Raw genomic sequence first — 57,671 nt, 5'->3', positions numbered from 1 at the left:
GTGCCCGAGAAGGGCTCGGCCGTTATCTCGGACGAGATGTGGGAGATCGCTTCCGAGATGGTATGTGCGGTCAACGATGAGTTTAGGTTTGACTTTAGCAGCGATCTTGAACTTCGCATGAACCTTGCTCGGCATATTGGCCCTCTGGGCTATCGCCTTGAATATCACATGCATATGGATAACCCCATGCTGCCCGATATCAAGACGAGGTTTCCGTTGGCCTATTCGATGGCGGCCGGCACCTCGCAGGTACTCGAGCGTCATTTTGGCAGCCAGCCCTCTGATGAGGAGCTCGGCTACATCGCCATGGCATTTGCCCTGGCCCTCGAGCAGCAAGCCGACCAGCCGCGTCGCAAACGCATCCTGATCGTGTGCGCCTCGGGAGCGGGAAGCGCCCGTATGCTCGAGCACCAGTACCGCAAGCAGTTTGGTATGTATATCGAGTCGATTGAGACATGCGACGTCGCCCGCGTGGGAACGCTCGACTTTTCGCACATCGACTACGTGTTCACAACGGTGCCGCTCAACGTCAAGTTGCCCGTGCCCGTCCGCGAGGCCGATTTCTTCTTGGAGACGAGCGATGTCAACGCTATCCGCAAGGTGCTGAGTGATGACGCTGCGCAATCGGACTCCCTGAGCGCTTTCTTTAGCCGTGCCCTGTTCTTCAACCGCGTTGAGGCGTCGTCGAAGCAGGCCGTTCTCCGATATCTCTCCGAGCGCGCCGTCGAGAGCGGCCGTGTCGATGCCCAGTTTGCCCAAGAGGTTGCCGAGCGCGAGAGCGCGAGTGCCACCTCGTTTGGCAATGGGGTGGCCATGCCCCATGGGATGCATCCTTTGAGCGCCGAGGCCTTTGTTACCGTGGGCCTGCTCGAACATCCCATTCTTTGGGACGAATACGGCCATGAGGTCGATATCGTCTTTATGGTGTCGTTTGCCCGGTCGGGCGGCGATGAGGCGCGGATCTTGAGCTCGCTGCTCGCTGAGATCTTTATGGACCGCCAGGGGGTCGAGCGCTTACGCGAGCGCCGGTCCTGGCATGAGCTGATGGCGCTTGTGCAAGCGCATACGGCTTAAGGCTTCTTTTGTCGAAAACCCTGCCTGCCTGCAATAAACCTCGAGGATTGCGGGTGGGAGATAGGCGTTTCGAATATTCAAGTACAAACCAAACATCACGGGAGAGGAGACCGTTATGGACGATCAGGGAACCGAGATGGTTTCGTTTCAGCTGGTCGCTGCAGCGGGAGAGGCGCGCAGCCTTGCCTTCGAGGCCCTTGAAAAGGCAAAGGCGGGGGATTTTGACGCTGCCGCCAAACTCATGAAGCAGTCAAAGGATGCGGGAATCAAAGCTCACCACATCCAAACGCAGCTGCTTTCGACCGAGGCGGCGGGCGAGCATCTGTCGGTGGATGTGTTGCTGGTCCATGCTCAGGACCACCTCATGTGCTCCATGCTTGCTCAGGAGCTCGTGCAGGAGCTGATCTGCCTGTATGAGCGCACTGCAGCCAAGAACGCCTAACGGCGTGCGGCGACTATCCAACCAATCAATGCGAAGGGAACCCCTTATGAAGATCCTTCTTGTTTGCGCAGCTGGCCTGTCTACAAGCATTCTGATGAAGAAACTCGAGAAATACGCGGAGCAAAACGGCATCGAGCTCGATATCGATGCGGTGGGTATCGGCGAGTATCAGGAGACCTGCGCCGATTATGACGTGCTGCTCTTGGGGCCGCAGGTGTCCTACCAGCTCAACACCGTCAAGCAGGGGAGCGGTAAGCCGACCGCGGTCATCCCCGCACAGGACTACGGCATGGGCAACGCCGCCAACGTGCTGGCACTCGCCCAGTCGCTGTTGGGCTAGGAGGCGACCATGGAAAAGTTCATGACCCTGCTTCAGGAAAAACTGACCCCTATTGCCAATTTCTGCGGCGCCGAGCGCCACTTTGCCTCCATGCAAAAGGGCTTTATGAGCGCGATCAGCTTCATCTTGGTCTCTGCCGTCTTTATGATCATCGCCAACCCGCCGGTCACGGCCGACCTGGTGGCGCGGGGCGGGTTCTGGTCCGTCTTTGGCCCTTGGCTCGATTTTGCCACGGCCAATAAGCTCACGCTGCTCATCCCGTTCAACATGACGATGGGCATACTGTCGGTGATCGTGACGTTCGCAATCGCCTATAACCTGGCGGGCACCTACAAGATGCCCAAGCTTAACGCCGGTATGACCTCGCTGGTGATGTTCCTGATCGCCGCGGCGCCGTCGTCCTACTACCAGCTTGCTGATGAGTCCGTGCTCCAGGCGGTCCCCTGCACCTATCTGGGTGCGCAGGGCCTGTTTACCGCCATCATCGTTGCCCTGGTCTCCGTCGAGGTCGCGCACTTCTGCCAGACCAAGGGCATCACCATCAAGATGCCCGATGGCGTGCCGCCGTTTTTGTCCGAAACCTTTGGCGCCATCGTGCCTATGCTCGCCAACATCCTCATCTTCTTTGGTGGCAACCTGCTGATCCAGATGATCGATCCCACGCTGTCCATCCCCTCGGTTATCGAGAAGCTGCTCGCTGCCCCGCTTTCCGTCGCAGTTGACTCTGTGCCCGGCGCACTGCTTATCTGCTTCATGACGCTGCTGTTTTGGTGCTTTGGCGTCCACGGCAACATGATCGTGATGCCCATCACCGCCCCGGTCACGCTTGCCGCCTTTGCTGCCAACGCCTCGCTCTACGCTGCTGGGCAGCCGCTTGAGTTCCACCCGGTACTCATGTCGATGGTCATCAACCTCATCGGCGGCACGGGCAATACGTTCTCTTTTGTGGCGCTCTGCGCGTTTAGGGCAAAGTCGCAGCAGCTTAAGGCATTTGGCAAGGCATCGATCGTGCCGAGCTTCTTCCGTATCTCCGAGCCCGCGATCTTTGGCGCACCCATCATCTTCAACCCGATCCTCATGATTCCGTTTGTGCTGGGCGGTATGATTTCGGCCCTGCTGTATTGGGGTGCAATCTCACTGGGTCTTGTCTCTAACTTCTACATCTTGGTGAGCGGCACGTTCCCCATCTTCGTTCAGGGCTTTATCCAGTGCCTCGACCCGCGCATCTGGGTATTTACGGTCGTTTTGATCGTGGTCATGGCTGTGGTCTGGTACCCGTTCTTTAAGGTGTACGACAACCAGCTCCTGGCACAGGAGCAGGAGAACGCCGCGGCAGCTTCTGCCAAGGATACTGAGTAGCATGGGTTACTTTGACAGAACGTCTGCTGCCGGTATGCCCGAGGGCTTTTTGTGGGGCGGCGCGCTCGCTGCCAACCAGGCCGAAGGGGGCTGGAACGAGGGCGGCCGCGGTATGTCGCACTCCGACCTGATTCCACAGGGTCCCGACCGCTGGGATGTGATGGTTGGCAGGCAAAAGCCCGTGGATGATCCGGACAGGCTGTATCCATGCCGTTGGGGCAACGACTTCTTCCATCATTGGCGCGAGGACGTCGAGCTCTTTGCCGAGATGGGCTTTAAGTGCCTGCGTCTTTCAATTTGTTGGAGCCGTATTTTTCCCACAGGGATGGAGGCCGAGCCCAACAGTGAGGGCTTGGAGTTTTACCGTCAGGTATTCGAGGCGCTGCGCGAGCACGGAATCGAGCCGCTCGTGACGCTGTCGCACTACGACTATCCGTTGGCTCTGGTCGAGCACTATGGTGGATGGCAAAGCCGAGAGATGATCGAGCGGTATGCGCACTACGTCGAGACCGTCGGACGTGCGTACCAGGGCCTCGTGCGTTATTGGCTCACCTTCAACGAGATCAACAGCGTGGCGCTGTCCTATCTCAACGCGGGCGTCACGCTCGAGGATGAGCGTGACCGTGCAGCCGTGACCGCGGCGTTCTCGCACCATATGTTTATGGCGAGCGCTCGCGCCGTCGAGATCCTGCACAAGATCGATCCCGCAAACAAGGTGGGTTGCATGATCGCTGCCGGTGCGACCTATCCGTACCGTTGTGCGCCCGAGGACGTATGGCTTGCGTATGAGGAGGACCGCGGCCGCTACTTCTACACTGACGTGATGGCTGCGGGCGCCTATCCTACTTGGAAGCTGCGTGCGCTCGAGAAAGAGGGTGTTTACGTGCCCTTTGAGCCGGGCGATACGGAGTGTCTGGCCGAGCATACCGTCGACTTCATCTCGTTCTCGTACTATTGCTCGCGCTTGGTGTGCGCCGATGACCAGGTGATCGCTGAGAAGGCGGAGGGCAACGTGTTCCCGACGCTGCGCAATCCGTACCTCAAGGATAAAGAGACTGCCTGGAAATGGCAGATCGATGCGCTGGGTTTGCGCGTGACGCTTGCCGGCTACCACGATCGTTACCATCTTCCGCTCTTTATCGCTGAGAACGGTGTGGGCGGACTCGATGCGCTGGAAGACGGCAAAGTCCACGATGCGTATCATATTGATTACCTGCGCAGGCATATTCTTGCGCTACGCGATGCAATTGTCGAGGACGGTGTTGACCTGATGGGATACACGCCGTGGGGCTGTATCGATCTGGTATCGGCCTCGACGGGGCAGATGAAGAAGCGCTATGGCTTTGTTTATGTCGATGCCGATGATACGGGCAAAGGCACGTTCGATCGCTACCGAAAGGACAGCTTCTGCTGGTATCAAAAGGTCATTGCATCAAATGGCGAGGACTTGAGTTAACCCTTGCAAGCCTGCTGCCCCCGCGGCCCGTTTCGGCCGCGGGGGCTTTTGCTATTTACCTAGTCCCCGATGAGACCCTCATTCTGTGGGTAGTCATTGGGGACGTTCCTAAACGACTAGTCATTTAAGTCTGTCCCCAATGACTGCGGAAACCCGGCACTTGGGGACGTTCCTTTTCTGCCGGCAGCTTGGAACAGTCCTTAAAGCCCGCATCAATCAACTGCGGAAAGCGCATCCCAGAATGAGCGTCCAACATGGGACATGGTTTCCCTTGAGGGCCTCAACCGGAAAATGCATCCCGGAATGTTGCCGGAAAGTGGAACGTAGTTTCCCAAACAGGCCGTGCGCGGAAAGTGCATCCCGCTATCGAACTTCAAAGCGGGATGCATTTTCCGTGCCAGCAGTTCCGGGCAGCCAACGACCACTCATTTAAGTCTGTCCCCAATGACTAGTAGTAGGCCCACATGGCTTCGACTTCGTTAAGGACCTCTACGACACCCCAGCGGCGGGCGCTGCGGCTGGCCGAGTTGGGGTCGAAGACTTCAATCTGGTCGGCGTCGTCAATACCGTAAAGCACAATGTAGTGGCCCACGTTGGTAAAGGTGCCCGGCCGAACAGCGGCGATGACGGGCGCTCCCGAACGCAGCGCCTGAGTCATCGAGTCGCGATCGTTATGGAGCTCCGTTCCGTTAAGTCCCAACTGCCACGCGCCGCTCGTCATAAACGACCATTCGGTTGCACCGGTGGGGGCGTAATTGCCCGCCTCGGAAAGCGCGCACATATCGACGGGGGTCATATCGGTGCGTCCCGTCTTAAAGATATAGACCATGGTGAGGCACGTAGGCCCGCAGGCATTTTGGCGGATGGTACCGCCGGCGTAAGGCAGCTCCGACCATGCAGGGTCGATCTGATAGATATGGGGCATCGTGCCGGCTTGCCATTGCGAGCGCGGGGTCGAAAAGGCGAAAGAATAACCGGGCGCGACGGGGGCCTTGAGCAGCTTGTCCTCGGCGGTGGGCTCAAGGCCGGCCGAGCCGTGGGACATACAGGAGCTCATAAGCACAAAGACCAGACAGATGAGGATAGAGCACAGTGCGAGGCAAAGTCGACGAGCCGGAAGGGCGGGGGCATTCACGTACGATGTCGAGCGGTAGGGCTTGCCGTCGCGTCCGCCTTGGGAATGCGAAAAGAAGCGGTTGATATGGATGCCGGACTGACGTGCGCCGTTGCGGCGCAGTTGCGGAACCTCGGCCTGGCGCTGTCGAGTGCGCGCGCCCAGGCGGCTATCTTGCTGCGCGCTTGTGCCCGTGCTCGGACGGTCACTCTGCCGTGTTCTGCTTGTCTGCTGCCGAGACGAAGGCCTGGGTTGCTCTTGAGGGCGTTGCGGATTGCTGCTCGTGGCACTTCTAGGCGTCGGCGTGGTGCGGCCAGCAAGGCGAACGCTTTGTCGCCGTTGATCACCGTCGTTGTATCCGTATGCCATTCGTACCGCCTTGTCTCATGTATAACCTGTCTATCCTACAAAAAAGATGTGCAACAAATGGGTCTGCGCGTCAAAAGCTCGGTAAACGGTACGAAAGGCGCAAAACACACGGTCTCAAAAACATCTCTCTATGCGCCCGATGAGCGTACGCCCGTTGGGCGGGCGGCAACAATGAGCGGCAAACCGTGCCGTTCGTCCCAAAAACGGCGCCGCTCGTTTTGCAGTTCTGCCTTCGGTCGAGCCACAAGCGGCGCTGCTGTGCCAAGGCCGTATCTTAAAGCCACGAAATAAAAGCGCGCGGCAAAACAGACCGCGCAAGGGGTGACGCCAAAGAGGCGTCAATAAGGAAAGGAGGGGAACAATGGCGGACAAGAACGCAGAAGTTGCAGTCGAAGGCAACGGCGGCATGAAGAAAACGCTTTCGCTCTGGAACTTCTTCACCATCGGTTTCGGTGCCATCATCGGTACCGGTTGGGTCCTGCAGGTCGGCGACTGGATGGTCGTGGGCGGCGGTCCCGTTCCCGCTATGATCGCATTCCTCTTGGGTGCAATCTTCCTCGTGCCCGTCGGAGCTGTTTTCGGTGAGCTCACGGCTGCTATCCCTATCTCGGGCGGCATCGTCGAGTATGTCGACCGTAGCTTTGGCCGTACGCTGAGCTACATCACCGGATGGCTTTTGGCCCTGGGCAACGGCATCCTGTGCCCGTGGGAGGCCATCGCCATTTCGACCCTCGTGTCCGAGATGTTCGGCAGCCTGCCCGGTCTTGAGTGGCTGCGCGCCGTCAAGCTCTACACCATCTTGGGCGCCGACGTTTACTTGTTCCCGACGCTAATCGCGCTCGGCTTTGCAGTCTACGTCATCTTCCTCAACTTCCGCGGTGCCAGCTCGGCCGCCAAGCTCCAGGCCTTCCTGACCAAGGCTCTGCTCTGCGGCATGCTGCTCGCCATGGGTGTCTCGCTGTTCACCGGTTCGCCGGAACACGCCATGCCCGTGTTCTCCCAGGTCACCGGTGCTGGCGGCGGCAAGCCCGCTACCGAGGGCACCAGCCTGTTCGCCGGCATCGTGTCGGTCCTGGTTTTGACCCCGTTCTTCTACGCCGGCTTCGATACCATTCCTCAGCAGGCTGAGGAAGCAGCCGAGGGCCTCAACTGGAACAAGTTCGGCAAGATCATCTCCCTGGCCCTGCTGGCCGCCGGCGGCTTCTACATGGTCTGCATCTACTCGTTCGGCACCATCCTCGACTGGCATGAGTTTGTTAAGAGCCCGGTTCCCGCGCTTGCCTGCCTCAAGGGCATCAACATGCTCCTGTACCTGGCCATGCTCGTCATCGCCACGCTTGGACCCATGGGCCCGATGAACTCCTTCTACGGCGCCACGAGCCGCATCATGCTCGCCATGGGCCGCAAGGGCCAGCTGCCCGAGAAGTTCGCCGAGGTCGATCCCAAGTCCGGCGCTCCCAAGCTCGCCTGCGCCGTTCTGGGCGTCATCACCGTCATCGGCCCGTTCCTGGGCAAGAACATGCTCATCCCTCTGACCAACGTGTCGGCTCTCGCCTTCATCTTCTCCTGCGGCATGGTCGCCCTCGCTTGCCTGCGCATGCGCTTCACCGAGCCCGACCTGCCTCGTCCCTACGAGGTGCCCGGCGGCAAGTTTGGCATCAGCCTCGCTGTCGCTGCCTGCGCCGTCATCATCGGCCTGCTCGTGGTCCCGTTCTCTCCCGCCTCCCTCAACATGGTGGAGTGGAGCATCGTGATCGGCTGGCTGGCCGTTGGCCTGGCCCTCATGGCTTTCACCAATTCCCGCAAAAAGTAACGCCGAGCCGGGGCGGATCAGGTGCGCGGGCCCCTCTCTTCCGCGCACCGAACCCGGCGCCACTTGGGTAGCTTTGTGAGGCCTTAACCCAACACGGCCTCGCCCACTATATGGATCCATAAGGAGGAACCATGTCCACTAAGTATGCAATCGTTGGCGGCAAGCTCATCGACGGTACCGGTGCCGAGCCGGTCGAGAACTCCCTCGTTCTCGTCGACGACAACGGCAAGATCGAGTACGCCGGTGCTATGCAGGACCTTCCCGAGGGCGTTGAGGTTATCGACGCCGCCGGCAAGACCGTCCTTCCCGGCCTGATCGACACCCACCTGCACTTCTCGGGCAACCTGACCGACGATGATACCGATTGGGTCATGCAGCCGCTCCTCGAGAAGCAGGCCGTCGCCGTGAAGCAGGCCTACGACTGCCTCACCCACGGCCTCACCACCGTCTGCGAGATCGGCCGCTTTGGTATCCAGATCCGTGACTGCATCGACAAGGGCGTCTTCAAGGGCCCGCGCGTTCTGGCCACCGGCCTTGGCTTCTGCCGCGTTGCCGGCCACGGCGACTCCCATCACTGCAGCCAGGAGCTCAACAAGGAATCGCACCCCTGGGGCGATCAGGTCGACGGTCCTTGGGATCTGCGCAAGGCCGTCCGTCGTCGCCTGCGCGAGAACCCCGATGCCATCAAGATCTGGGCTACCGGTGGCGGCATCTGGCGCTGGGACTCCGGCCGCGACCAGCACTACTGCTCCGAGGAGATTCAGGCCGTGGTCGAAGAGGCCAAGATGGTCGGCATCCCCGTGTGGAGCCACTGCTACAACAACCACGCCGCTGCCTACGATTCCGTTCGCTTTGGCTGCGAGCAGCTGATTCACGGCTTCGATATCGATGAGCGTACCATGGACCTCATGGCCGAGCAGGGCACCTTCTTCACCCCGACGATCGCCTTCCTGCCCACCTGGTACGCCACCTATCCGCCCGTCTACGTCCCCGAGCTGCACGACAAGTACGAGGGCACCCTGGTCGAGAAGGAGCTGCAGCGCAACTACGACTGCCTGCGCGAGGCCAAGAAGCGCGGCGTCGTCATGACGATCGGCTCCGACTCCTTCTCCTTCGTCACCCCGTACGGCACCTGCTCCATCGAGGAGATGTACGAGTTCGTCGACAAGATCGGCTTCACCCCGGTCGAGACCATCACCTGTGCCACCCTCAACGGTGCCAAGATGTGCCACATCGAGGACGAGACCGGTTCCATCGAGGCCGGCAAGTGCGCCGACCTGCTGGTCGTCAACGGTGACGTCGCCGCCGACATCCACGTGCTCAACACCGACAACATGGACGTCATCATGAAGGACGGCTGGATCGTCGAGGCTGGCACTTTTGGTGAGGCTAACAAATACAGCGCCTAAGATACCGTTTGTCGATGGCTTGATGTAAAACACAGTTTTTGATTGCATAATGCAATGGAGAGGGTCGCTTGCGGCCCTCTTTATTGCTATGGGTGCTACGGACAAGAGGGGATGACGGTGGATTTAAACAGGCTGATTCTGGGCAAGAGCTACAACTCTACCAAGGTCTTTCGTACGGCCCAGCATGTGGTTCAGGCCATCCTGCTCGGTATTGTCGTTCCGGCGCTTATCCTGCTGCTTATCTGGGATTTAACCGATAATCCCAATCCCGTTCCGGGCGTTGTCGTTATTGCCGGCCTGGTCATGCTGTGCTTCTTTTTCTCGTATGTCTTTGTGGTCCCCGACGACCTCACATCGAGCGCAACCGACCGTACGCTCGCCATCGCATCAAAAATATTCGCCTACACGTCGCGCGGCCTTACGCCCGAAGCGGCCCTGGGCGCCTCTAAAATTATCCTGTCCGAGACCATCGCCTCTGCCATCTGCTTTACCGATGGCAAACAGGTGCTGGCAAGCTGGGGCGAGGACTCGGCAAAGTGCCCTGCCGGCACCCCGGTCGTGCTCAAGACCACGCTCAACGTGATCGAGTCCGGCGAACAGAGTGTATTTTCGCGCGACGCCTCCAATGAGACGGGCGGCTATTTTCCCCGTCTGCGCGCCGGCATTGTCGCGCCGCTGACCGTGCGCGGGCATTGCGTGGGCACGCTCGAGCTGTATTACCCCCGCCTGAGCAGCATCGATATGCGCCAGACGGCGTTGGCCTCGGGCTTTGCCGATCTCATTTCCACGCAGCTCGCCAGCTTTGAGCTCGAGCGCCAGGACGAGCTCACGGCCCGCGTGGAGCTTCGCGCCCTGCAGTCGCAGGTCGACCCGCATTTTCTATTCAATACCATCAGCACCATCGTGTCGCTCGTTCGAACCGAGCCCGACAAGGCGCGATCGCTGCTGATCGATTTTTCCAATTATTACCGTCAGACGCTTTCTGACTCCGATACGCTCACCACGCTCGAGCACGAGGTGGAACAGGGCACTCGTTATATCAATCTTATGCAGGCCCGGTATGGCGACGGCCGTCTGCGCGTCTCGGTCGACATCGACTTTGAGGTGCGCGACAGCCTGGTACCGCCGTTTATCTTGCAGCCGCTGCTCGAAAACTGCATCAAGCATGCGCAGCGCGAGACCGAGCCGCTTTCTATTCGTGTTAGGGCTTTTGAGACCGATGACGGCTTGGAGATCATCGTCGAAGATGACGGCATCGGGATGAGCGAAGAAGTCTGCGCGCATCTGTTTGAGCAGCATCGCCGAGAGGAGCCCGAGAGCATTACCGCCGACGGCTCCGTCAAGCGAGGTTGCGGCCTGGCGCTCTTCAACGTGCTTCAGCGCATCCATTTCTTTTACGGAGAAGATTCCGGCATGCGCGTGAAGTCCCAGGAGGGCGTGGGAACGCAGGTCATCGTTGAGTTGAACGGCGAGCCGCATGAGCCGGCGCCGTTGACGGTGTAGTACGCGGTTGGATTGAGAGAAAAAGAGGGGAAGCGCATATGTCCGAAGGCTGGAACATCTTGGTGGTTGATGACGAGCCTCCGATTAGGGCTGAGCTACGCTATCTGTTGGAAAAGGATACGCGTGTGGGTCAGATTGCCGAGGCGGGCAATGTCACCGAAGCCGTGGAGTCGATTCTGTCGAACAAGCCCGACGTGCTGTTTTTAGACATTACCATGCCCGGTCGCTCGGGAATTGAGCTTGCCGAGACGCTGCAGAACCTAAAGACGCCGCCGGTCGTGGTGTTTGTGACGGCATTTGCCGAGTACGCGGCCGATGCCTATAACCTCGATGCTGTCGATTACATCGTCAAACCGGTCGAGGATGCCCGCTTGTCAAAGGCACTCGACAAGATCGAGACTGCCCTGGGCGCTCGCCGTGTCGTCCATGCTCCGCGCCAGCCTTTGCGCCTGACGGTGGATCGCGGGGGCAAAAAGGTGTTCATTCCCGTGGCGGATGTCTGCTACTTTGAGGCGCGTGCCGATTTTTGCAACGCCGTTTGCGCCGAGGGAACATACCTGATCAATGAGTCGATTTCCTCGCTCGAGCGGCGCTTGGCCTCCGAGGGTTTTATTCGTGTCCACCGCAGTTATCTGGTCAATTTGGAAGACGTACATAATGTCGAGATCGGCTCCACGGGCCTGATGGAGCTCAGGCTCGACCGCGTGAGCTCGACGGTGCCCGTGTCCCGCCGTCGCGCCGCCGAGGTCAAGGCGCACCTGGGGCTTGCGTAGGCGGGCTGCACACCATCGTTTACCGCCGCAGGTTTGGCATGACCGCACGGTGGGCATAATGGGTGACATCGAATGAAATCGAAAGGATCATTATGCCCGCGCTCATTACGCATCATCTGTTTGGCGAGGAAAGCATCGACCGTCTTCCGCAGGGCGTTATCACGTCCGACGAGGAGCGCATCGCCTTTATCCTGGGAAACCAAGGTCCCGACCCGTTTTTCTTCCACATGCTCACGCCGCGCATCTCCGACTGCACGCTGCTTGCTCAGGTTATGCACCGCTCGCGCATGTCGCGCCAGTTCTCGTGCCTGCGCGACGGCGTGTCGCACCTGCAGCCGCGCGATGCCAACCTGGGTCGCGCCTTTGCGCTGGGCCTGCTGTCGCACTATGTGCTCGACCGCAATGCCCACCCCTTTGTCTACGAGCAGCAGTTTGGCATTGTTGAGTCCGACCCCGAGCTCGAGGCTTCGGGCAGTCAAGTTCACGCCGTGCTCGAAAGCGACCTGGACGTGCTGATGCTGCAGCTTAAACGTGACGGGGCCACGGTCGAGGATTATCCGCCGGCGGGCGAGATCGTCACCACCGACCGCATCAATCGCGTGGCCGGTGTGCTGATGAGCTACGTCGCCGGGCGCGTGTACGGTATCGACATCCCGGCGGGGGAGTACGCCGGCGCTGTAGCCGACATGCAGCTGCTCTACCGCACTATCGAGCCGGCCGGTTCGGCCAAGACGCGCGCGATTGCCCTGCTCGAGGGCTTGGTGCACGATTATTCGCTGCTCGACGGCCTTGCGCACCGTGTGACGACCGAGCTGCCCGAGCGTACCGGCAACCTGGGCCACTTGGCATGGAAGAACCCCTTTACTGACGAGGTCTCGAACGAGAGTTTCCCCGAGGTCTTTGACCGCGCGCTGGTCGATTACGAGTGCACGGTCGCCCGCTTTATCGAGACCGGCGATATGGAAGCCGTGACCAACCACGTCAATTACAGCGGTCGCGTGCTCGGCGCCGACGAAGAGTTCGACCGCGAGGAGTAGGGCTCGTGCGTGCCCCTTTGCCGAATCCTTACCGGCGCCTCTGGACAATTGGGGTACGATGAACTAACTGTATATCGGGCGAATACGAAGGGGCCCTGTCCATGAAATACACCAAGCTCGAGCGTAACTGGGTTATGTACGATGTGGGCAACTCGGCCCTCGTGCTGCTCAATACCTCGGTGGTGCCCATCTACTTTAACGCCATCAATACCGGTGCTTCCTCGGCAGACCTGGTGGTCGCCTGGGGCAACGCGCAGACGATTGCCTCGCTAGTCATTGCCATGCTCATGCCCATTCTGGGCGCGCTTGCCGATTACGCCGGCAACAAGATCAAGTTCTTCTTGGGCTTCTTCCTCACGGGCCTGGTCCTTTGCCTGGCGCAGGCTATCCCAATGTCCGCCATGGTATTTTTGACCGTGTACGTGCTGTGCACCATCGGCCTTAACTCTTCTATGACGTTCTACGACGCCATGCTGCCCGACATTACCACCGACGAGCGCATGGACGCCGTGTCCAGCTCGGGCTATGCCTGGGGCTACATCGGTTCCACCGTGCCGTTCATCATCTGCCTGGCGCTTATCATGGGTGGCCCCGCTCTTGGCGTCCCCACCATGCTGGCAACGCGTCTGTCGTTTATCATCACCGGTGCCTGGTGGCTCATCTTTACCCTGCCGCTCATTCGCACCTATAAGCAAAAGTACGGTCGCGAGCGCGGTCCCCAGGACACCATCGGCCACATCGTGGGCGGCGTGTTCTCCGAGGTCGGACATACCATGCGCGAAATCGCCCACAACAAGACCGTGCTGGTCTACATGATCGCGTTCTTCTTCTACATCGACGGTGTGCACACGGTCATTTCCATGGCAACCAGCTACGGATCGGCTTTGGGCATCGACTCGACCCAGCTGGTGCTGGCGCTGCTCGTCACGCAGTTTGTGGCCTTCCCGTCCGCCATCATCTACGGCAAGCTCGCCGGTCGCGTGGGCACACTCAATATGATCTTGGTGGCCGTCGCCGCCTACATGGGCATCGTGCTCTTTGCCGCGTTCTTCCTAAAGACCGCCTTTGAGTTCTGGGTGCTTGCCATTATGGTCGGCCTGTTCCAGGGCGGCGTGCAGGCGCTCAGCCGTAGCTACTTTGGCCGCATTATCCCTAAGGAAAAATCCAACGAGTACTACGGCTTCTTCGATATCTTTGGTCGTTATGCAAGCGTCATGGGCACCTTTCTAGTGTCGGTCGTCACCTCGCTGACCGGCAACCCGTCGCTGGGCGTCCTTTCCATTGGCGTGCTGCTGGTTGTTGGCTTTATGCTGCTGGTCCGCCTGTCCCGCATGACTCAGGCGGCGGCGTAAGGCAACCGGGCTCAGTACAGCAATTGTGCCTATCTGCAGTACTCTTTTGGAAGTAGCCGCATAAATCATTCTGACTTCCGAGCAATGTTTAGCCCAAGTGGGTATGATGGAATCAGCTAGGTCGCGGGGCGTCGCCTGTGTTTGGCGGCGCCCCGTTTTTGTGTTGCAAGGAGGGTAAAGGTATGAACGCCACGGTTGTGATCCCAACATATTGGGCGGGCGATGATACCCAAGCAAACGCTCCCGGCACCTACGATCACTCGACGTCGCTCAATGCCGCCAACCCGGAACTCGATCGCTGCCTGACTTCACTCGAACAGGTGCGCGACATTCCGCGCATCATTCTCTTGGTGGTCTGTCCGGTTTCTGCCACGGCCGACGTATCCCATCGCGTGCACGAAATCGTTAATGCGCATCCCACACTTAAGGTCACCGTCGTTACCAATACTCAGGCTTCGCGTGTTGCCGACCGCGTGGCACAGATTGCGCCCAAAGGCTCGGGCGAGTGCGTGAGCCTGCGCGGCTACGGCGCCATCCGCAACATGGGTCTTGCCTGCGCGGCGGTGCTGGGGCACGACGCGGTTGTGTTTTTGGATGACGACGAGACTGTTATCGATGCCGACTTTATGAAGCGTGCGACCTATGCGCTGGGCCAGCAGACGCGTCAGGGCCTGCCGATTTTAGTCAAGAGCGGATACTTTTACGATCGCGACGGGTCGCCGCTGGCTCCCACGGACAAAGTGGGCATTTGCCATCGCTGGTGGACCAAGCGTATCGAGTTCAATCGCTGGATGAAAAAGGCGCTCTCGGGCACCCGCATCTCGCGCTCCAATTACGTATGCGGCGGCCTGATGGCCCTGCACGCCCGCGCCTTTACGCGTGTGGCCTTCGACCCGTTTATCACCCGCGGCGAGGATCTGGACTACCTGTTTAACATGCGCATGTTCGGCTATGACGTGTGGTTCGATAACGAGTGGGCCGTGCGCCACCTGCCGCCCGAGTCCGAGAAGCGCTCGCCGCGCTTTATGCAGGACGTGTACCGTTGGTACTACGAGCGGGCCAAGCTGACGTTCGCTGCGCACCAAAAGGAGCTCATTCCGGTTACGGCCGCATCGCTCATGCCCTATCCGGGTCCGTGGATCTCGCGCGAGCTCGACGACCGCGTGCGCAAGACCGCCATGGTTCGCAGCATGTTTACCCGCGAGCACGAGGGGTATCTGCGCATCTGGCGTCATGGTATTGACGAGGCCAAGACCTATGCCCGCCAAAACGCCGCAAGCTACCTGCGTTTTCAGAGTTTCTGGCCCAAGATCATGGACGAACTTTGGCGCGACGCACAACTGATTAGCATCCTGGAGGGGGCTGAATGATCGACCGCCGCGCCCAGCGCGATAATTCAATTTCAATCTTTCGCATCATCGCCGTTGTCTGCGCCGTTTGCGTGTTGGCGTACTTTATCTTTGCCCTGGCGACTGGCATTGAGCCGATTGCCACGGTGATTGCCTGCGCGCTGCTGTGCATCTTCCTGTGCATCTTTATCTTTTTGACGCTCAATCCCGATTCGGTACGCTCCCAGTACACCGAGGAGACGCTCTCGGTTGCCTCGGCCATGCTCGAGGACATTAAGGGCGGTCTGACGCAGGAATCGGCGCTTTTGGTGTGCCGGCGTATCCTGCCCGAGACACGTGCCATGACCGTTGCCATCACCGATGAGGGCAACGTGCTGGCCTGCGCGGGCGAGTTCGAGGAAAAGCTGCTGCCCGATTCGCCCATCCACACGCTTGCCACGCGCTACGTTATTGAGCACGGCATCGTGCAGTCGTTCAACCGCGTGGTGGACGTGGTGGGTTCGGACGGTTCGCACAACCATGTTCCCGCCGGTATCATCGCGCCCATCAAGGTGGGCGATCGCACCGTCGGCACGCTCAAGTTCTACTACAAGACCCCGCGCGCCGTAGACCGCACCCAGTATGCGCTCGCCTCGGGTTTTGCCGAGATCCTGTCCACGCAGCTCGCCATCCACGAGCTCGAGGTGCAAAAGGAGCTCACGGCCCGTGCCGAGGTTCGTGCTCTGCAAGCGCAGATCAATCCGCACTTTCTGTTTAACACGCTCAACACCATCGCGTCGTTTACACGCACCGATCCGCTGCGTGCCCGCGAGCTGCTGCGCGAGTTCTCCTCGTTCTATCGCGCCACGCTCGACAACTCGGGGTCGCTTATCCCGGTCTCGCGCGAGGTTGCCCAGACCAAGCGCTACCTGACGTTTGAGAAGGCGCGCTTTGGCGAGGACCGCGTACTGGCGACCTTCGATGTCTCCGAGGATGTCGAGGACACGTTGGTCCCGGCCTTTGTAATCCAGCCCATCGTCGAGAACGCCGTGCGGCATGGCATGGGCGATGACGATGCCCTGCGGATCGACGTGACCGTCCATCAAGACGGCGACGACGCAATCCTGATTGCCGTAGCCGACAACGGCGTGGGCATGGACGAGGGCACCGCCGCCAGGCTGTTTGATGAGCGCTCCGCCCGCCCCGATGCCAGTTCCCCGCAAGGCGGCGGCGCCGGTGTGGCCATGCACAATATTTCTGAGCGCATCCATCGCTTTTATGGACCGCACTCTTATACGCGCGTCGAATCGGCGCCGGGCAAGGGCACCAAAGTGCTCCTGCACCTTGATTTGTCAGAGAGCATCTTTGACATTCAAGAGTAAAATAAAAGGCTATGGGCTCAACGCCAAGCGGCGGATGCCCGGCGTAGTTTGTTGACGAAAGGTTTAATCCCTATGCTGCGTGCGATGATTGTGGATGATGAGGCCCCGGCCCGTTCGGAACTTCGCTTCTTGCTCGAGCAGACGGGCAAGATCGGCACGATCACTGAGGCGTCGAGCGTCCGCTCCGCCATTGAGATGTTGATGGAAAGCCGCGTCGATGTCGTATTTCTCGATATCTCGATGCCCGGTGCTTCTGGTCTGCAGCTTGCCGAGGCACTGCATAAGCTTAAGAATCCGCCGGCGATTGTGTTTGTGACTGCGTATAGCGATCATGCCGTCGAGGCGTTCGACGTAGATGCCGTCGATTACCTAATGAAGCCGGTTGAGGAGGCACGCCTGGATCGCGCGATCGAGAAGGTCATGCAGCGCGCCAAGCCCGTCACGGACAGCAAGGCCACCATCGAGCGCATTCCGGTGGAAAAGGGCGGCCGTAAGGTCCTCATTCCCGTGGATGACATTCGCTTCATCATGGCCAAGGACGATTACTCCTGTATCTATACCGTCGATGATCGTTTTCTATCGACGACTTCGCTGGCGCAGTTCGAGGCCAAGCTTTGCGACTTTGGCTTCTTTCGCGTTCATCGCCGCTATATCGTCAACTTGGCGTGCGTCACGGATGTCGAGACGGTGCCCTCGGGCGCTATCCAACTGGGCATTACGGGCGTCGACGAACGCGTGCCGGTTTCGCGCCGCCGCGTTGTGCCGCTCAAGAAGGCCCTGAGCCTCTAGCACACTGGCCCCGCAGCCCTGTAGACCAATTGTCTGCGGAGCCGTGGGGCTTTTTGTATATACGTCGAATCGGTTTTGCAGAAGGGATCCCATGAACAGTGCAAGCGCCAAGCGCATCGACATCATCTCGGACACCCACGGCTATCTTTCGCCCGCGCTTCTGGACGAGCTCAAGGGCGCAGATCTAATCATCCACGCCGGAGACCTCACGTCAGAGATGGATTACGAGCATCTATGCACCATCGCCCCCGTGCGAGCGGTCCTAGGCAACAACGACTACTACCGCGACTACGGCCCGGATGTTGACCGTCTGGCCCTCTTTACCTACGAAGGCCTCAAATTCGCTGTAGCCCACTACCGCGAAGACCTGCCCGTGGGATCCGTAGACGTAGCCATCAACGGTCACACCCACGTAACCAAAGAAGCCCAAGTGGGCCGCTGCCTGGTCCTCAATCCCGGCAGCGCCAGCTACCCCAGAGGCACCAGAGGTCCCACCATGGCCAGAATGCTCGTAAAGGACGGCAAGATTCTGAGCACCAGGTTTATTGACTTGGAGTAACCGCAACAAAAACGGGGGATGCAGATCGCATTTCCCGTTTTTCTTTCAGCAAAAGGCAAAGCTTCAGCGACAACCTTAGACAACCCCGCCGAGGAGCACGCGGGCTAGCCGCGCAGCGGCGCACGCCCGCAAAACTGGTTGAATAATGTGACGGCAGGGAGGGTCTCCGGGGCTGGGGGCGGGGGTTAAGTTTGTCGCGAGTTCCGCACGCAAAGGAAAGCACTTAATGTGCTTTCCGTCTTGCGCAGGACTGTAGAGCAGCAAACTTAACCCCCGCCCCCAGCCCCGGAGACCCTCCCGGAGGGGCCCAAAAAATATTTTCAAAAAAGTTGTTGCGCACCGGACAGACTTCTGTGTATACTAATCCCCGCAGCGCACGCGAGCGGAAACAAACGCGAACGACTGCCTGGGGAGTTAGCTCAGTTTGGTTAGAGCGCCGGCCTGTCACGTCGGAGGTCGCGGGTTCGAGCCCCGTACTTCCCGCCAACGCAATTAAAGCCACGTCTTCGGACGTGGCTTTTTGCGTTTGATAGGACTTTGATCCCATCGGCTCCTTTCGCCCAAAACCAAATCCTTCCAATTCCCGGACAAGCTCCGTTTGAGGCATGTACTCAAACAAGGCGTTTGTTGCGCAACACCAGTTCAACGAAGCAGGGGGTTAGGTTATACTCAGTTGCACTGTGGGCCGTTTTTGATGCAAGAGGCTTCAAAAACGGCATTCAGCGGGCACCCGTTTTGCTATTTGGGCGTCCATACGGTCATTGACGTCTCGACGTAAGCTCGGCCCCGGAGCTCGTTCGAGCTGTTCCTATTCCTTGAAAGGGGAAAAATGGACATATCGAGGAAGACTGATTACGCCCTTCGCATGCTCGCGATGCTTGCCGAGGACCCGGAGCGTCTGCTTTCTGTTCGCACCGCCGCCGAAGAGGTCAATGTCCCGTATTCGTTTGCCCGTTCGATCCAGCATGGTTTGGTTCAGGCCGGTATTGTGGAGAGCCTGCGTGGCGTCCATGGCGGCATGCGTCTTAAGGTCAGCCCCGACGATGTCACCATCCGCCAGGTCGTTGAGGCCGTTCAGGGCCCCATGGTCATGAACGATTGCACCACGCCCGATGGCGACTGTGCGCGCATGGGCACGTGCTGCTATCATCCCCTGTGGGCCGGAGCTCAAGCGCTGATGCGCGACTACCTCGATTCCGTTTCGCTGGGCGATATCGTCGCTCACCGCCAGTTCCCGGCCGTCGATTCCAAGTTCGCCGACCGCGATGCGTTTCCCGAGTACGCCACCTGTGCGTGCGCTTGCCGGGAGGAATAGCGCCGCATAAGGAGCATAGCCATGATTCAGGACCCCTTTCGTTCGATGATTCGTTCGGAAGGGGTCCTGCGTTATCGCGACCTTCCGTGGCGCCGCACGCGCGATCCGTACATTATTTGGCTTTCCGAGGTCATGCTGCAGCAAACGCAGGTGCCGCGTGTGGAGACGCGTATGCCCGCGTGGCTCGACCGCTTTCCGACCGTGCAGGCGCTTGCCCAGGCCGCGCCTTCCGATGTTTTGGACGCCTGGCAGGGGATGGGCTACAACCGACGCGCCCTGGCGCTCCACAAGGCCGCTCAGCGTGTTGTAGAGGACTGGGATGGGGAGTTTCCACGTGAGACGCGCGACCTGGTCGCCCTGCCCGGTATTGGCCCGGCGACGGCGCAGGGCATCCGGTCGTTTGCGTTCGATCTACCGGGTGTGTATCTGGAGACCAACGTGCGCACGGTCTTTCTGCATCATTTCTTTCCCGATGTGCCGGCCGTTCCCGATCGCGAGTTGGTGCCGCTGATTCAGGCCGCCTGTCCGGCGGCTCCCGGCGCGACGGCGGATGAGATTGCTCCCTTTGCCGTGCCGCTCGATGATGCCGACACACCGCGCGCATGGTATTACGCGCTGCTGGATTATGGCGCGTATCTTAAGAAGACGCTGCCCAATCCGTCCAGGCGCTCGGCGAGCTATAGCCGTCAGTCCAAGTTTGAGGGCTCGCGCCGTCAAAAGCGCGCCCATATTGTGCGCATGCTGCTGGCTGCGCGCGATGGGCGGCCGGCGGGCATCACGCTCGCCGAGGCCGTGGCGGGTGTCAACGAAATGGAGGCGGCGGCAGGCCGCGAGCCGGTCGACCGCGATCTTGTCGCAGGCATTTTGGCCGACTTGGAGCGTGAGGGCTTTTGCCGCGTGGAGGGCGACCGCTGGCTAAGCGTGTAGCCTACCCGAATCTGAAGAACAGGATTGTAAGGTTTAAATTTTCGTCATGGGGGCATCCTAAGGGCAAGGCCGCTCAAAGCCTATGGGCGGCATGTGTTGAAGGGAAGTACACCTATGGATTTTGAGAACTCTCAAACCAAGAAGAACCTCGAGACCGCTTTTGCCGGTGAGTCCCAGGCGCACACCAAGTATCGCTATTACGCATCTAAGGCCAAGAAGGATGGCTACGTGCAGATCTCGAATATCTTTGCCGAGACCGCAGGCAACGAGTCCGAGCACGCCAAGCTGTGGTTTAAGTATCTGCACGACGGCGCCGTTCCCGACACCCTGGATAACTTGCGTGATGCCGCTGCGGGCGAGAACTACGAGTGGACCACGATGTACGACGAGTTTGCCAAGACCGCCGAGGAAGAGGGCTTTGCCGAGATCGCCGCGAAGTTCCGCGGTGTTGCTGCCGTCGAGAAGGCTCACGAGGAGCGCTACAACAAGCTCGTCGAGCGCATTGAGTCGGGCGAGGTGTTCGAGCGCGAGGGCGTAAAGGTGTGGAAGTGCCTGAACTGCGGGCACCTGCATGTGGGTGCCGAGGCGCCCGAGGTGTGCCCGGTTTGTAACCACCCGAAGGCGTACTTTGAGGAGCAGGTGGTGAACTACTAGCGCCGATACGAACGCGGACTGCGGAGCGCAGGGCGGGGAAATACCTTTCCCTCTCGCTCACGGCTCCGCAGGGTCGCGCGAGGCAAAGGTATTTCCCCGCCCTGCGCTCCGGCGTTGGGTCGTCGCTTGCTCGCTACAGAAAAGCTGATTAGAAGTTTGTGTGCCGCCCCTTTTGGGGCGGCACGTTTTGTGTGGGGGCCAGTTGGGGCCGCATCATCGCTTAGGGGTAAACTGGGTAGTGTTTTTGTTTATTTACTGCCTGATGTGGGGTGCTTTATGGGTAAGAAGTCTCGGGCTCGGATGGCCGCTGCTGGGACTCGTCGTGATCCTAATCGCGTGGTTGATGAGGGCGGTAAGGTTGCCCGTGCCGATAAGGAGAAAAAGGCTGGGGAGCATGCTCATCCTGAGTGGGCGCCTCATTTGAATACGGCGAGCGAAGACCTGACCGCCAAGCTATTTACGATGGTCGAGGTCATTTTGGGCGTGGTGCCTGTGGTGGTCATTGGCCTGTTCCTGGCCTCTAAGGATGCCACGAGTGTGGATAAGCTCACCGATGTCTTTTCTCAGGACCCCTCGATGGTGGTTACGTTTATCTCTGCGTGCCTGCAACCGTTTGTGGCGTACATGTTGTACATGATCTATCGCAAATACTGCGAGGGCGATGCGGGCTTTGCCGCCGGCAACCTGATCGGCCTCTTGTGCTCCGAGATTTTGCTGCTCAATATTCCCGGTGTCATCGGCATGGGCATCTTGTTGTGGCGTGTTTGGCGCAACGTTGCCCCGCACTTCGAGAGCTGGCTGTTTGAGCGCCGCGCAATGGGCGTGCTGGTCGATATCGCGGGCTCGCTCGTGATCCTGGCACTGGCGTTTATGTGTGCCACCGCCGCCCGAGGTCTCGCGGGCATGTAATCTGTCTTTGCCGACTGCGGAGCGCGGGGCAACTGCTGGCCTTGCCGCTCCGGGCGTCAGACCCGCGGCGCATCCCTTTCCCTCTCGCTCACGGCTTCGCAGAGTCGCGCGAGGCAAAGGCATACGCCGCGGGTCTGACGGCGCGGGCTTGCCAGCGAGTTTTGGCTCATAGATTGGTTTGCGCGCCGCCCCTTATGGGGGCGGCGCGTTTTGCGTGGGGTCCCTGTCTCCACACTTTTCGTCAAGCTTTTGGTCAGCTTTTGGTTAGTTGGCGGGCTAGCGGAAGGGCAAAAGATCATCCGATAAAAAAGCTCAAAGAAAGTGCTGGTAGGGGAGTTGTTGAGGTTTTCGACAGCTTTTGTCAGCAAGAAACTTTGCGGCTATTGCTACGGATTGCGTTGCCGTGGCCTTGGCGGTGCGGGATGCTGGGCGCAAGCGTCGAATGCTCCGATTGAGGAGGCCAGCATGGACCTGTTTCTTGAGACCCCGCAGCAGCAAGCCGAGCGCATGTTGCGCCAACAGCAGCGGCTCATGGAGATGCAAATGCAAGGGGTAGTCGCCCAGCCCCCTGCGCAAAATGCCACGCCCGCGGTTTCGCTTGCGGGCGGATCGGCGCCAGAGAACTATTCCGTACAACAAGATTCGTATGCACAGGAGCTTGCGTTTGACAAGCGCCGCACGCGTCACCGTCGCGTGGGCCAGCGCCTGCGCACGTTAGCGATGATTGTGCTCATTCCGTTAGGACTTGCGGCGATTTTCTTGGTCTCGTATGCGCTCACCTGCATCCTCAACGGTGCTTCGCCCAGCGAAGTGCTCCAACATCTGTCAGCCCTCGGCCAGCGCCTAGGCGATGTCATAACAACCATCCGCGCCGGCTGGGAGAGTTAGCATTCGCCACCATTGGGCTTCTTGGATGCTAGGATTATCGCCTCGAGTGGAATCCTTGCATCTTGCGGGTCAAATCGTGTGACTGAATAGTATTATTGAAGATGAATAATAATAGGAGATACAGGCAATACAAAAAGGAGGTGCTCGGTTGAATCTGACTTTTGAGGGATTTTTGAAAGGCTATTGCCGAGAGCTGTCCGGACAGCAGTCGCTGAGTTTTAGGAAGCTTGTAAAGCAGGCAACAACGGTTGGGCCGCGCGTGGCGGAGCCTCTGTTTTTGCTCGCTTTAGCGCAAGGAAAAGCCGAATACGTTCTGGGTTTATCTGAGGGCTCGTGGATGGAAGAGGATTACCGAGGCGTTTTGTCCTTGTACGATCAAGCGGGTAGCATGGCGTCTCTATGCGCCAAAAGTGAGCTCCCTAACCGTTATGCCAACGTCTGGCGCGCGTATAGAGCGGTGAAGGAAAAGCCAGTGGCGGACAGAAGGATCAACGCCCTGATGCGAAAAAGAACATTGGGAGCGCTAGGGAAATCGGGCGTAACGCGCTACGGTCTCTGCCGCGATTTGAATCTGAATAAGGGAAACGTGTACGCATACTTAGCCGGTGATGACTCGAAGGTGAGCAGGAAGACAGCGCGCCGCATTATGGAATATGCGGAGGAGAGAAGCGCCCAAGAAGGGGCCGGACGTCCGGTGCGTGTGGCGGGGTAAGATTGATCGCGGTTTTGATTGATAATCGATTGGGTTTGTTGGGCGGAGTCTATGTCTGCTATTGATATTGCGCTTGTTGTGATCGCCTTAGTGGCGGTGGGAGTTGCTGTGGTTTGCGCCCTGCAGCTTAAAGGCCTTCGTGCCGAGTTGCGAGAGCGTGGCGGCAACGAAGCGGAGACGCTCGCGGCGCTCGAGCAGGCCAACAGCGCGCTCGATGCCCTCAACGTCGCGCTGACAGAAACCCGCCGCACGGCAAACGCCATCGCGCAGCAGCAGACGACCGATGCGGCCGTGGAGCAGCAACGCTACCTGACCATCGCGCGAGAGTTCTCGCAGGCCGGCGACCGTATGGACGACCTGCGCCGCGAGACGGCCCAACAGCTTGGCGCCAACCGCGAGGGCATCGAGCAGCGCCTGGACAAGGTGCGCGAGACGGTCGATGCCCAGCTGGGCGCCATCCGCAAGGACAACAACGTGCAGCTCGATCAGATGCGCGCGACGGTGGACGAGAAGCTCTCCCGCACGCTCAACGATCGCCTGTCGGCATCGTTTAAGCAGGTGAGCGACCAGCTCGAGGCCGTGTACAAGGGCCTGGGCGATATGCAATCTATCGCCACCGGCGTGGGCGACCTTAAGCGCGTGCTGGGCAACGTCAAGGCGCGTGGCATTTTGGGCGAGGTGCAGCTGGGTGCAATCCTGGCGGACATCCTCACACCCGACCAGTATCTGGAAAACGTCGCCACCAAGCCCGGCGCCTCGGAGCGTGTTGAGTTTGCCGTCAAGCTGCCGGTAGACGAGGGCGACCCCGTGCTGCTGCCGATCGACTCCAAATTCCCGGGCGACGCGTACGAGCATCTGCTCGACGCGCAAGAGTCGGGTGACGCTGAGGCCGTCGCCGCAGCACGCAAGACGCTCGATGCGATGGTCAAACGCGAGGCCAAGGACATCTGCGAAAAGTACCTGAGCGTGCCGGCGACCACCAACTTTGGCATTATGTTCGTGCCGTTTGAGGGCCTGTACGCCGAGGTCGTCAGTCGCCCCGGGCTTATCGAGACCCTGGGCCGCGACTATCACGTCAACGTTGCCGGCCCCAGCACCATGGCGGCCATCCTCAATAGTCTGCAGATGAGCTACCAGACATTTAAGTTGCAAAAACGCACTGATGACGTGCTGCGCGTACTTTCCGCCGTCAAGGCCGAGCTGCCGCGCTATCAGGCGGCGCTGCGTCGCGCCCAGCAGCAGATCGAGACCGCGGGTAAAACGGTCGAGGGCATCATCACCACGCGCACTAACGTTATGGAACGCAAGCTCAAGGACATCGACGCGCTGGAGGATACCGACCAGGCCGACGCGATCTTGGGGCTCACGTCCGCAGGCCTGCCCGCAGACCAAGAGGACGAGGACTAGCCGCAACGGACGGCGGCGCGCCGGCGTAAACGCGGGGCGCGGGCGCTTTTCGCGTCGCGCTTGACTGAAGTGCGCTTCAATGTGCAACAATGGCCTCTCGCCCTATCAGATGCGAAAGGAAGCCCATGTCTCAGAGAAGCACCAGCCCGCTCAAGCGCTCCACCGTGCGCCGCACGTTGCAGCGTTTTTGGGACGTCACGCGCACGCAGCCGCTGATCGTCTTTCTCTCGGTGTTCTCGTCGGCGGGCTACATCTTTTTGCTCACGTTTGCCAACACCTACGTGATGGCGCTTATCGTCGACCGCGTCCAGGCCGGCTCCGTGGCAGGCGACCAGGTGTTTGAGGTCTTTGGTCCTTACATTCTGGCGCTCGTGCTCGTTAATCTGGTAGGCCAGATCCTCTCCAAGCTGCAGGACTACACCGTCTACAAGCTTGAGATCGCGGGTAACTACCACCTGGCGCGCCTGTGCTTTGACACGCTCTCCAATCAATCCATGACATTCCACACCAGCCGATTTGGCGGATCGCTTGTGAGCCAGACGAGCCGTTTTATGAGCGGCTACACGGGTCTGGTGGACGTGACGGTGTATTCGCTTATCCCCACTATCACCTCGGTTGTCTGCACGGTGGCGGCGCTCGCCCCGGTGGTGCCCACATTTACCGTGATCCTGGTGGGCATCATGGCCGTCTACATCGCGTTTGTCTGGCTTATGTACAAGCGCATCATGCCGCTTTCGGCCGCGACGTCCGCCGCGCAAAACAAGCTTTCGGGCGTGCTGTCCGACGCGGTCACGAACATCCTGGCCGTCAAGACCTGCGGGCGCGAGGACTTTGAGCGCGACCTGTTCGATGCCGCCGACCGCGCCGCGCGCGATGCCGAGACGGTTTCGATGCACGCCATGATGCAGCGCAACTTTACGACCTCGGGCCTTATCGTCATTACCATGGCCGTGGTGAGTGTGTTCGTCGCGGGCGGCAACGCGTGGTTTGGCATCTCTGCCGGCGCGCTCGTCATGATCTTTACCTATACGTACAACCTCACCATGCGTCTGAACTACGTGAGCTCCATGATGCAGCGCATCAATCGCGCGCTGGGCGATGCGGCCGAGATGACGCGCGTGCTGGACGAGCCGCGTCTGGTGGCAGACGACGAGAACGCCCCCGAGCTCAAGGTGCGCGAGGGCGCGATTGATTTTGAGCACCTGAGCTTTGCATACCGTGATGCCGCGGCGGGCGAGAGCGTGTTCGACGACCTGACGCTCCATGTGGCGGCGGGCCAGCGCGTGGGTCTGGTGGGCAAATCGGGCTCGGGCAAGACGACGCTCACCAAGCTGCTGTTGCGCTTGGACGACGTACAGGGCGGCCGCGTGCTCGTGGACGGCCAGGACGTCTCGCGCTGCACGCAGCAGAGCCTGCGCCGCCAGGTTGCCTACGTGCCGCAGGAGGCGCTGCTGTTCCACCGCTCCATTCGCGAGAATATCGCCTACGGCCGCCCCGATGCCACCGACGAGCAGATCCGCGAGGCCGCGCGCCTGGCCAACGCGACTGAGTTTATCGATCGCCTGCCCCATGGCTTTGACACCATGGTTGGCGAGCGCGGCGTTAAGCTTTCGGGCGGCCAACGCCAGCGCGTTGCCATCGCTCGCGCTATTCTGACCGACGCGCCGATTCTGGTGCTCGACGAGGCGACCTCTGCCCTGGACAGTGAGTCCGAGGCGCTGGTGCAGGAGGCGCTCGAGAACCTGATGCGCGGGCGCACCTCCATTGTGGTGGCGCATCGCCTGTCCACCGTGGCGGCACTCGACCGCATCGTAGTGCTGGCAGACGGCGAGATTGTCGAGGACGGCACGCATGCGCAGCTCGTCGAGGCGGGCGGCGAGTACGCAAGCCTGTGGGGCCGCCAGACCGGCGCATTTTTGGAGGCTTAAGGCCCCCGTACGTGGGACAATCGTTTCCGAGAAGTTTTGTTTCTGCCGAGCCGAGGAGTCGTTATGCCACGCGAGACCAATGCCGCCAAACGCGAACGCGCCATCGAGGTGTGCGAGCGCCTTAACCGTCGCTATGGCCCGGTCGAGTGCTTCTTGGACCACGAGAATCCCTTTAGGCTGCTCATCGCGGTACTGCTCTCGGCTCAGACGACCGACGCGCAGGTCAACAAGGTGACGCCGCAGCTGTTTGCCCAGTGGCCCACGCCCGAGGCCATGGCAGGGGCGAGCGTGGCCGATGTGGCGGACACCATTAAGTCGCTCGGCTTTTATAAGAGTAAGGCCAAGCATGCCGTGGAGGCCGCGCAGATGATCGTTGCCGACTACGGCGGCGAGGTACCGGCCGACATGAAGGAGCTTGTAAAGCTGCCGGGCGTGGGACGCAAGACGGCGAACATCGTGCTCAACGTGGGATTTGGCATCGTTGAGGGCATCGCGGTGGATACGCACGTCAACCGCATCGCGCACCGCCTGATGCTGAGTCCCAAGACGCACGCCAAAGAGCCGCTCAAGACCGAGCAGGATCTGCTCAAGATTTTGCCGCACGAGTATTGGGAGTCGGTCAATCACCAGTGGATCACCTTTGGCCGCGAGATTTGCGATGCCCGTAAGCCCAAGTGCGACGAGTGCCCGCTGGCGGATTTGTGCCCCAGCGTGCGCGTAACGGGATAGGGCCCGGCGCGTTTTGCCGGCGTCCGAAGGCTTTGGCCAATGTTGCGCAACACATTTGGGCTGCGAAGGCTCAATATGATGGCGACAGATGCCGTTTGTTGTGAGGGGATGCCCGAGTATGTTTTGCACCAAGTGTGGCTCTGAGATGCCCGACGGAACCGATTTTTGCACGAACTGCGGGGCGCGCATGGGCGCCACTTCTCCGGCGGCCGCGCCCGCCGAGCCCGCGCCGATGCCGGCGGTAGGAATGCCTCCCGTGCAGAAGAGGTCGCATAAGCGAGCGGTGATTATCGGCATATGTGTAGCGGGCGTGCTGGTGGCCGGTGGCGCTGCGCTGGCGCTGACCGGCGTGTTGGGACCGCTTGGGCAGGGTGGCTCATCGCAGATTACGGTGCTTGGGTCCGACGAGGGTTCGGCCGAGCACAAGGACAAGGGAAGCGCCAAGGAGAAGCCTGCCGAAGGGCAAGAAGAGCCGGAAGAGCCCGAGCAGACGGGCAGCAGCGTAAAGGTCGACCTCAATGACCAGGCAACCTATGCCGCCGCGAACCTGTTCCTATCGAACTTTACGGAGGAGCACTTCGATCGGGACTGGTATCAGACGGGCGGCTTCGATTCGACTGACGGACTTTCTGATGACGAGAAATACAAGCTGGTTAAGTTTATCTGGTGCCATTTTATTGACAACGCGCCGTATCGAATCGAGAAAGGCGACTATGACAACGGTCACTATCAGCGCATGGCGACCGATGTGATCAATAGGGAACTCAATCGCCTGACGGGTCTGACGCTCTCGGATGCTGACATGACCTTTGATAAAGGGTCGGGTGGGCAGATGCTTGCCGATTCGGCCGAAGCGCATGACGGGTACTTGTATCTGAAGCAGGAATACGGCCAGGGAAATTACAACCCATCGTGTGCCATCGTTACGGGCGCGACTGACCTTGGCGACAACATCTACGAGCTCACCTATGAGGTTTACAGTGCTGGCGGTGCGCTACTTCCTTCCGACATCCCCGAGAGCACTTACGGCCTGCCAAAGGACCAGTTCATTGCCGCAATTCAAGCGGACGCATCCATGGGCCGTACTGAGACTTGCACGGTCCGCGTCGCGCAGGGTGACGGCGCTCCGACCTTCACACTGCTTAAAATGGGCGTCTACGACTAGGCTCGGCGTATAGCTCACTCTGATAGCGCCAGGCGGCTCGTCCGTCTGGCGTTTTTGTTGCGGGGCTGGGCGTACGCTTGAGCTGGAGTCCTCTCCATGCGCTACCATGACAGGCAATGAAATCCGCCGCATACCCGCCGAGCTTGCCCCGGCGGGCTTTTGGCGTTGCAATGCCGGAGGAACAGCATGCTCATTCACCGTATAGCCGCGCAGCTCTACACTGCCGAGGCCTTGCAGGCCGTCGAGGCCGGGCTCGATGCTGGCGAGGACGTGACGCTGGCTGTGTCGCAGTCGGGCCGCACGCTTATGGCGGCCGCCCAGTTTGCGCGCCGTCCGCGCCCGACGGTCTATATCGTGAGCGGCGAGGATGCGGCCGATCGCGCCGCGCGTAGCCTTGCCGCCTACGTGGGCCTGGCGCACGTGTGTCGTTTTCCTGAGCGCAAGGACTATCCGTGGCGCGAGCAGGCGCCGGACGACGCCGTGGTGGCGCAGCGCTGCGAGGCTCTGGGGCGCATCGTGCGCGGGGACAACTGCATCATGGTCGCCTCGGCTCGCGCGCTGCTGCGCTGCGTGCCGCCGGTCGAGAGCCGCTACTGGGAGTCCACTACTTTTGCGGTGGGCGAGGAGATTCCCTTTGACGAGGTGCCGCAGCGCTTGGTGGGCATGGGCTACACCAATGCCGGCGCCGCCGATGCGCCCGGCTTGTTTCGCGTTCACGGCGACACCGTCGAGGTGTTCCCCGCACAGGAAAAGGCACCCGTGCGCATCGAGTTCTTCGGCGACGAGATTGACCGCATCCGCCGCATGGTGAGCTCCACGGGGCAGACCATCGGCAACGAGGACAGCATCGAAATCTTTCCCTGCCGCGAACTGGCACTCACCGACGAGGCCGTCCACAACATGCATGTGGCGCTCTATCGCGCCAGCCAGGATGACAGCAAACTGGCGGCGCTGCTCGAGATGGTGGATGCGCGCATCGTCACGCCCGAGCTCGACCGCTTTTTGCCGGTGATGTACGGCCAGACCGTAAGCCCGTTGGCGCACGTGAGCGGTAAGGCGCTCGTGGTTCTGTCCGAGCCGCGCTCGCTGTTCGACGACTGCCTGCGCGCCCACGAGGATATCGAGGCGCGTGCCGGCGAGGCAGGGATTGACCGCCTGGATGGTCTGTACGTGCGCGCTCAACAGCTCGATTTTGGTGCCCAGCAGCGCTTGAACTACGTGAGCCTGATCCGTGCCGGCGGCGCGGTGACGGCGGAGCTCAAGATTGAGCAGCCGGCCATTGCGGGCTCGGACAATCGCTTTATGACGCGCATTCAGGAAGTCGTGGGCAAGCGCTACGCCTGCGTGTTTGCCATCCCCGACCGCGGTGCGCGCGAGTCGATGGAGCTCACCTTTGGCGACGAGGGCATTACCTTTGAGGAATCGCTGACCGCGGCGCCCGAAAATGTCGGCGCTATCGGCGACCGCGTGCGCGTGGCGGCGGCAGATTCTGCCGATCGTGCTGCCCGTCAGGATGCTCATGCTGCAATTCGCGAGCGTAAGGCTGACGCGCTCAACGCCCGCTCGCTCGAGGCGGGCGCGGCCCAGGCTGCCGCCGGTGCTGCCGTGCCCACTATCTCGCGCGGACGCGTGACCTTTGTCGATGCCGCCCTGCCGCAGGGCGTGGTGGTGCCCGATGCCAACCTGGCCGTGTTCTCGATCGCCGACCTCAACGCCCGTATGGATGCCAACCGCGCGCGCAGCCGCCGCAAGGTGGACATTACGCAGATCACGTTTCCGTTTAAGCCGGGCGACTACGTGGTGCACGCCACTCACGGCATCGCGCTCTTTAGCGAGATCGCGCGCCAGGAAGTGGGCGGCAAGGAGCGCGACTACTTTTTGCTGGAATATGCCGACGGCGACAAGCTCTACGTGCCGCTCGAGCAGGTCGACCGCATCACGCGCTATGTTGGCCCCGACGGCGACAAGCCGCGCCTGACCAGGCTCAACACCGCCGACTGGACGCGTGCCACCAACAAGGCGCGCAAGAATGCCAAAAAGCTGGCGTTTGACCTGGTCGACCTGTATACACGCCGCTCGTCGATTACCGGTATCGCCTGTCCGCCCGATACGCCCGAGCAGATCGAGATGGAGGAGAGCTTCCCCTACGACGAGACACGCGACCAGCTGGAGGCTATCGCCGACATCAAGGCCGACATGGAGGCGCCCAAGCCCATGGACCGCCTGCTGTGCGGCGACGTGGGTTTCGGCAAGACCGAGGTCGCCCTGCGCGCGGCGTTTAAGTGCGTAGACTCCGGCCGCCAAGTCATGGTGCTCTGTCCCACGACCATTCTGGCCCAACAGCACTACGAGACGTTTTTTGAGCGCTTTGCCCCGTTTGGCCTGGAGGTCGAGGTGCTCAGCCGCTTCCGCACCCCGGCGCAGCAAAAGCGCGCGCTCAAGGCGTTTGCCGAGGGCACGATCGATGTGCTTATCGGCACGCACCGTCTGCTTTCGGCCGATGTGAACCCCAAGAACCTGGGCCTGGTGATCATCGACGAGGAGCAGCGCTTTGGCGTGCAGCACAAGGAGCAGCTCAAGAACCTGCGCGAGCAGATTGACGTGCTCACGCTTTCGGCAACGCCGATTCCGCGAACCATGCAGATGGCCACGAGCGGCGTGCGCGATATGAGCCTGATCACCACGCCGCCGACCGGGCGCCGCCCCGTAATCGTGCACGTGGGGGAGTACGACCCCGACGTGGTGAGTGCGGCGATTCGCCTGGAGGTGGGCCGCGGCGGTCAGGTGTATTACGTGTCCAACCGCGTCAAGACCATCGACGATGCCGTGGCGCGCGTGCACGAGGCCGCGCCCGAGGCGCGCGTGGGCGTGGCGCACGGCAAGATGAGCCCGCGCGAGGTCGAGGACGTGATGATCGAGTTCGCGACCAAGAAAATTGACGTGCTTATCGCCACGACCATCGTGGAGAGCGGCATCGACAACGCAACGGCCAACACGCTCATCATCGAGGACTCGCAGCGCCTGGGTCTGGCGCAGCTCTACCAGCTCAAGGGCCGTGTGGGCCGTTCTGCCACGCAGGCCTACGCGTACTTTATGTTCCCGGGCGAGTTGCCGCTCACCGAGGAGGCAACGGCGCGCCTGACCGCGCTTTCCGAGTTCCAGGACCTGGGCAGCGGCATGCGCATCGCCATGCGTGACCTGGAGATCCGTGGTGCCGGCTCGCTCATGGGCGCCGAGCAGCACGGCAACCTGTCGAGTGTGGGCTTTGACCTGTTTACGCAGATGCTGGGACAGGCCGTGGCCGAGGCGCGCGGCGACGACGATGCCGGCGTGGAGGCGGCGAGCGTGGGCATTAACCTGCCGGCCGACTACTTCTTGTCCGAGGAGTACCTGCCGGCGGTGGACCAGCGCGTGCTCGTGTACCGCAAGCTCGCTGCGGCTGAGGACCTGGAGAGTATCGACGAGGTGCAGGAGGAGACCGAGGCCGCGCATGGCGAACTGCCGTTGGCGGGACTCAACCTGTTCAACCGCGCGCGCATCCGTATTCGCGGCGAGCGCCTGGGGCTCGAGAGCGTCACGCTCAGCGGCGGACGCATCACGTTTTTGGGCGTCGAAGTGCCCAAGAAGGTGGCCTTTGAGCTTAAGACTCGCTACGGTGCGGTGAACTTCCCCAAGAGCCGCAAGCTATCGGTGCCTTACAAGGCGGGCGCCGGCGCGGGCAGCGGCCTGGGCCGCGGCCTCGACGCCAACGACGGCACCGGCCCCGTGGCCGCGGCGCTCATGCTGCTGCAGCAGTTGGGTGCCAGCGACGACGACTAACGGGTCGACGCTGCAAACGCCCCATTTGGGCAATCTGACCCTCACTCGTCGGTCGCGTACGCAAGTACGCTTCCCTCCTCCTTCGGGCCACCTTGCCACAAATGGAACGTTTTCGCTTACTTATGCTCAACCTGTAAGGGTATTTACGGGACAAAGCCATCTTCGTCTCACCCACATTGCAGGTTGACTGCCCTTCGCCCGACCGAAAGGAAAGCATGTTCGGATACATCTACAAGAAAGATGTCGCCATTATCGCGGTTGTCCTGTGCCTTTGTCTGGGCGTGGGCAGCTTCTTCGATTACCAGATCTCGAGCGCGCTGTTCAACATCGGCAGCATGTACGGCCGCTTTATCGAGGCCGCCGGCGAGCTGCCGTTCGAGCTGACGGCAAGCGTCGCAGGCGTCATGCTCGTGCGCGCGGTGCGTCCCGACTCCAGGGGGAGCAAATGGCTCGCCGTGCTCGGCATCCTCGTCAATGTTGGCTTGGCCGGCTATGAGATCGTTTCGTCTCTGAAGGTTGGCGGCAAACTCATCGCGGTTCAGTTGGTGCTGACGTTTGTGCTGGTCATCGTTGCCAACCTTATCGTCTATCGCCTTACGCGCACGACCGAGCCCGACGAGCTCACGCGCTGGGCGTTGATGGTACTTGCCGTGTGGGTCGTTCAGGCCATTATCCTCAACGTGATCGTCAAGCCGCTGTGGTCGCGTCCGCGCATGCGCGTGATCGAGGTGACGCAGGGGCTCGAGTTTCAGCCGTGGTGGGTGATCGGCAATCCCGACAAGTGGACTTATATCGCCGCCGGCGTGATCAAGGACGGCTTCAAGTCGTTTGCGAGCGGACACACGGCGCATGCGGCGATCGGCCTTATGCTTGCCGGGCTTCCCGCGGCGGCCTTTAAGGAAAAGCCGTCGCGACGCCGCGTGGTCTTTTGGGTCGCGGCTGTGGTTGCGGCGCTCGTCGCCTTTGGTCGTATCGTGATCGGAGCGCACTTTTTGAGTGACGTGAGCTGCGGTTTTGCCCTGGTACTGGCACTTGAGTGCCTTGCCGCGCGCGTTGCCTATCCCAACGGCGTACAATAGCCCCGTTTGAATCATCTGGCCGATACCCGGTAAGAGAGGATTGCCATGCTCGCGTTTAACAACGACTATTCCCACGGTGCACATCCGGCAGTGCTGCAGGCGCTCGTCGACACCAATATGGAGCCGCAGCCCGGCTACGGTACCGATGCACACACCGAGCGTGCCAAGCAGCTTATCCGCGAGGCCTGTCAGGCCCCCGATGCCGACGTGTTCTTTCTGGTGGGCGGCACGCAGGCCAACGCGACGGTGATCGACATGCTGCTTGCGCCCTACGAGGGCGTCGTTGCTGCCGAGACTGGTCACGTCGCCTGTCACGAGGCGGGCGCTATCGAGTTTGGCGGCCACAAGGTGCTCACCATCCCCGGCTACGAGGGCAAGATGCACGCCGAGGACCTCGAGAACTATATCCAGGTGTTCTACGAAAACGAGAGCTACGAGCACACGGTGTTCCCGGGCGCCGTGTACGTGAGCCTGTCGACCGAGTACGGCACGCTGTATTCCAAGGCCGAGCTCGCGGCGATTCATGCGGTGTGCCAGAAGCGCGAGATTCCGCTGTTTGTGGACGGTGCTCGTCTGGCCTATGCGCTGGCGTCCGATGAGTGCGACATTACCCTGCCCGAGCTGGCGCAGCTGTGCGACGTGTTCTACATCGGCGGCACCAAGTGCGGCGCCCTGTGCGGCGAGGCCGTGGTGTTTTGCGGCATGCACGCTCCGGCGCATCCCATTCCGCGCATTAAGCAGCACGGTGCGTTGCTGGCCAAGGGTCGCCTGACGGGCGTGCAGTTTGAGGCGCTCTTTACCGATGGCCTATATTTTGAGATCGGCCGTCAGGCGATTGAGACGGCTCAGGCGCTGCGCCGTGTGCTGCACGAGCGCGGCTACCAGTTCTTCTTGGAGACGCCCACGAACCAGCAGTTTGTGATTCTGCCCAACGAGGACATGGCCCACATTCGCGAGCATGCCTCGATCGAGTATTGGGAAAAGTACGATGAGACCCACACGGTGGTGCGCTTTTGCACCAGCTGGGCCACGACGCAGGAGGACATTGACGCGTTGGCGGCTGTCCTGTAGCTTGATGCAATGACGAGGGCCGCCTTGCGCTTGGGTTTGGCGCAGGGCGGTCTTTGCTTTTGAGGGGGAGGGGCTGTATGCCCGAGAAATCCGAGATGTCCGAGCCGACGATTCGCCTGGCGACGCCCGATGACGCGTCGGCGTTGCTTGCCATCTATGAGCCATATGTGCGCCAGACGGCGATTACCTGTGAATACGAGGTGCCGAGCGTTGAGGAGTTCGCCGGGCGCATCGAGCGTACGCTCAAGCGCTATCCGTATCTGGTGATGGAGCTGGACGGGCGTCCGGTAGGCTATGCCTATGCGAGTCCGCTCAACAGCCGCGAGGCATACGACTGGTCGGTCGAGACGTCGATCTACCTGGCACGCGATGTGCGCCATGGCGGGCTGGGTCGCAAGCTGCACGACGCGCTCAAGCAGTGTCTGATCGCGATGGGCATCACCAACATGTGCGCGCTCATCGCCGTGCCGCACGATAAGGACGACGAGTATCTGACGCACAACAGCCAGGATTTCCATGCCCATATGGGATATCGCCTGGTGGGCGCCTTTGACCGCTGCGCCCAAAAGTTCGGCCGCTGGTACGACATGTGCTGGATGGAGCTGGTCCTAGCCGAGCGCACGCCCAACCAACCCAAGCCAACCTGGTTCCCCGACCTCCTCGCCTAAAACCACCACGAAGGTGCCTGTCCCCTTTGTGGTGGTTTTGGTGTGAGTTAGCCGATGGGTTCGGTGTATTTGGCGCGGTCGGTGCGCTGGATACGCTTGGAGATATGGAGCGGGCGGCCGTCGGTGTCGTAGACGTAGTCGGTGATTAGGATTAGCGCCTGCCCGCGCTCGACGTTGAGCAAAAACGCCTCGTTTTGCGAGGCATAGCACACCTCAAAGGTCTTATGTCCCTGTGCTGGCGCGCGATGGAATTCTTGGCGCAGCGTCGCGTAGAGCGAACCGTTGATATCGCGGTCGATGAGCGACTCGAAGCTTGGCGGCAGGTAGGTGGTCTCCAGGCACAGCGGCGCATCGTCCAGATAACGCAGGCGGACAAGTTTGACGAGCTTGCTGCCCACGGCGGCATCAAAGAACTTAGCTATGCTGCCGCCCGCCTTGGTAAAGCCCGAGTCCACCGTGCGCGTGGTGGGCTTCATGCCCTGGCCTTCGACCTGCTTGGTATAGCTCGAAAACACCAGGTTGTTTTCGTGGAGCGCGGGCGTGTCGGCCACAAAGGCGCCGCGCCCGCGCTCGGTGCGCACCAGGCCCTCATCAACGAGTACCTTAAGGGCGTGGCGCACGGTGCTGCGCGACAGACCCGATTCGTCCATGAGTTCCATCTCGGACGGTAGCTTGTCCTCGCGCGCGTAGGTGCCGGAGGCGATGCGGTCACGCAGCATGCCCGCCAAGCGCTCGTATTGGCTTAGTTTCTTTTTAGATGAGACGCTCATATTGCCAACCTATATCTAACTTGTATGCCTAACTAAGCAAGCATGTATTCAATACAAGAACAAAACTGCTGGTAACGAACAATCGAAAACTTTACCAGCAAAATTTCTAAGACAAATATAGCATACAACTAGTCGACATAACCAAAACGTGTATGTAACTTGTATGCCATCGAGAGCATCAAACGAGAAGAAAGGCTGATGCACGATGACTACTCAGGAACAGGTTAAGGACGTCGTCTCCCAGGTTTTGGCTGACAAGGCAGACAAGGGCGGCATCAAGCGCGTCGTGTGGATTGGCGCCGGCGGATCCAACGGCGGCAACTATCCTGCCCAGTACTTTATGGAGCACGAGGCCACGCAGGTCGTGAGCTCCAGTTACACCAGCAACGAGTTCGTGCATGCCACCCCGGCCTACGTCAACGAGAACACCCTGGCCGTCGTCGTGTCCATGCGCGGCACCAAGGAGACCATCGTCGCCGCCCAGGTCGCCAAGGACCACGGCGCCAGCACCATCGCCATCTATGTTGACGAGTCCGGCCTCACCGAGGTCTGCGACTACAAGATCCAGTATGACAGCCTGGCCGTTGACGAGTCCTGCATGGGCCGTACCAACTCCGCCGTCGTGACCATGATCGCCATGGAGCTCACGCAGCAGACCGAGGGCTATGCCGAGTACGAGACCGCTATGGCCGCTTTCGACCTGGTCGACCCCATCTATCGCAAGGCCGTCGAGTACACCCGTCCGCTCGCTGCCAAGTGGGCCGAGCAGAACGCCGACAAGCCCTGCATCAACGTCATGGCTCAGGGCCCGCTCTTTGGTGCCGCCTACGTCTTTAGCATCTGCAATGTGCAGGAGATGCTGCAGATCGACTCCTGCACCATCAACACCTGCGACTTCTTCCACGGCCCCTTCGAGATCCTGGACAAGCGCACCTCGCTGTTCCAGCTCATCAGCGTCGGCCGCAGCCGCTGCAACGACGAGCGCGGCATCCGTTTCGTCAACCAGTACGGTGGCGATCGCGTCTATCAGCTCGACGCCAAGGAGCTTGGCCTCAACGACATCAAGGACAGCGTGAGCGAATACTTCAACCACCTGATCTTTGCCCCGATCCTCAACAACGTCTACATGCGTGCGCTCTCCGCCGTCACCCACAAGGATTACATGACGCGCCGTTACATGTGGAAGCTGGATTACTAAGGGATAGAGCGGCCTAACAGCCCAATACCCCTCATGAGTTGCGGTGGAATAGTTCCTGTTTGGGAGCGTGAAGCCTCTGTTTGAGAACTATTTCACCGCAACTGCTAGAGCGGCACTTGGGGACGTTCCCTTTCTGCCGGCACCTGCGACACTCCTTGTTTCAAGAGATTTCCCGTTCGCCGATTTGTGCCTTGAAAAATGTATATAACGACTATAACGTAGCATGAAACATATTGGAAACAGAACCAAGGAGGCTGCGTTGAAGAGAAGCAATATGGGCTATGCGTTGGTGCTGATCGCCGCCCTCATGTGGGGAACCATCGGCATCTTTGTTAACGGAATATCCGCCCTGGGCGTTTCGTCTCAGAGCATGGCGGCCTTTCGCCTGTTGTCGGGTGCCGTCTTGATGGCTCCGGTTTTGGTATTCATGGGTTGCCAGGGAGGTGCTCGTGAGGGAAAAGCCTCGGGTCCCATGGCGCTGTTCAAGGCAAGTCCTAAAGAGCTCGTCCCCTGCGCACTTGTCGGTATCGTCGGTTTGGCCGTCGCCAACACCTGCTATTACGAGTGCATGGGCGAGGTGGGCATGTCCACGGCCTCGGTGCTGCTCTATACCTCGCCGGTGTTTGGCGTCATGCTCGGCCGCGTGCTTTATCGCGAGGGCGTGACCCCCAACAAGCTCGTCGCCATCATCTTTAACATTGTGGGTTGCGTGCTCGCGGTGACGAGCGGGGACCTGTCCGGTTTCCATTTCTCGACTTGGGGCGTCGCGTCGGGTGTGATCGCCGGACTTTGCGGTGCGTTGCTGGCTGTGTTTAGCCGCATGGCCACCAAGACGCTGCATCCGCTGGCGGTGACGTTTTGGGGCTTTGTCTTTGGCGGATGCTTTATGGCTGTGCTTTCTGCTCCGTGGTCCGATGTAGCCGCGGCAATGTCCCCGCAGCTCATTCTGCTGTTCGCGGGCTTTGGCTTTATTCCGACGGCTCTTGCGTACATCTTCTATATGCAGGGCCTCTCTATGGACCTCGAGACGTCGAAGGTGCCGGTCGTGGCTTCGTTCGAAACCGTGGCGACCGTTCTGGTCGGTATTGGCATCTATGCCGAGTCCGCCGGCGCAATCAAGGTCCTGGGCATTGTGCTGGTGCTCGCGTCCATCCTGATCATGAACACCGACTTCTCCAAGCTGCGCAACAGTGTGTTTGTCGGCCATGTCATTGAGAGCATGACCTTTAAGCCCAACGCGTGGTGGACGGAGAAATCGCAGGACATGGATCTGTTCCGCGAGCGCACAGGCATCACGCTGGAGCCCACCGTGCAGGAAAGCCCCTGGTACTTCGTGCGATAGGGGGTTGCGCTCGGTGTCCGACCTGGGGTTATCCAGCCAGCGTCGGCCTACCCAGCCCCAACGTTTCAAGTACGTTAAACCCGTCAACGGTCGATTTTCACCCGCGAACGGTCTTTATACTAATTAGCAATATAAGCAACGTATAAGACGTTATAATGACCATAACGAAAAGGAGGAGGCAAGATGAATCAGATCATTCTCGCATCTCATGGCGGCCTGGCCGCAGGCGCCAAAGACACGCTCGAGATGGTTCTCGGCGACGTGTCGAACGTCCACGTCGTGTCGCTTGCTCGTGACGACAAGGAGCCCATCACCAATAAGGTTGAGGCTATGATCGCCACGTTCAACGCGGACGACACCGTCTATGTGTTGACCGATATGCTCGGCAGCTCGGTCAACAACAACATGGTCGAGCTTTCCAAGAACGGCACGAAGTTCACGGTTGTCAGCGGTTTCAACATCCCGTTGGCGCTCACGCTTGCTATGAGCCCCGCCCCCGTCAAGGGCGCCGAGCTCGCGGCCCTCATCAATGAGGCCCGCACCGGTCTGACCAACCCCAACGCACCGGTCGAGGCCGCCGCGGCTCCCGCCAAGAAGGCCAAGGCGTCCCGTCACAGCTCCGGTCCCGCCAAGATCGTCCTCGCACGTCTTGACTACCGTTTGCTGCACGGCCAGGTCGTCTTTACCTGGACCACCAAGGTTCAGGCCGAGCGCATCATCGTCGTCGACAACGCTGCCGCCAACGATGACATCAAGAAGGGCGCTCTTAAGCTGGCCAAGCCCCAGGGCGTGCGCCTGAACGTCTTCACCGTCGAGCGTGCCCTCGCCAAGATGGACAAGCTCAACACCCTCGGTGAGCGTGTCATGTTCGTCTTTGGCAACACGGCCGAGATGCTGCAGTTCTGCCAGGGCTACAAGCTCGACGCCATCAACCTGGGCGCCACCGCCAACCACGACGGTGCCGATCAGATTGGCGGCAAGGACAGCTCCGTCTTCCTCGACGCCACCCAGAAGGCCGACGTCAACCAGCTGCTCGACATGGGCATCAAGCTCTATGTCCAGCAGACCCCTACGTATCAGAGCGTCGACATCGACGCCAAGCTGTAATCAACCAGGCTTTTGCCTGACTGAAAGGAGAAGGGTATGAATACGTTCATCAGTGCGGTGCTCGTCGGCCTCGTCGGCGTGTTCTGCATGTGGGACTCCCGCCTGCTCGGTCGTCTTAACTTCGAGCAGCCCCTCGTTGGCGCTACGCTCGTCGGTCTGCTGCTGGGCGATGTGCCCACCGGCCTTGCCGTCGGTGCCGCCGTCGAGCTCGTGTCCATGGGTCTGGTGCAGGTCGGCGCCGCCGTTCCGCCCGATATGGTCCTGGGCGGCATCGTGGCCGCTGCCTTTGCGTGCCTGACCGATGCTTCCGCCGAGACCGGCATGACGATCGCCATCCCGGTCGCCGTCCTGGGTCAGCTCCTCGGCATCGTGTTCCGTTCCATCATCGCCGCCCTCACCCATGTGGCAGATAGCGCGATCGATAACGGAAAGTTCAAGACCGCTTACCGTATGCACATCTGCGCCGGCTCCGGTCTGTACGCCGTCATGTACTTCCTGCCGATCTTCCTCGCCGTCTTTGTTGGCACCGACCTGGTTCAGGCCATCGTCAACATGGTTCCCGAGTGGCTGTCCACTGGTCTTAACGTTTCGACCAAGATCATGACCGCCTACGGCTTGGCCCTGCTGCTCACCATGATGATCAAGAAGGGTATGACTCCGTTCCTGTTCATCGGTTTCCTGCTCGCCGCTTACCTCAACCTGTCCGTCATCGCGGTCGCTCTGATCGGTGTGTGCCTGGCTGTCGTCTTCATGGGCTTCAAGTTCAACGGTTCCCATGCAGCCGCCGGTGTCGATTCCGACTACGATCCGCTCGAAGACGACGAAGACTAAGGAGGAACACACTATGGCAACCGCAACCAAGGACGTGTCCCTGAACAAGAAGGTCAGCCAGTTCTTCTGGCGCTCCTGGGCCATCCAGGCCTCTTGGAACTACGAGCGTCAGATGAACATGGGCTTCCTCTACGGCATGGTTCCCACGCTCGATCGCCTCTATCCGGATGAGTCCGATCCCAAGCAGCTCGCTGCTAAGAAAGAGGCTTACCACCGTCACATGGCGTTCTACAACTGCACCCCGCAGACGAGCGCTTTCATCCTGGGCCTCGCCGCCTCCATGGAGGAGGAGTACGCCAAGGATCCCGAGAACTTCGATCCCGATTCGATCAACGCGGTCAAGACCTCCCTTATGGGTCCGCTTTCCGGCATCGGTGACTCCTTCTTCCAGGGCACCATCCGCGTTATCGCCTTTGGCCTGGGCGTTCAGCTGGCTCAGCAGGGCTCCATCATGGGCCCGATCCTGGCCATGCTCATTTCCATCGTGCCCTCCGTGCTGATCACTTGGTTCGCAGCCAAGATGGGCTATCAGGGCGGTCACGAGTACCTGAGCAAGCTTCAGGGCGGCGACCTCATGGAGAAGCTCATGTATGTCTGCGGCATCGTGGGTCTTATGTCCGTGGGCGGCATGATCGCTACGCTGATCGGCGCCACCACCCCGCTGCAGTTCGCTGAGGGCACCGTCGTTATCCAGGACATCCTGGACGGCATGATGCCTCAGATGATCTCCCTCGGCCTCACCGGCCTTATGTACTGGCTCATCAAGAAGAACGTCAACACCGGTTGGCTTCTCGTGATCGCCATCGTGGGCGGCATCGCCCTCTCCGCGGCCGGCATCCTGGCCTAGTCGCGACCAAGCGTCTAACCGCTTTCCCCGGGGAGCCTGCCTGGCATCCCATACCCCAGGCAGGCTTCCATCCCTATACGTGACAAAGGGCAGTCCCTTTGTCACATCCTCAACGGGCCGGCGACTCGGTCCAAATCACGGTAACCCTGCGTGCGCCCGGCAATGTGGCGCCGCAAAAATCGAAAGGAATGTGTCAGATGTACGAGATCGACCTTAACCTCCCTAAGCAGATCGTCGCTGACGTCCTGTCCAACCACGAGATCCACAGCGTCGCCTTCGTCGGCTGCGGTGCTTCCATGTCCGACCTGTACCCCGCCAAGTACTTCCTGGCCAACAACACGGACAAGCTGAACGTTCAGATCTTCACCGCTAACGAGTTCAACTACGACACGCCCTCCTGGGTCAACGAGCACACCTTCGTGATCACCTGCTCCCTCGGTGGCTCCACGCCCGAGACCGTCGAGGCCAACAAGACCGCCAAGAAGCACAACTGCCCGGTCGTCTCCCTCACCAACAAGGCTGGCTCCGCTCTGACCGTCGACGCCGACCACGTCATCGTCCACGGCTTCCACGCCAACTATGCTGCCAAGTGCGAGAAGCCCGGCTATGCTATCGCTCTTGCTCTCGAGATCCTTCAGCAGACCGAGGGCTATGACCACTACGAGGACATGATCACCGGCCTCACCAACATCTTCGATCTCTGCGAGAACGCCGCTCAGCACTGCAAGAAGCTCGCCAAGAAGTTCGCCGAGGACTTCAAGGACGACAAGATGATTTACTTCATGGCTTCCGGTGCCTCCGAGAAGATGGCTTATTCTCACGCCGCCTTCCTGTTCACCGAGATGCAGTGGATCGACGCCGCCGCCTACAACACCGGCGAGTACTTCCACGGCCCGTTCGAGGTTTCCACCGAGGGTAAGCCCTACGTCTTCTTCATGTCCGATGGCGCCACCCGTCCGATGGACGCCCGCGCCCTCACCTTCCTTGAGCGCATGGGCGCCAAGGTCGCTCTGATCGACTCCAAGGACTACGGCCTGGCTGACGCCGTGCCCGCGAGCGTCATCACCTACTTCAACCCGCTGCTGCACCTCGCCGTTATGCGTGAGTACGGCAACCAGATCGCCGAGGCCCGTCAGCACCCGCTGACCATGCGTCGCTACATGTGGAAGCTTTCCTACTAATCACAAGTAAGTAGACCTTACGGGTTGATTGAGAGGGGATGGGGTTTGCGCCCCGTCCCCTTTTTTGCTCTGGGGAGGGCGTGTTCGTCGTTCCATAAAACCCCAGATAAAACCTACCAAAATAAACCTGTCCCTTTTTGGCAGGTGGGGAGGAGATGCGTATGATCAAGGCAGTTCTGTTTGACATGGACGGCGTGCTGGTCGATACCGAGTGGTTCTACAACCGTCGCCGCGTCGCGTTTATGGAAGAGAAGGGGTTCCACTTTGACGAGATTCCCGATCTTTCGGGGTCTAACGAGCCCGCCATTTGGGAGGCGCTGGTGCCCGACGATATTGAGCTGCGCGAGCGTTTGCGCGTGGAGTACAAGCAGGTCTATAGCCCGGACCATCCCGTTCCGTATGCCGAGCTGCTCAACGAGCAGACGGAGCCGGTGATGCGCGAGCTGCACGAGCGTGGCGTGAAGTGCGCTATCGCGAGCTCGTCCTATCGCGAGCTCATCGACGAGCTGGTGGAGATTGCCGGCATCGCCGACGTGCTAGACTACACCATCAGCGGTCACGAGTGCAGTGCGTTTAAGCCCGATCCCGAGATCTACCTGCGTGCCATGGAGGCGTTGGGGGTGGAGCCTACCGAGTGCCTGGTTATCGAGGACTCGCCTTTGGGTATCGAGGCCGGCAAGCGCTCCGGCGCCCGCGTCCTGGCGCTGCGCCCGCACGAAGGCGTCAACCTGGACCAGTCCGCCGCCGACGTCGTCATCGACAACCTGACCGACATCCTACCTGCCATTTAGGGACAGGTTTATTTTGGCAGGTTTTATCTGGGCAAACGCCGAATTCGCCGTGAAGGGACCGCTCTCTTCACGGCGTTTTTCTTTTGAGCGGCCTCACGGTCCTTCTGATGGTTGTCGAGAGAGGGTGAATTGAAGCGCCCCCGTACGCTCCATGCTACAATCGCGGGCACGCCCCACAACTATATCTGCCTTCGAAAGGAGCCTACGTGGCGAACGCCATCGATCAGCTCACGGACCGCGCGCTCGTGCTCGGCCGCCTCACCATCGTCCGCCGCGCCATCACCGCCGTGGCGGTCACCATTTCCGCCGTTCTCCAGACATTCCTGATCCAGGCGTTCATTCGGCCCGCCGACCTGCTTCCGAGTGGTCTCACCGGCGTCGCGGTCCTGCTCGATCGCGTTACCTCGCTTGGCGGCGTTCACATCGACATCTCGCTCGGTATGCTTGCGCTCAACATCCCCGTGGCGCTCCTATGCTGGAGCGGCATTAGCAAGCGCTTCGTCATCTTCTCGATGATGCAGGTCGTGCTCTCGTCGCTGTTCCTCAACGTCTTTCACTTCGCCCCGTTTTTGGGCGACAAGATCATGCTCATCATTTTTGGCGGCGTGGTCTCGGGTCTGGGCGCTGCCATCGCGCTCAAGTCCGGCGCATCCACCGGCGGCACCGACTTTATCGCGCTGTGGGTCTCCAACCACACGGGCAAGACCATCTGGGGCGTCATCTTTGGTTTCAACTGCTTTATCCTGGCGATCTTTGGTTTTATGTTTGGCTGGGACAAGGCGGCGTACTCCATCGTGTTCCAGTTTATTTCGACCAAGACCATCGACAGCTTCTATCGTCGCTACGATCGCGTGACGCTGCAGATCACGACGCGCAAGGCGGACGAGGTCATGACCGCCTATGTTGACCATTTTCAGCATGGCATTAGCTGCGCCGAGGTCATTGGCGGATACAGCCGCGAGAAGATGTACCTGCTGCACGCCGTTGTATCGACCTATGAGAGCCAGGACATTATCAAGCTGGTGTGCGACATTGATCCCGGCGCCGTGATCAATGTGTTCCACACGCTCAACTTTGTGGGCGGCTGGTGGGGCGGTCATGTCGACGAGCCCATGCCCACGGCCGTTCCCGATCCCGACAAGCCCGCACGCATGGCCAGCAGGCAGGCGCGCCTCAGCGAGCAGGACAGCCTGCAGCAGGACGACGGCAGGTAGGGTATTGGCATTTTGCCGGCCTGGCGCAACCCTTCCGTATGAGCCCCTCGAAAGCCTCGCTGCTTTCGAGGGACTTTCGTTTTCCCAGATAAAACCTACCAAAATGAAGCTGTCGCTTTTTGGTAGGGAGGGTGTATCGTTTTATCATTATGAGGTAACATGAAACTAGACGTTATATACGTATTAGTTATTTCGATATTTCGATAAGAGTGATCAGATATGCCCGCGCCCAAAAATGCACCGCTTTACCAGCAGATTTACGACGAAATCAAGGATGCGATCGAGAAAGGTGTTTATGCGCCCAAGGAGCGTATTCCGTCCGAGCTTGAGCTGGCCGAGCAGTACGACGTGAGCCGCATTACGGTGCGCCGCGCCGTCGAGGAGCTGTGCTCCGATGGCTACCTGGTTAAGCAGCAGGGCCGTGGTACCTTTGTCTCCACGCCGCACATCAATCGTCAGTTCCACGCTTCGACGCTGCAGACGTTTACCGCGCTGTGTGCCAGCAACGGCATGAAGGCGGGCGCGCATGTGGTCGATCGCCAGATTGTGCCGGCACGTCAAAACGAGATGGAGTTCTTTGGCCTGCAAAAGGACGCGCTGCTGCTGCATATTAAGCGTGTGCGTACAGCCGACGGCGAGCCCATCTTTGAGGAGAACATCTTTGTGCCGTTTGACGCCTACCGTGAGCTGTTGACGGCCGATCTTGAGGACAAGTCGATTTTTGCCGAGGTCGAGCGTGTTGGCGGAACGCCGATTGTCTCGGTTGGCTACCGCACGGTCGAGGCCGTTCGTGCCAATACCGAGCAGGCGGCCGAGTTGGGCATTGCTCCGCACGATCCGCTGCTCAACCTGCGTGCCAGCTTTACCGGTCCCAATGGCGAGCCGGTTCTGATGGGTAAGCAGTACTACGTGGGATCGCGCTACGTTATGGTCATGTAAGTTACGCGGTTTTACCAAACCGCGTAACGGCTCGACGCTGCAAACGCCCCTAAGCGGCAATCTGACGTTCAATCGTCGGTCGCGTACCGAAGTACGCTTCCCTCCTCTTTCACGTCACCTTGCTCGCTTAGGGGCGTTTTCGCTGACTTATGCTCAACCAGCGACGTTTGCGCGCTTGTCAAGAGATTAGCCGTTGGGAAAGTGTCCAAAAATCCCACGCTCGTTCCTTTTGGATTGCGTTGCCCGTGGCCGACAGCCGGGCGACGCCGGTCCGCGTGGCGGCGTATAATCGGCGGCAGATGACTTGGACGTTAGGAAACCATGACCGATAGCATGCAGCAGATGGCGCTCGACACGCTCGGCGCCTATTTTGGCTACACCTCGTTTCGCCCGGGGCAGGACCGCATGGTCGATGCGATCCTTGCCGGTCGCGATGCGCTGGGCGTTATGCCCACAGGCGCCGGCAAGTCCATTTGCTACCAGGTGCCCGCGCTCATGCTGCCCGGCATCACCTTTGTGGTGAGTCCGCTGCTGTCGCTTATGGAGGACCAGACCCGTGCGTTGCTCGCGGCGGGTGCGCGACCCAGCTATCTCAACTCCAGCCTTACTCCGGCCCAGCAAAACACCGTGCTCAGGCGGGCGCGCGAGGGCCGCTACCAGCTTATGTACGTGGCGCCCGAGCGCCTGCTCGAGCCGCGCTTTTTAGCCTTCGCGCAGGAAGCTGCGGCCGAAGGCGGCATTGGCGTGCCGCTCGTGGCCATTGACGAGGCCCATTGCGTAAGCCAATGGGGCCAGGATTTCCGCCCCGCCTACCTTCAGATTCGCGAGTTCATCGATTCCCTGCCGCAGCGCCCCATCGTGGCGGCCTTTACCGCTACGGCGACCGAGCGCGTGCGCGCGGACATTCAGCAGATGCTCGGCCTGCAAAACCCTGCGACGGTGGTGACGGGCTTCGATCGCAAGAACCTCTACTTTGGCTGCGAGGAGATGGGCGACAAGGCCAAGGCCGCGTGGGTGCGCGACTATGTGATCGCGCATTCGGGCGAGAGCGGCATCGTGTATTGCTCGACCCGCAAGACGGTCGATGCGCTGGCAGGTGAGCTTGCCGAGGCGCTGGGTCCCAGCGGCATTCGCGTTGGCCGCTACCATGCCGGTATGGGCAACGACGCCCGTCGCCAAAACCAGCGCGCCTTTATCGACGACGATATTCAGGTGATGGTTGCCACCAATGCCTTTGGCATGGGTATCGACAAGCCCAACGTGCGCTACGTGATCCACAACAACGTGCCCGAGAGCATCGAGGCCTACTACCAGGAGGCGGGCCGCGCCGGCCGCGATGGCGACCCGGCCAGCTGCCACCTGCTGTGGAACGGCAACGATTTTCGCATGCGTCGCTTTTTGATCGACCGCGGCGATGCTGCCGACGAGGCGCTCGACGACGAGCAGCGTGCGTGGGCGCTTCAGAATCGATATCGTCTGCTCAGCCAGATGGAGGGCTACTGCAATACCACCGGCTGTCTGCGCGAATACATGCTGCGCTACTTTGGCGACGAGGCCGCAGCCGAGCATGCGACCGCAGCTGGTGCGGGTGGCGCCGCCACGGACGAGGCCGAGGGCTGCGGCAACTGCAGCAACTGCCTCACGCAGTTCGAGGTCGAGGACGTCACCGATATGGCCCGCGCCGCCGTGCGCTACGTCGCCACGCGCCCCATGCGCTTTGGCAAGTCGCTCATCGCCGACGTGCTCCACGGCGGCAACACCGAGCGCATTCGCCAGATGCATCTGGACGAGGACCGCGGCTACGGTGAGCTGTCGAGCGAATCGGTCGGGTGCATCAAGGACATCATCGGGCAGCTGTGCGGCCGCGGTTATTTGGCCACCTCGCAGGGGCAGTACCCGGTCGTGGGGCTGGGCCCGCGTGCTGGCGAGGTCGAGGACGAGGCGTTCGCCTTTACCGTTAAGCGTCGCGCGTCCAAGCGCAAGGCCTCGGCCCGCGCCCGCCGTGCGGTGGATCTGCTGCGCGAGGAGGCCGAGATGGATCAGCGCCCTCGCGTGGGCGACGATGCCGAGCTGTTCGAGCGCCTGCGCGCCCTGCGCAAGGAGATTTCGACCGAGCTGGAGATGGCGCCGTACATGGTCTTCTCCGACAGGGCCCTGCGCGGCCTGTGCCGCCTGCGCCCGCAGACGCGCGACGAGCTTATCCAGGTCAACGGCATTGGCGAGAAAAAGGCCGACGCCTTTGGCGAGCAGTTTATGGCGGCGATTGAAGAGTTTGAGTCCGAGCATGCGCGGGATGGAGCGTAACGATGGCATTCGACGATAAAACCGGCAGCTCAGATGTGTCCGCCGTGCCGCTGTACCAGCAGGTTATGGACGACCTGAAGGGTGAAATCGCCCGCGGCGTGTACCCTGCCGGCTCGCGCATCCCTGCCGAGATGGAGCTCGCGAAGTCCTACGGCGTGGGGCGCGTCACCGTGCGCCGTGCCATCGAGGAACTATCGCGCGCGGGGTATCTCAACCGTCAGCAGGGGAGGGGCACCTTTGTGTGTGCGCCCAAGCTCAAGCGCAAGATTCGCCAGAAGGGCGACGTCCAGAGCTTTACTGAGGGTTGCGCTGCCAACGACATGGTGCCGGGTGCGCGTCTGGTGTCGCGCACGGTGGTCGCGGCGACGCACGAGGATGCGGCGTTTTTTGACGTGGAGCCCGGCTGCGAGCTTATCGTGGTCGAGCGCGTACGCACGGCAGATGGCATCCCCGTCATGCTCGAGAACAACGCCTTTGTGCTCGCCGACCATCCCTACCTGCAGACGCTGGCCGCCGAGGACCTCACTGATAACTCAATCTTTGCGCTCGTTGCCGAGCATTCGGGCCGCGCGCCGCACAAGTCCGACCCCTGCACCGTGGAGATTGCGCTTGCCGATGCTCAGGCGGCCCCGCTGCTGGAGGTGCCGGTCGGCGAGCCGCTCTTTTATATGGAGGCGTACTTTACCGATGCCGGTGGGCGCCCTCTACTGCTCGGTCGCCAAAAGATTGTGGGCTCGCGCTACGTCTTCGACATCTAACATCCACAGATAGAACAACATAGAACAAATTTGCCGAGATGACTTCACGGGCGTTGTTACACGTGTTATAAATAGGACAACATAGAACGATAGCAGGTACGAGCTGCCGTCGCTCAAAGCCGCCCCACAAGGAGGAACATCAGGATGAACGCACATGATCTGGTTCAGGAAATCATCGAGCGCAAGGGCAAGATTGAGAACGTCTTTTGGATCGCCTGTGGCGGTTCGATGATCGACCTGATGCCGGCCAACGAGCTGCTCAAGCGCGAGGCCACCACGTTTACCTCGACGGTCTACACGGCACGCGAGTTTTGCCTGATGGCCCCCAAGAGCCTAGGGCCGAAGTCTCTCGTTATTGCATGCAGCCACAGCGGCAACACGCAGGAGGTCGTCGACGGCTGCGAGATGGCGTTGGCTGCCGGCGCCGAGGTCGTCGCCATGACCGACTGCGAGGGCTCCAAGATCGACAACGGCAAGTGGATCACCTGGGTCTACCCCTGGGGCGAGGGCGTGCCGCAGGCCGAGGTGCCGCAGGGTATCGGCGCTCTGATCGCCGCCGAGCTGCTCGACCAGCAGGAAGGCTACGAGGCACTCGCCGACATGTACGAGGGCCTCAAGCAGATGGATGCGCTGCTGCCCGCCGCCCGCGAGAAGGTCAACGCCGAGCTGGGCACCCGCTTTGCCGAGCTCTGCCAGCAGCACAAGTTCTTCTATATCCTGGGGTCCGGCCCCAACTTTAGCCAGACCTACGCCATGGCCATCTGCTCGCTCATGGAGATGCAGTGGCAGCACTGCTGCTACATCCACTCCGGCGAGTACTTCCACGGTCCCTTCGAGGCCACCGAGCCCGGCGTGTTCTACTTTGTGCAGCTTGGCGCGGGCGAGTGCCGCCCCATGGAGGAGCGCGCGCTTGCGTTCCTCAACACACACACCGACACGATCATGGTGCTCGACGCGCTTGAGTACGGCGTGGGCGAAGTGCCTTACAGCGTGCGTTCGTTCCTGGAGCCGATCTTCTTCTACGCGATGAGCTGCGAGCTGCGCGCCGCCCGCGGCAAGGTCTTCGACCACAGCCCCGAGGTTCGTCGCTACATGGGCATCGAGCAGTACTAAGTAACGAGAAAAGCATTCACCTTCGATTCGCAAGGGCACTGCGTGAGTCAAAAAAGCGGGCCGCACCGGGGTTTTCCGGCGCGGCCCGCTTGGTATCGCGCTTAGATTCGCGAGATTGCGGCAGCCAGCGGCCTACTTTGCGTCGTAGGCCTCGGCGTCCCACCAGTCGAGCTGGGCGATGTTGTCGCGGATGTGCTGGCAGCTCTTGTGGAAGCCCTCGAGCTCGTACTCGGACAGGTCCAGCGTGTAGACCTCCTCGACGCCCTTGGCACCGATCACGCACGGCAGGGAGGTGAAAATGCCCTCCTCGCCATACTGACCGGTCATAAGCGTAGAGGCCGAAAGCACGGCGTGCTCGTTGTGCAGCACGGCGGCGCAGACGCGCGCGGCGGAGTTGGCGACGGCGTACTCGGTGCACTGCTTGCCCTGGTAGGTCACATAGCCGCCCTTGCGCGCGAGCTCCTCGACCTCCATGTGGTCAAAGGCGTACTTGTCGGGGTTCTCGGCCTGGAGCTCGTTAAGGCTCTTGCCGGCGATGGTTGCTGCCTTAAAGGCGGCCAGCTGGCTAAAGCCGTGCTCGCCGATCATGTAGGCATCGATGGACTTGGGGCTCACGCCGACCTTCTTGGAGATCTCGGTGCGCAGGCGAGCGGAGTCCAGACCGCAGCCCGAGCCGATGATCTTCTTGGGATCGTAGCCGGTCAGGTGCCACAGCTCGGTGCACACGACGTCGCAGGGGTTGGAGATGCTCACAAAGATGCCGTCGAAGCCGGCGTCGACGATGCGCTTGGCAAAGGTGCGGGCGGCGTCGGTGGTAAAGAACAGCTCGCCGTCGCGGTTGCCGGCGGCCAGCGCGACCTTGCCGGCGGCGTTGACGATGACGTCGCAGCAGGCCAGCTCCTCGTAGTGGTCGTAGCAGTTGACGATCTTGGTGTTGTACGGGACAAACGAAAGGGAGTCGCGCAGGTCCTGGACCTCGGATGTCACCTTGGCCTCGTTGATATCGCACAGGTACAGCTCATCGGCAATGCCCTGCATGAGCAGGCTGTTGGCGACATGTGCTCCTACGTGGCCCTGACCGACCACACCGATCTTACGCGTCTGGTACATTATATGTATCCTTTCGGCCGAGTTTTTCGCGTCGAACCATTGTAGCGTCCTGTTGCCACTTTGCTAGGCTAAAGCGCCACAGATTTTTGGGACATGCCGTAATCTCTACTTTTGGAGTGATTTGGGCCGCCGACGGCATCGCGGGGCGATGTGCTCGCGCGGATGGGGCCGGTCGTTGTACCATAGCTGCAACTGACTCGTAAGGAGCATCCATGCCCATTCGCATCCCCGACGCCCTCCCTGCCGCCGCGCAGCTCGAGAGCGAGAACATCTTTGTCATGACCGAGTACCGCGCGCTGCACCAGGACATCCGTCCGCTGCGCGTGCTCATCCTCAACCTCATGCCAACCAAAATCGCCACCGAGACGCAGATCATGCGCAAGCTCTCCAACACGCCGCTACAGGTGGAGGTGGATCTGCTGCGCACCAAGACGCACGAGGCCACGCACGTGAGCGCCGGTCACCTGGAGACGTTCTACCGCACGTTCGATGACATCCGCGACATCCACTACGACGGCCTGATCATCACGGGCGCGCCGGTGGAGCAGATGCCGTTCGAGGAGGTCGACTACTGGCCCGAGCTCTGCCAGATCATGGACTGGTCCACCACACACGTGCACTCCACGCTGCACATTTGCTGGGGTGCGCAGGCGGGGCTCTACCATCATTACGGTATCCAGAAGTACGACCTGCCGGCAAAGGCGAGTGGCGTGTTTGAGCATTATCTGGTGAAGCCACAAAGCCCGCTGGTCCGCGGCTTCGATGACCGCTTCTATGCAGTACATTCGCGCAACACCGACGTGCGCCGCGAGGACGTGGAGGCCGAGCCGCAGCTTGAGGTCGTGGCCGTGTCCGACGAGGTGGGCCTGTACATCGTCAAGTCGACCGACAGCCGTCGCTTCTTTGTATTTGGCCACCCCGAGTACGATACCGACACCCTGCGCCTGGAGTACGAGCGCGACGTGAAGCGCGGCCTCAACCCTCAGGTGCCGGCGCATTACTTCCCGAACGACGACCCCACCGCCGAGCCGCGTAACGTCTGGCGCAGCCAGGCTCAGCTGTTCTACACCAACTGGCTCAACTACTACGTCTACCAGACCACGCCCTACGACCTGGCCCGCGCCGGCGAAGAGCACTAGGCCGTCGGGAGATGTGCCAGCCGTTAGGCGCTGATGATGTGGGGTAGCGGCTGGTCGTGGGTATCGGTGGGAACGTGGTCGACACGCTGTTCATCAAAGGCGATGCCGATGATTTGGCATGCGGGTGAGAGCATGGGCAGGTAGCGGTCGTAGCAACCGCCGCCGTAGCCCAGGCGCGCGCCGGTTTGATCGAAGGCCACGAGCGGCACAACAATCATGTCGAGTGCTTCGGCAGGCACGATGGGGAAGCGGTTGCTGTCGATGTCCGTGGCCGCGAAGGCCCGCGCGGGGTGGGCGATAAACGGAGCCGCGGACGCATCGTCGGCGGCAACTGCTCGCATGCACATGCGCTGGCCACAAGCTGCGGCATCAATTGCCGAGAGCATGCACGGATAGGCCACGCGCCAGCCGCGCGCGGCGACCGCAGCGGCAAACGCGGCAGGGTTGACCTCGGAACCCATCGCGGCATAGCTGGCAACGGTGTGCGGCGCCGCGGCATCCGAGCGATCCAACAGCTCAACTAGCCGCGCGCAGATATCAGCAGACTTCGCCGCCTGCAAGTCCAAATCAAGAGCATCGCGCCGAGCAATCACCGCCCGCCGCAACTCAGCCTTGTCCATCCTAGCCCCCTCTCCCAAACCTACCAAAAAAGGACAGGTTTATTTTGGCAGGTTTTATCTGGGCAAACGTCGAAGCCGCCGCAAAGGCGCCCTTTGTGGCGGCTTCGACTCGACGTTGGCTTCACAGCGCCGCAGCGATCGCTTCAGTCACAAACTTATTGAGTGACTCACCCTTCTTTGCCGCCGCCAGCGCTGCTTGCTTGTGGAGCTCAGAGCCCGTTCTTACGTTGAACGAGCCCTTAAAAGCCCGCTCGGGTTCCTTGCCCTTCTCGGCGCAAAACTCAAGGTAATCGTCGACGGCGTCGTGGAAGCATTGCTCCACTTCTTCAGCCGTGGAGCCTTCAAATACGATTGCGTCCCTAATGCCGGCGACCATACCTGTTAGCACATGCTGTTCGGCATCGAACTCGACCGGGGCGAAATAACCCTTGTATGCCAAAACGTTACTCATGACTACCTCCGACATCTTGCAGAAAGCGAACGATGTTTCGAATGGTCCCCGCTGTCAATTCGTCAGATGGATGAGGCGCGTGCATTACGAACATCCTGCCATCTGATGGCCTGTAGAAGCGAACGCGCGATCCGGATGTCTTGCCTTTGCTGTCCATTTCAAAGCCATATGAAGCCATAACTTTAAGAAAGTCAGCGAATCTATACGTTGAAGGACAGCTAAGCAGCTGGGCGATGAGTTTATCGGATCGAGTCATCCCGCCTCACATTCTGCAACTATATTCTAGTTGCAATTTCAGTTCGATGCAAGCACCTCTACTATAGAACATGTGTGCGTATAGAACAAGTGTTCGAATCACAACTGAGGAAGGAGACAGGCACCTTTGTGGTGGTCTGTGCTGTGGAGTGGGCGTCTGCGGCGGTTTGTCTCAATCTGTAACAGTAACTCGGCAAAATTGGACCTAGATGTTACAGATTGAGACAAACCGCCGCGGTGGGCTGCGCCGCCCCGCTCAAACCGCAGAAAAAAAGGTAGATTTTTAGGCATGTCCCAAAAATCTACCTTTGTGCATTAAGCCAGCAGGTCGATGACGTTAAAGCCGGCGTTGCTCTTTGCGATGACGTCGCGGCCGCCAAAGACGCAGCTGGGCGACTCGGCTGCGATGCGCGTCACGTCGGTGCCGAGCGAGCGCAGCTCACCGGGCGTGGCGGCGAGCATCTGGGCGCGGCGCTCCTCGCGTGCATGCGGGTCAAGCCCGGCCAGGTAGGTCGTGTTGCGGCGCTTGGTGAGCGCGTACGGCTTCACCGGCGCGTCCATGCCGCTCACGCAGCTCACGATAAAGCCCTCAAAGGCGGCCTCGTCGGGCTCAAAGCTGCCAAGCCATGCACCCGCGCGCTCCACGCGCTCAATCGAGGGGTCGATTGCCGGGTCGCGGTAGGTGTAGAACGCCGCCTGACGCTCGCCGGCTGCGCGGAATCCGCAACCGTACGCACCACCCTTCACGCGGATCTCGTTCCACAGGTAGTCGTAGGAGAGCGCGTTGGCAGCCACGGCCCAAGCGCCTGTCACGTCGAGCCCCAAGCGACGCGGATCGCACGCACGCGCGGCAAAGCAGATGTCGCTGGGGATCACGAAAGCCTCGTGGTGGTCGCACGGCGCCGGCACCACGAGCGCGTTGCGGCCGGCACCATCGCCCGCGCCAAGCCCCAGGTTGCCCGCGGCATCCCAGTACGCGTCAAAGTCCTCATCGCTGCCGGTAAAGCTCGCCATGCAGCCATCGGCCACAAAGATGCGGCCTGCCAGCTCGGCAAGCTTGGCGCGCAGGTCGTCCAGACGCTCGTCAAAGTGTTCGAGCAGATTGCGAAGGAACAGGTAGAAGTTCACGCCCGAAAGCTGCTCGCGCACCACGGCCGAAGGCGAGCTGTAGCTCATCGCGCGACCGAGCGCCGCCGAGTGGCCGTTGTTGATAAAGCCCTGCTCAAGCCCAATGCGAATCTGCGTGAGCACGTCGCGCACGCGGTCGGCGTCGGCATCGAGCAAAAGCGTGCTCGACCACACCTCGCGCGGCAGACTCGCCAGCGCATCGATCTTCTCGGACAGGGCGCCGGCGCTCACCAGCAGGTAGGGGCGCACGCCGTCCACGTCGGGCTGGGTCATGACCTCGGTCGTAAAGCTCAAAAAGCCGAGCTTGCCAGCGAGCAAGTTGTCGAGTTCCTCGGCCGAGTGCTCGCGCGTGGGCAGCTGCTTAAGCAGGCGGCAGAGCAGTGTCACATAGGGCAGGTCCTCAAACGCGACGCAGCTCAGGTCGAAATACTGCATGGCGTAGGCCAAACGGTTGGTGGGGATGTCGTGGCGCAGGCAGGGGATGGGCGTGGTCGTGTCTACGACCAGCGGCGGCTCGGGGCGCGCCTCGCCAATGTCGGACACGCGCAGGCGCGGCAGCGTGGCCTTGGCCTCGGGCGTGTCTTCTGCCTCCTGCGCGGCACGCAGCGCGGCCGTGCGCTCGACCACGTCGGCCAGCTCGGCATCGGTCATGGCATCGCGCTTGGCTGCCAGCTCGGCGGCCTCGGCACCCTCCGAACCCTCGGCGGCGTCCACCGGCACCAGCTCGACCAGTGCCATGTGGTCGTTTTCCAACACCAGCTCGCGCAGCAGGTCCTCAAAATAGCTGCCGTCCAGCTCGCTGCGCAGCTCCTCGTACACCGGGCCGTACTTGAGCGCCAGCGTCGCGGCGTCGTCATCGTAGAGCCACGTGCTCAGCGCGTCGCACGCAATGGCCACGCCGTCGGCGATACCGTAGTCGCGCTGGCGCAGGTCGTATTCGTTGCTGCTGATGATGGCTTCCAGGCGCTCGCGCGGAACGCCGTGCTCGCACAGGTCGCGGCAGGCGTCCTGGAACACGCGACGCAGCTCGCGCGCCACGCCGGCCTGAGCGTTTTGCAGCATGATGAGCTCGTAGGGCTGCAGGCTCTCGGCCGCGGTGTAGCTCACCACGTTGCCGCCCAGGCCGGCGGCCAGAATGGCCTTCTTAACCGGCGCTTCGTTGGAGCCCAGCAGTGCCTCGAACAGGATATCCGCCGCGATCGTGCGCTTGCGGTCGAGCGCGCTGCCCAGCACCAGACCCAGGCCCACCAAGGCGTTCTCGGGCGCGTTGGCCATCTCGACGCGCTTATACTCGCAGGTCACAGGCTCCTGCACGTCCAGCGGATTGGGTGCCAGCGTGGACGGGTCCTCGCCGGCGGCAACGGCAGCGTCCATGCGGCGGCTCGCAGCGCTCGGCTGCGACAGATAGCGCTCGTCCAAAAAGGCCAGCGCGCGGTCCACGTCCAGATCTCCATAGAGCGTGATGTAGGAGTTGGAGGGGTTGTAGTGGCGCGCGTGCGTATCTAGGAACTGCTCGTAGGTGAGCGCAGGGATTGCGCGCGGGTCGCCGCCGCTCTCGTGCGCATAGGCGGTGTCAGGATAGAGCGCGGCGTTGACGGCGTCGTCCAGCACGCTCATGGGATCGGACAGCGCGCCCTTCATCTCGTTGAACACCACGCCGTTATAGCGCAGCGTGCCCTCGCGCAGGATCGCGGAGCTACCGTCGCCCTCGCCCTCGGCGCCCTCCGGCAGGTCTAGCTCGTAGTGCCAGCCCTCTTGCTCAAAAATGGTCGGTTTGGTGTAGATGGCCGGGTTGAACACCGCGTCCAGGTACACGTCCATCAGGTTGTACAGATCCTGCTCGTTGGTGGTGGCAACGGGGTAGATGGTCTTGTCGGGGTAGGTCATGGCGTTGAGGAACGTCTGCATGGAGCTCTTGATCAGATCGACAAACGGCTCCTTGACGGGAAACTTGGCCGATCCGCACAGCACCGAGTGCTCAAGAATATGGAACACGCCGGTGGAATCGGCCGGCGGCGTCTTAAAGCCAATGGCAAAGGCCTTGTTCTCGTCGTCGCATGCTAGGTACAGCAGGCGAGCGCCCGAGGCGGTGTGGCGCAGCACGTAGGCGTCCGAGTCGAGCTCGGGCACGGTCTCGCAACGCTCGACGGCAAAACCGTGGCAGGTGGTACCGGGAACCAGCAGCGCGGCAGCAGCGGCGCGCGGGTCGGTTGAGGTGGTGGGCATATGCAGTCTCCTTTGACGCCTCAGCGGGGGCGAATCGAGTCGAATCCCCGAGAGTATACCCATATGGGGCCGCGGCTCTGCGGCGAACTGAAGACGATGCCGGCGGATTGGCATGGGCCCCGCGTGTCCCGCCAAATGAGCGTGGATTTTCGGACGAAATAATCCGTCGCAGGCCCAAATGTCGTCCAATTATCCACTCCCGCATACCTTTCGTCTCCAACCGTGAGATGAGAGATAGACGAGAGACGTATACGAAAGATGGCTGTACAGCAAAGAGCCAAACAATTAATAGTGCTGTTAATAGTGCTGTTTGGTTGGTGATTGTTTTTTCAGTAAAAACATTTACGAATAAAGCAAGTTGCAAACGGCTGCCCCCTTATTTCGTACGCATTTTTATGGCGAGAAATTGCCGCCATATGATCGGACGAGTTTCAACGATTGCGATTTAGTATTTGGCGCGGATGCGGTCGATTCCGATGAAACGCTAGTTGACCACGCGGTAGATTGTGCTTTCTCCCAGACGCCCCGGCAATGCGCAATAAGCCAGACAACGAAGCGATTGCCGGTGCGTCTATCCATAGGGAATTCCGGGAAAGCTTCTGCGGGCAGTCAAAAGATTCGTCGGCCTCAAGCGGATTAAAGGTATTTGCATAAGACGTCATTTAACCAGAGACGATGCACATTGAATCGTTCAATGAACTTGCGCGCTGTGTCCAACAACGCCGATTGTTGTTTTAAGGGGCTTGAGGAAAGAGCAGAAGCAAAATAATACTTGCATAGTTAGTTATATAAAGTATTATAACGTTATGGGATGAATGAAGGGTTCATCTAAGTGAGTTAGGAGTAAGGGATGTTCAATTTCGATGAGCCTCGTTACGAGAAGGTTGTGAGCGATGCCCTCGCTCTCCGTCCTCAGATTGAGGCTGCCGTGGACGAGGTCTGCGAGCAGGGCTATTCCAACATCTTCTTCATCGGCT

General features: G+C 60.5%; 48 protein-coding genes and 1 tRNA gene (1 of these 49 running past the window's edge). 43 read left to right on the top strand and 6 right to left on the bottom strand.

Going from position 1 to position 57,671, the window contains the following annotated elements:
- The 5 genes from AAAX32_RS03105 to AAAX32_RS03085 all read left to right on the top strand — a co-directional run.
- Positions 1-1,074, top strand: the 3' portion of a protein-coding gene (locus tag AAAX32_RS03105) for a BglG family transcription antiterminator (RefSeq protein ID WP_349099974.1). It extends 822 nt beyond the left edge of the window; the window shows 1,074 of its 1,896 coding nt (coding positions 823-1,896); its start codon lies off the left edge, out of view; its stop codon occupies positions 1,072-1,074.
- A gap of 115 nt (positions 1,075-1,189) precedes the next feature.
- Positions 1,190-1,516, top strand: a complete 327-nt coding sequence (locus AAAX32_RS03100) for a PTS lactose/cellobiose transporter subunit IIA (RefSeq protein ID WP_117565034.1) — start codon at positions 1,190-1,192, stop codon at positions 1,514-1,516.
- Between the two features lie 46 nt (positions 1,517-1,562).
- Positions 1,563-1,856, top strand: a complete 294-nt coding sequence (locus AAAX32_RS03095; RefSeq protein ID WP_117565033.1) for a PTS sugar transporter subunit IIB — start codon at positions 1,563-1,565, stop codon at positions 1,854-1,856.
- 9 nt (positions 1,857-1,865) lie between these two features.
- Complete coding sequence (locus AAAX32_RS03090) at positions 1,866-3,215, top strand: PTS transporter subunit EIIC (protein WP_349099973.1); 1,350 nt, start codon at positions 1,866-1,868, stop codon at positions 3,213-3,215.
- A gap of 1 nt (position 3,216) precedes the next feature.
- Positions 3,217-4,671, top strand: a complete 1,455-nt coding sequence (locus AAAX32_RS03085; RefSeq protein ID WP_349099972.1) for a family 1 glycosylhydrolase — start codon at positions 3,217-3,219, stop codon at positions 4,669-4,671.
- 448 nt (positions 4,672-5,119) lie between these two features.
- Here AAAX32_RS03085 and AAAX32_RS03080 read toward each other — a convergent pair whose 3' ends face one another.
- Positions 5,120-6,154, bottom strand: a complete 1,035-nt coding sequence (locus AAAX32_RS03080; protein WP_349099970.1) for a C39 family peptidase — start codon at positions 6,152-6,154, stop codon at positions 5,120-5,122.
- Between the two features lie 361 nt (positions 6,155-6,515).
- On the opposite strand from AAAX32_RS03080, the gene AAAX32_RS03075 reads away from it, so the two are divergent.
- The 25 genes from AAAX32_RS03075 (at position 6,516) to AAAX32_RS02955 (ending at position 35,370) form a co-directional block, all read left to right on the top strand.
- Positions 6,516-7,967, top strand: a complete 1,452-nt coding sequence (locus tag AAAX32_RS03075; RefSeq protein WP_117646630.1) for an APC family permease — start codon at positions 6,516-6,518, stop codon at positions 7,965-7,967.
- 131 nt (positions 7,968-8,098) lie between these two features.
- On the top strand, positions 8,099-9,376 hold the full coding sequence (locus tag AAAX32_RS03070; protein WP_117633809.1) for an amidohydrolase family protein: 1,278 nt from the start codon (positions 8,099-8,101) through the stop codon (positions 9,374-9,376).
- A 117-nt stretch (positions 9,377-9,493) separates the two neighbouring features.
- Positions 9,494-10,879, top strand: coding sequence for a histidine kinase (locus AAAX32_RS03065; protein WP_349099969.1), 1,386 nt, complete (start codon positions 9,494-9,496; stop codon positions 10,877-10,879).
- 38 nt (positions 10,880-10,917) lie between these two features.
- Complete coding sequence (locus AAAX32_RS03060; RefSeq protein WP_349099968.1) at positions 10,918-11,652, top strand: response regulator; 735 nt, start codon at positions 10,918-10,920, stop codon at positions 11,650-11,652.
- Positions 11,653-11,744: 92 nt separating this feature from the next.
- The gene (locus AAAX32_RS03055; RefSeq protein ID WP_349099967.1) at positions 11,745-12,689 is read left to right on the top strand and encodes a zinc dependent phospholipase C family protein; all 945 of its coding nucleotides are present in this window, start codon (positions 11,745-11,747) and stop codon (positions 12,687-12,689) included.
- A gap of 101 nt (positions 12,690-12,790) precedes the next feature.
- Positions 12,791-14,041, top strand: coding sequence for an MFS transporter (locus tag AAAX32_RS03050; RefSeq protein ID WP_349099966.1), 1,251 nt, complete (start codon positions 12,791-12,793; stop codon positions 14,039-14,041).
- A gap of 182 nt (positions 14,042-14,223) precedes the next feature.
- Positions 14,224-15,411, top strand: coding sequence for a glycosyltransferase (locus AAAX32_RS03045; RefSeq protein ID WP_273375414.1), 1,188 nt, complete (start codon positions 14,224-14,226; stop codon positions 15,409-15,411).
- Positions 15,408-16,751 carry a histidine kinase gene (locus AAAX32_RS03040; RefSeq protein ID WP_346971751.1) on the top strand — a complete coding sequence of 448 codons (1,344 nt, stop codon included), beginning with the start codon at positions 15,408-15,410 and terminating at the stop codon, positions 16,749-16,751. Before AAAX32_RS03045 ends, AAAX32_RS03040 begins: the two co-directional genes overlap by 4 nt.
- Before the next feature lie 72 nt (positions 16,752-16,823).
- Positions 16,824-17,540, top strand: a complete 717-nt coding sequence (locus AAAX32_RS03035) for a response regulator (RefSeq protein ID WP_099432562.1) — start codon at positions 16,824-16,826, stop codon at positions 17,538-17,540.
- A gap of 91 nt (positions 17,541-17,631) precedes the next feature.
- Positions 17,632-18,099 carry a YfcE family phosphodiesterase gene (locus tag AAAX32_RS03030; RefSeq protein ID WP_349099965.1) on the top strand — a complete coding sequence of 156 codons (468 nt, stop codon included), beginning with the start codon at positions 17,632-17,634 and terminating at the stop codon, positions 18,097-18,099.
- A 408-nt stretch (positions 18,100-18,507) separates the two neighbouring features.
- Positions 18,508-18,585, top strand: a tRNA-Asp gene (locus AAAX32_RS03025).
- Between the two features lie 343 nt (positions 18,586-18,928).
- Entirely contained in the window at positions 18,929-19,414 is a 486-nt protein-coding gene (locus tag AAAX32_RS03020) for an Rrf2 family transcriptional regulator (RefSeq protein ID WP_349099964.1), read from the top strand.
- A 21-nt stretch (positions 19,415-19,435) separates the two neighbouring features.
- Positions 19,436-20,341, top strand: a complete 906-nt coding sequence (locus tag AAAX32_RS03015) for an adenine glycosylase (protein ID WP_349099963.1) — start codon at positions 19,436-19,438, stop codon at positions 20,339-20,341.
- Between the two features lie 114 nt (positions 20,342-20,455).
- Positions 20,456-20,995 (top strand): rubrerythrin, encoded by a 540-nt coding sequence (gene rbr / locus AAAX32_RS03010; RefSeq protein WP_055252097.1) that lies wholly within the window; start codon positions 20,456-20,458, stop codon positions 20,993-20,995.
- Between the two features lie 276 nt (positions 20,996-21,271).
- Positions 21,272-21,904, top strand: coding sequence for a hypothetical protein (locus tag AAAX32_RS03005; protein ID WP_349099962.1), 633 nt, complete (start codon positions 21,272-21,274; stop codon positions 21,902-21,904).
- A gap of 465 nt (positions 21,905-22,369) precedes the next feature.
- On the top strand, positions 22,370-22,792 hold the full coding sequence (locus AAAX32_RS03000; RefSeq protein ID WP_349099961.1) for a hypothetical protein: 423 nt from the start codon (positions 22,370-22,372) through the stop codon (positions 22,790-22,792).
- Positions 22,793-22,940: 148 nt separating this feature from the next.
- Entirely contained in the window at positions 22,941-23,504 is a 564-nt protein-coding gene (locus tag AAAX32_RS02995; RefSeq protein ID WP_349099960.1) for a hypothetical protein, read from the top strand.
- Positions 23,505-23,555: 51 nt separating this feature from the next.
- On the top strand, positions 23,556-24,911 hold the full coding sequence (gene rmuC / locus AAAX32_RS02990) for a DNA recombination protein RmuC (RefSeq protein WP_349099959.1): 1,356 nt from the start codon (positions 23,556-23,558) through the stop codon (positions 24,909-24,911).
- A gap of 125 nt (positions 24,912-25,036) precedes the next feature.
- A complete protein-coding gene (locus tag AAAX32_RS02985; RefSeq protein ID WP_349099958.1) occupies positions 25,037-26,839 on the top strand; it encodes an ABC transporter ATP-binding protein in 1,803 nt (600 codons plus the stop codon).
- 63 nt (positions 26,840-26,902) lie between these two features.
- Entirely contained in the window at positions 26,903-27,568 is a 666-nt protein-coding gene (nth, locus tag AAAX32_RS02980) for an endonuclease III (RefSeq protein ID WP_099432571.1), read from the top strand.
- A 118-nt stretch (positions 27,569-27,686) separates the two neighbouring features.
- Positions 27,687-28,733, top strand: coding sequence for a zinc ribbon domain-containing protein (locus AAAX32_RS02975; RefSeq protein ID WP_349099957.1), 1,047 nt, complete (start codon positions 27,687-27,689; stop codon positions 28,731-28,733).
- Between the two features lie 186 nt (positions 28,734-28,919).
- Complete coding sequence (gene mfd, locus AAAX32_RS02970; protein WP_349099956.1) at positions 28,920-32,552, top strand: transcription-repair coupling factor; 3,633 nt, start codon at positions 28,920-28,922, stop codon at positions 32,550-32,552.
- A gap of 215 nt (positions 32,553-32,767) precedes the next feature.
- Positions 32,768-33,631 (top strand): phosphatase PAP2 family protein, encoded by an 864-nt coding sequence (locus AAAX32_RS02965; RefSeq protein ID WP_349099955.1) that lies wholly within the window; start codon positions 32,768-32,770, stop codon positions 33,629-33,631.
- Positions 33,632-33,676: 45 nt separating this feature from the next.
- Positions 33,677-34,702 (top strand): aminotransferase class V-fold PLP-dependent enzyme, encoded by a 1,026-nt coding sequence (locus AAAX32_RS02960; RefSeq protein ID WP_349099954.1) that lies wholly within the window; start codon positions 33,677-33,679, stop codon positions 34,700-34,702.
- A gap of 77 nt (positions 34,703-34,779) precedes the next feature.
- Positions 34,780-35,370 (top strand): N-acetyltransferase family protein, encoded by a 591-nt coding sequence (locus AAAX32_RS02955; protein ID WP_349099953.1) that lies wholly within the window; start codon positions 34,780-34,782, stop codon positions 35,368-35,370.
- A gap of 47 nt (positions 35,371-35,417) precedes the next feature.
- Here the strand turns inward: AAAX32_RS02955 and AAAX32_RS02950 are convergent, their stop codons facing one another.
- Positions 35,418-36,140, bottom strand: a complete 723-nt coding sequence (locus AAAX32_RS02950) for a GntR family transcriptional regulator (protein ID WP_349099952.1) — start codon at positions 36,138-36,140, stop codon at positions 35,418-35,420.
- Positions 36,141-36,345: 205 nt separating this feature from the next.
- Between AAAX32_RS02950 and AAAX32_RS02945 the strand changes: the two genes are divergently transcribed.
- From AAAX32_RS02945 to AAAX32_RS02890, 12 genes are all read left to right on the top strand, one after another.
- Positions 36,346-37,338 (top strand): SIS domain-containing protein, encoded by a 993-nt coding sequence (locus AAAX32_RS02945; protein WP_117806039.1) that lies wholly within the window; start codon positions 36,346-36,348, stop codon positions 37,336-37,338.
- Positions 37,339-37,597: 259 nt separating this feature from the next.
- The gene (locus AAAX32_RS02940; protein ID WP_158564921.1) at positions 37,598-38,680 is read left to right on the top strand and encodes a DMT family transporter; all 1,083 of its coding nucleotides are present in this window, start codon (positions 37,598-37,600) and stop codon (positions 38,678-38,680) included.
- A gap of 183 nt (positions 38,681-38,863) precedes the next feature.
- A complete protein-coding gene (locus tag AAAX32_RS02935; RefSeq protein WP_117770300.1) occupies positions 38,864-39,787 on the top strand; it encodes a PTS mannose/fructose/sorbose transporter subunit IIAB in 924 nt (307 codons plus the stop codon).
- A gap of 36 nt (positions 39,788-39,823) precedes the next feature.
- Positions 39,824-40,618 carry a PTS sugar transporter subunit IIC gene (locus tag AAAX32_RS02930; protein ID WP_349099951.1) on the top strand — a complete coding sequence of 265 codons (795 nt, stop codon included), beginning with the start codon at positions 39,824-39,826 and terminating at the stop codon, positions 40,616-40,618.
- Positions 40,619-40,631: 13 nt separating this feature from the next.
- On the top strand, positions 40,632-41,465 hold the full coding sequence (locus tag AAAX32_RS02925) for a PTS system mannose/fructose/sorbose family transporter subunit IID (RefSeq protein WP_117848824.1): 834 nt from the start codon (positions 40,632-40,634) through the stop codon (positions 41,463-41,465).
- Positions 41,466-41,662: 197 nt separating this feature from the next.
- Complete coding sequence (locus AAAX32_RS02920) at positions 41,663-42,646, top strand: SIS domain-containing protein (protein WP_226790479.1); 984 nt, start codon at positions 41,663-41,665, stop codon at positions 42,644-42,646.
- Positions 42,647-42,807: 161 nt separating this feature from the next.
- On the top strand, positions 42,808-43,437 hold the full coding sequence (locus AAAX32_RS02915) for an HAD family phosphatase (protein WP_346976985.1): 630 nt from the start codon (positions 42,808-42,810) through the stop codon (positions 43,435-43,437).
- Between the two features lie 206 nt (positions 43,438-43,643).
- Positions 43,644-44,651: a YitT family protein gene (locus AAAX32_RS02910; protein ID WP_349099950.1), complete on the top strand. Its 1,008-nt coding sequence runs from the start codon at positions 43,644-43,646 to the stop codon at positions 44,649-44,651.
- Between the two features lie 219 nt (positions 44,652-44,870).
- Positions 44,871-45,590 (top strand): GntR family transcriptional regulator, encoded by a 720-nt coding sequence (locus tag AAAX32_RS02905; RefSeq protein WP_117877469.1) that lies wholly within the window; start codon positions 44,871-44,873, stop codon positions 45,588-45,590.
- Positions 45,591-45,911: 321 nt separating this feature from the next.
- Positions 45,912-47,894 (top strand): ATP-dependent DNA helicase RecQ, encoded by a 1,983-nt coding sequence (locus tag AAAX32_RS02900; RefSeq protein WP_349099949.1) that lies wholly within the window; start codon positions 45,912-45,914, stop codon positions 47,892-47,894.
- A 2-nt stretch (positions 47,895-47,896) separates the two neighbouring features.
- On the top strand, positions 47,897-48,652 hold the full coding sequence (locus tag AAAX32_RS02895; RefSeq protein ID WP_349099948.1) for a GntR family transcriptional regulator: 756 nt from the start codon (positions 47,897-47,899) through the stop codon (positions 48,650-48,652).
- A 144-nt stretch (positions 48,653-48,796) separates the two neighbouring features.
- Positions 48,797-49,765, top strand: coding sequence for an SIS domain-containing protein (locus AAAX32_RS02890; protein ID WP_349099947.1), 969 nt, complete (start codon positions 48,797-48,799; stop codon positions 49,763-49,765).
- A gap of 132 nt (positions 49,766-49,897) precedes the next feature.
- Here AAAX32_RS02890 and AAAX32_RS02885 read toward each other — a convergent pair whose 3' ends face one another.
- Positions 49,898-50,875 (bottom strand): L-lactate dehydrogenase, encoded by a 978-nt coding sequence (locus AAAX32_RS02885; protein WP_349099946.1) that lies wholly within the window; start codon positions 50,873-50,875, stop codon positions 49,898-49,900.
- Between the two features lie 212 nt (positions 50,876-51,087).
- On the opposite strand from AAAX32_RS02885, the gene metA reads away from it, so the two are divergent.
- Positions 51,088-52,014: a homoserine O-succinyltransferase gene (metA, locus tag AAAX32_RS02880; RefSeq protein WP_117583845.1), complete on the top strand. Its 927-nt coding sequence runs from the start codon at positions 51,088-51,090 to the stop codon at positions 52,012-52,014.
- 23 nt (positions 52,015-52,037) lie between these two features.
- Here the strand turns inward: metA and AAAX32_RS02875 are convergent, their stop codons facing one another.
- The 3 genes from AAAX32_RS02875 to AAAX32_RS02865 all read right to left on the bottom strand — a co-directional run bounded on the left by AAAX32_RS02875 (position 52,038) and on the right by AAAX32_RS02865 (position 56,694).
- Complete coding sequence (locus tag AAAX32_RS02875; RefSeq protein WP_349099945.1) at positions 52,038-52,634, bottom strand: 5-formyltetrahydrofolate cyclo-ligase; 597 nt, start codon at positions 52,632-52,634, stop codon at positions 52,038-52,040.
- Positions 52,635-52,755: 121 nt separating this feature from the next.
- Entirely contained in the window at positions 52,756-53,085 is a 330-nt protein-coding gene (locus tag AAAX32_RS02870; protein ID WP_022094981.1) for a type II toxin-antitoxin system HicB family antitoxin, read from the bottom strand.
- Positions 53,086-53,655: 570 nt separating this feature from the next.
- Complete coding sequence (locus tag AAAX32_RS02865) at positions 53,656-56,694, bottom strand: insulinase family protein (RefSeq protein ID WP_349099944.1); 3,039 nt, start codon at positions 56,692-56,694, stop codon at positions 53,656-53,658.
- Positions 56,695-57,671: the final 977 nt, after the last annotated feature.

This window comes from Collinsella sp. CLA-ER-H3 (assembly GCF_040092425.1).
Classification (GTDB): Bacteria; Actinomycetota; Coriobacteriia; order Coriobacteriales; family Coriobacteriaceae; genus Collinsella.
Note: the sequence above shows the minus strand (reverse complement) of the source record. Positions and strands in the feature narration are given on the sequence as shown.

Coding starts and splice junctions, on each gene's coding strand:
- AAAX32_RS03080 (WP_349099970.1), bottom strand. CDS start 6,154: ATGGCATACGGATACAACGACGGTGATCAACGGCGACAAAGCGTTCGC.
- AAAX32_RS02895 (WP_349099948.1), top strand. CDS start 47,897: ATGGCATTCGACGATAAAACCGGCAGCTCAGATGTGTCCGCCGTGCCG.
- AAAX32_RS03015 (WP_349099963.1), top strand. CDS start 19,436: ATGATTCAGGACCCCTTTCGTTCGATGATTCGTTCGGAAGGGGTCCTG.
- AAAX32_RS02915 (WP_346976985.1), top strand. CDS start 42,808: ATGATCAAGGCAGTTCTGTTTGACATGGACGGCGTGCTGGTCGATACC.
- AAAX32_RS03060 (WP_349099968.1), top strand. CDS start 10,918: ATGTCCGAAGGCTGGAACATCTTGGTGGTTGATGACGAGCCTCCGATT.
- AAAX32_RS03040 (WP_346971751.1), top strand. CDS start 15,408: ATGATCGACCGCCGCGCCCAGCGCGATAATTCAATTTCAATCTTTCGC.
- AAAX32_RS02925 (WP_117848824.1), top strand. CDS start 40,632: ATGGCAACCGCAACCAAGGACGTGTCCCTGAACAAGAAGGTCAGCCAG.
- AAAX32_RS02920 (WP_226790479.1), top strand. CDS start 41,663: ATGTACGAGATCGACCTTAACCTCCCTAAGCAGATCGTCGCTGACGTC.
- AAAX32_RS02900 (WP_349099949.1), top strand. CDS start 45,912: ATGACCGATAGCATGCAGCAGATGGCGCTCGACACGCTCGGCGCCTAT.
- AAAX32_RS03055 (WP_349099967.1), top strand. CDS start 11,745: ATGCCCGCGCTCATTACGCATCATCTGTTTGGCGAGGAAAGCATCGAC.
- AAAX32_RS02930 (WP_349099951.1), top strand. CDS start 39,824: ATGAATACGTTCATCAGTGCGGTGCTCGTCGGCCTCGTCGGCGTGTTC.
- AAAX32_RS03075 (WP_117646630.1), top strand. CDS start 6,516: ATGGCGGACAAGAACGCAGAAGTTGCAGTCGAAGGCAACGGCGGCATG.
- AAAX32_RS03005 (WP_349099962.1), top strand. CDS start 21,272: ATGGGTAAGAAGTCTCGGGCTCGGATGGCCGCTGCTGGGACTCGTCGT.
- AAAX32_RS03000 (WP_349099961.1), top strand. CDS start 22,370: ATGGACCTGTTTCTTGAGACCCCGCAGCAGCAAGCCGAGCGCATGTTG.
- AAAX32_RS02875 (WP_349099945.1), bottom strand. CDS start 52,634: ATGGACAAGGCTGAGTTGCGGCGGGCGGTGATTGCTCGGCGCGATGCT.
- rmuC (WP_349099959.1), top strand. CDS start 23,556: ATGTCTGCTATTGATATTGCGCTTGTTGTGATCGCCTTAGTGGCGGTG.
- AAAX32_RS02985 (WP_349099958.1), top strand. CDS start 25,037: ATGTCTCAGAGAAGCACCAGCCCGCTCAAGCGCTCCACCGTGCGCCGC.
- AAAX32_RS03035 (WP_099432562.1), top strand. CDS start 16,824: ATGCTGCGTGCGATGATTGTGGATGATGAGGCCCCGGCCCGTTCGGAA.
- AAAX32_RS03090 (WP_349099973.1), top strand. CDS start 1,866: ATGGAAAAGTTCATGACCCTGCTTCAGGAAAAACTGACCCCTATTGCC.
- AAAX32_RS02890 (WP_349099947.1), top strand. CDS start 48,797: ATGAACGCACATGATCTGGTTCAGGAAATCATCGAGCGCAAGGGCAAG.
- mfd (WP_349099956.1), top strand. CDS start 28,920: ATGCTCATTCACCGTATAGCCGCGCAGCTCTACACTGCCGAGGCCTTG.
- AAAX32_RS03030 (WP_349099965.1), top strand. CDS start 17,632: ATGAACAGTGCAAGCGCCAAGCGCATCGACATCATCTCGGACACCCAC.
- AAAX32_RS02975 (WP_349099957.1), top strand. CDS start 27,687: ATGTTTTGCACCAAGTGTGGCTCTGAGATGCCCGACGGAACCGATTTT.
- AAAX32_RS03050 (WP_349099966.1), top strand. CDS start 12,791: ATGAAATACACCAAGCTCGAGCGTAACTGGGTTATGTACGATGTGGGC.
- AAAX32_RS03085 (WP_349099972.1), top strand. CDS start 3,217: ATGGGTTACTTTGACAGAACGTCTGCTGCCGGTATGCCCGAGGGCTTT.
- AAAX32_RS02960 (WP_349099954.1), top strand. CDS start 33,677: ATGCTCGCGTTTAACAACGACTATTCCCACGGTGCACATCCGGCAGTG.
- metA (WP_117583845.1), top strand. CDS start 51,088: ATGCCCATTCGCATCCCCGACGCCCTCCCTGCCGCCGCGCAGCTCGAG.
- AAAX32_RS02870 (WP_022094981.1), bottom strand. CDS start 53,085: ATGAGTAACGTTTTGGCATACAAGGGTTATTTCGCCCCGGTCGAGTTC.
- AAAX32_RS02945 (WP_117806039.1), top strand. CDS start 36,346: ATGACTACTCAGGAACAGGTTAAGGACGTCGTCTCCCAGGTTTTGGCT.
- AAAX32_RS03045 (WP_273375414.1), top strand. CDS start 14,224: ATGAACGCCACGGTTGTGATCCCAACATATTGGGCGGGCGATGATACC.
- AAAX32_RS03020 (WP_349099964.1), top strand. CDS start 18,929: ATGGACATATCGAGGAAGACTGATTACGCCCTTCGCATGCTCGCGATG.
- AAAX32_RS02885 (WP_349099946.1), bottom strand. CDS start 50,875: ATGTACCAGACGCGTAAGATCGGTGTGGTCGGTCAGGGCCACGTAGGA.
- AAAX32_RS02950 (WP_349099952.1), bottom strand. CDS start 36,140: ATGAGCGTCTCATCTAAAAAGAAACTAAGCCAATACGAGCGCTTGGCG.
- AAAX32_RS03100 (WP_117565034.1), top strand. CDS start 1,190: ATGGACGATCAGGGAACCGAGATGGTTTCGTTTCAGCTGGTCGCTGCA.
- AAAX32_RS02905 (WP_117877469.1), top strand. CDS start 44,871: ATGCCCGCGCCCAAAAATGCACCGCTTTACCAGCAGATTTACGACGAA.
- AAAX32_RS03070 (WP_117633809.1), top strand. CDS start 8,099: ATGTCCACTAAGTATGCAATCGTTGGCGGCAAGCTCATCGACGGTACC.
- AAAX32_RS02965 (WP_349099955.1), top strand. CDS start 32,768: ATGTTCGGATACATCTACAAGAAAGATGTCGCCATTATCGCGGTTGTC.
- AAAX32_RS02935 (WP_117770300.1), top strand. CDS start 38,864: ATGAATCAGATCATTCTCGCATCTCATGGCGGCCTGGCCGCAGGCGCC.
- rbr (WP_055252097.1), top strand. CDS start 20,456: ATGGATTTTGAGAACTCTCAAACCAAGAAGAACCTCGAGACCGCTTTT.
- AAAX32_RS02865 (WP_349099944.1), bottom strand. CDS start 56,694: ATGCCCACCACCTCAACCGACCCGCGCGCCGCTGCTGCCGCGCTGCTG.
- AAAX32_RS03095 (WP_117565033.1), top strand. CDS start 1,563: ATGAAGATCCTTCTTGTTTGCGCAGCTGGCCTGTCTACAAGCATTCTG.
- nth (WP_099432571.1), top strand. CDS start 26,903: ATGCCACGCGAGACCAATGCCGCCAAACGCGAACGCGCCATCGAGGTG.
- AAAX32_RS02955 (WP_349099953.1), top strand. CDS start 34,780: ATGCCCGAGAAATCCGAGATGTCCGAGCCGACGATTCGCCTGGCGACG.